This is a genomic window from Flavobacterium aquidurense, assembly GCF_002217195.1.
Classification (GTDB): Bacteria; Bacteroidota; Bacteroidia; order Flavobacteriales; family Flavobacteriaceae; genus Flavobacterium; species Flavobacterium frigidimaris.
Genome location: NZ_MUGR01000002.1, coordinates 115,690 through 172,375 on the forward strand (window position 1 = coordinate 115,690; position 56,686 = coordinate 172,375).

A 56,686-nucleotide genomic window follows, 5' to 3' on the forward strand; every position below is an offset into this window, starting at 1 on the left:
GCTTTAGCCTTGCGTCTGGTAGTGGGCTGGACTTATTTTTCGGCCTTTTGGAGGCGACTTATTCTCGAAAACAAATTAATTCCGGAAGAAGCCGGTTATATCGGAGAAAAATTCAATCATTTTTTACCTAATGCATTGGGAATAAAACCCCTTATCGAATACTTAGTTACACATCCTGATGCCTTATGGATCAACATGGTGGCTTTTACTATCATTGAAGGAATTGTTGGTCTGGCAATGATCCTGGGACTTTTTACCCGTCTTATGAGCGTTGGGATTTTCTTATTGGCATTTGGTATTTTACTGGCTTCGGGCTGGATCGGAACAACATGTTTAGACGAATGGCAAATTGGAATTTTAGGACTGGCTTCCGGATTTACACTGTTTCTAACGGGAAGCAGTTATCTTTCTCTAGATGCTTATCTCATGCAGAAAAACTTTCGTTTTACTCAAACAAAATGGTTTAAAATATTGGGTTCAGGAGAATTAAACTTGCTTCCGTACAAAAGAATTCTTTTGGTTGTAGTTACTTTTATTATAGGTATGACTTTATTTACCAATCAATATTTTCACGGAGGAGTTTTTGGAACTCTGCATAATAAATCCGTAAAACCTAAACTTGAAATCAGCAACTTAAAAATGGAGAATAACCAAATGAGTTTTGATGTTTTTCGTGTAGAAGGAGTTGATGTTTATGGTTCGTTCCTGATTGGGATTTCTCTTCAGGATGTTTCCGGAAAATACCTTCTGCAATTGAATGGAAGTGATTTGTCTAAATTGTCTCCGCAAATTATCAAAAATCACTATGTAGCAAAGATTAAACCCGGCGCGCATAGTCTTATCATTCCACTTGGAGCAAAAGCAACCATCAAAATTCCGATAGTTGATAAATCAGACCTTCACAATGAGCATTATACGCTAACGCTAACCGATATAAGCGGTCTGGTCTGGACGGCACATTTATAATAACACTATTAAAAACGGGAAAGTTCATGCTTCCCGTTTTTTTATTTTCATACTGTAATTCTATAAGTAACACTTAAAATTATGTAATTTAAAAGGAACACTCTTTATGATCTTTGTAGTAAACAATTGTGTTGCGAACCTATTTCTTTACTAATAAATCGAAGTAATTTTAACAATATATACGCACTATTTGAGATATAATAGCTAAATTGCTTAGTATGAAAACAAATTCAGATGTTGTGATTATTGGCGGCGGTCTTGCTGGTTTGGCAGGTGCCTTACATCTGTCTGAGAAAGGATTAAAAGTAACATTAATAGAAAAATCATCTTATCCGCGTCACAAAGTGTGTGGCGAATATATTTCGAACGAAATCCTGCCTTATCTTAAATGGCTTGATATTGATATCTCTAAATTACATCCTACACATATTACTAAATTTGAGTTCAGTACTTCTAAAGGAAAGGTTGCTTCCGCAAATCTTCCGTTGGGTGGTTTTGGTATCAGCAGGTATCAACTGGATAATTTTTTATATCAAAAAGCAATAACAAACGGCTGTATCGTCATTAAGGAAATGGTTACTGATGTTTCTTTCGATAATGACCTGTTTACAATAACAACACCGCAGCAAATTTTATTCTCAAAAATAGTATTGGGTGCTTTTGGAAAACGATCTAATATCGATCAAGTATTATCACGTGAGTTTTTTAATAAAAAGTCACCCTGGCTAGCGGTTAAAGCGCATTATAACGGAAAATTTGAGAATGATGTTGTTGCACTGCATAATTTCAACGGCGGTTATTGCGGCGTTTCCAAAGTAGAAAACGACATCATAAACATTTGTTATCTCGCAGATTATACAACTTTCAAACAATATAAAAATATTGAAGAATACCAGCGTAATGTACTTTATAAAAACAAACAGCTAAAAACCATTTTAGAGAACAGCACGCTTCTTTTTGATAAACCGCTAACAATAAGCCAAATCTCTTTTGATCAAAAACAAGCCATCGAAAATCATATACTGATGATGGGCGATACTGCAGGACTTATTCACCCCTTATGCGGTAACGGAATGGCAATGGCAATTCACAGTGCAAAAATAGCATCAGAACTGGTGCTCGATTATTACTCGGGTACAATACCATCCAGAGAAATATTAGAAAAAAGCTATCAGCAACAATGGCAACGACATTTTGGCAAACGTTTGTTTATGGGAAGGATTTTGGCAAAAATATTACGAAAAAAAACCATCACAAATGCCCTTGTCGCCATAACAGCAGCACTTCCGATGTTACTGCCTGCGATAATCAAACAAACCCACGGCAAACCTATAGCAATCAATTAAATGGTCGTAAACACAAAATACAGAACACAGGAAATCGAGATCATGGATGATTTTTTTCTTCAGGGAAAAGAGTTACGCGATGCATTGGATAAAATTGCGAGTATTAACAGGCTCTTAGGCGGTAACAAACTCACGCTTCATGGACTGAAAATATTATTAAGAAAAACCGATACAAATCAACCAATAGTAATTGCTGATATAGGGTGCGGTAATGGCGACATGTTGCGCATGCTCGCGCAATACGGACAAAAAAACAAGCTTAATTTCAAGCTTATAGGTATAGATGCCAATGCTTATACCATAAATTATGCAAAATCATTATCGAATGAATTTCCTAATATCGAATATCAGTGTGTCGATATTTTTAATGATGATTTTAATGCATTACATTATGATATCGTTTTATGTACCTTAACCCTGCACCATTTTTCTAACGAACAAATATTAGATATAATTACTACCTTTAATAACAATGCCAGAATTGGCGTAATTATCAATGATCTGCATCGTAGTAAATTAGCATACCGCCTTTTTGAAAAAATATGTACGGTTTTTAATTTGAATAAAATGTCCCGCGAAGATGGACTTATCTCTATTTTGAGAGGATTCAAGAAAAAGGAACTGGAGGACTTCTCTAAAAAACTGAATTTAAAAAACTATACCATAAACTGGAAATGGGCTTTTCGTTACCAATGGATAATTGCTAAAAAATGAGTGTAAAAATTAATACAGTTGCAAAGCAACTTCCCAAATATTCGCGTACAACGGCAGATATTCTTCCATTACTGGACGGATGGCTGCAGGGACAGGACGAGCGTTTTATAAAAAAAGTAAAGAAAATTTTTGAAGGTGCGGCCGTAGACAAACGCTATTCTATAATGGATCCAGCGGAAGTATTTACAGCAACTTCGTTTGAAGATAAAAATGATATTTACAGCCGTGAGGTTATTATTTTAGGCGAACAGGTACTCAATAAAGCACTTGCCAAAGCAAACTGGGATCCCCAAAGTCTTGACTATATTATTACGGTAAGCTGTACCGGAATTATGATTCCGTCTTTAGATGCTTATCTGATCAATAAAATGAAATTAAGACAGGACATCGTCCGGCTTCCTGTAACCGAAATGGGTTGTGCAGCGGGAATATCAGGCATCATCTATGCTAAAAATTTCCTTCAAGCTAATCCCGGTAAGCGTGCCGCGATTATCGCAGTAGAATCGCCAACGGCAACATTTCAGCTCAATGATTTTTCGATGCCTAATATTGTCAGCGCCGCTATTTTTGGTGACGGAGCTGCTTGCTGCCTTCTGTCTTCGCATGCAGATGATGATGGACCCGAAATAATCGACGAGGAAATGTACCACTTTTATGATGCTGAACACATGATGGGATTTAAGCTTACCAATACAGGTTTGCAAATGGTATTAGACATTGAAGTTCCCGATACAATCGCATCGCATTTTGGTGATATCATTCACCCGTTCCTGCAAAAAAACAATTTAGAAATTCAGGATATCGACCACATGATCTTTCATCCAGGAGGAAAAAAAATAGTAACTACTGTCGAGTCACTGTTCTCAGGTTTAGGCAAAAACATCACTCATACTAAAGAAGTACTTAAAGAGTATGGCAATATGTCGAGTGCGACGGTTTTGTACGTTTTAGAAAGTATTATGGACGAAAAACCACAGTCAGGAGAAAAAGGACTGATGCTTAGTTTTGGACCGGGATTTTCGGCACAACGGGTTTTACTACAATGGTAATTATTAAAAAATATAAAATATGGAATTAAACAACATTATCGCACAATTGCCTTACAGTAAACCTTTTCTGTTTGTAGATGAGTTATTGCAAGTCGATGAAAACGGAATAACAGGAACCTATACTTACAAAGAAGATCTTGATTTTTATAAAGGTCATTTTAAAGATAATCCAGTAACTCCAGGAGTTATCTTAACCGAGACTATGGCGCAGATTGGGATGGTTTGTCTTGGCATTTTTTTATTAAAGGAAAAGTTTAACAAAGATACTGTAGTGGCTTTTACTTCAGCAGACATGCAATTTCTAAAAGCTGTTTATCCTAATGAGAAAGTAACCGTTACATCGCAAAAACTATTCTTCAGGTTTGGTAAGCTTAAATGCGATGTGGTAATGAAAAACGAAGCCGGACAAGAAGTCTGCAAAGGCATTTTATCCGGTATGATCACGACAAAATTATGAGCAAAAGAGTTGTCATAACAGGACTTGGTGTAGCGGCTCCAAACGGGGTTGGAATTCCTGCGTTTACCCACTCTTTAAAAAATGGCATTTCGGGAATTCGGCATGATGCTCAGTTGCAGCAATTGCAATTCTCCTGTCAGATCGCAGGTCAGCCACAGATCTCAGAGGAACTAAAATTGGCATATTTTACAGAACTTGAGTTAAGAGGCTTTAATAGTACTGGGATTTTATATGGTGTTATTGCAGGTATCGAAGCCTGGAAGAATGCGGGATTACCAATAGAAATCAACGAAAATCCTGATTGGGACAGCGGAACAATTTTTGGATCCGGAACATCCGGAATTGATAAGTTTCGCGAAAGCATTTATAAAATAGACGAACTACAAGTACGCAGACTTGGCAGTACTGTCGTGGCGCAAACCATGAACAGTGGCATTAGCGCTTATCTGGGCGGTAAACTGGGACTTGGAAATCAGGTAACAACCAATTCGTCTGCTTGTGCAACGGGAACTGAAGCTATTATGATGGCGTACGACCGTATAGAATCCGGACAGGCAAAGCGCATACTGGCAGGAAGTACCGGAGACAGCGGTCCTTATATTTGGGCCGGATTTGATGCGCTTCGTGTGTGCAGTTCTAATTATAACGATAATCCTGAGCAGGGTTCTCGCCCAATGAGCGCTTCTGCGGCAGGATTTGTACCCGGAAGCGGTGCCGGGGCATTAGTTATTGAAGATTTAGAAAGTGCCTTAGATCGCGGGGCAACCATTTATGCCGAAATAATAGGCGGCAATGTCAATTCCGGCGGACAACGCGGCAGCGGCAGCATGACTGCCCCTAACAGCACTGCTGTTCAGCGATGCATCACAAATGCGCTCCACAATGCCGGTATTTCAGCACATGATATTGATGCCATAAACGGCCATCTTACCGCCACAACAAAAGACAGTCTGGAAATAGAAAACTGGACGAAAGCCTTAAATCGAAAAGGCCATGATTTTCCGTTTATTAACTCTTTAAAAAGTATGACAGGCCATTGCCTTAGTGCTGCCGGAAGTATCGAGAGTGTTGCTGCAGTTTTGCAGCTTCATGAAGGTTTTTTATTTGGCAACCTGAATTGCGAAGATCTGAATCCTGAAGTCACCGCCCTTATAGATGCTTCAAAAGTGCCTTCTAAGACCATAAACACCAACCTGAATATCATTGCCAAAGCTAGTTTTGGTTTTGGGGATGTAAACGCCTGTATAATCTTTAAAAAATTTCAAAACTAAACCTATGAACAAAGAAGAACTTATAGCAAAATTAAAAGTCATTATCAAGCCTTACACGACAAATACAGAAGCTTATGATAACCTTACCGAAAGCACCGATTTTATTAACGATCTTAGTATCAATTCAGCCAATCTGGTAGATATTGTACTGGATATCGAAGAAGCATTTGATGTCGTTATTGACAATACTGATATGGAACGCATGCTGGATGTAAAAACTGCAGTAGAAATTATCGAAACAAAACTTGCTGCAAAATGATAGGCAATGATGTTGTCGATATTTTGCAATCACGCCGGGAAAGCAACTGGCAGCGCAAGGGACTTACGGAGAAAATCTTCACCACCGACGAACAGTTACTCATAACACAGGATCCTGAACCGGAAATGCTATTCTGGCTGTTATGGAGTATGAAAGAGGCGGCCTATAAAATCTATAACAGACAAACAAAAATAAGAGAGTACATTCCTAAAAAACTGGCCAGCACTATTAGCGCAAAAAATACTGCTTACTGCACAGGAAAAGTGATTTGTCAGGGAAATGTCTATTATACAAAAACAACGATTACTCAGGATAGCTTGCACACTATTGCCGTTACGTGTCCGGATCAACTGAAAAATGTAATGGAGATCGAAAAAAAAGACATTCTAAAAGATGATAACGCAATACCTTATCTGTTCAATTCTACATTGAATATACTTCAGGATGTTTCTGTTAGCCATCATGGACGTTTTGAAAAAGTGGTCATTCTTGATCAAAAATAAGAAGGATTTATGTTGCGCTCTTTTTAACTAATATTCAGTTTACTATCGTATTTCCCATGTTCTTTAATCAGGGATTCCATTATCTGCAAAGATTCTATGAATTGCGGTTCTTTAAACCGAAACGAAGGACCTGAAACACAAAGAACCGCTATTGGTTTATTTTTGTAAAATATTGGCATCGCGACACAATTTAGATCAGGATCATAAGCCTGAACATCCAATGCATAACCCGTTTTTAGTATTGTTGCAATCTCAGTTTCAATAGCAGCTACAGCTTCCGGATTGTATTGTTTGCTTAGACCAGACTGCAAATGTTGTGAATAAGCAAGAAATGATTTGCCTATCGCTGTAGTTGTCATTTCGTACTCCTTTCCTGTATTCAGCGTAATTTTTACCGCCCTGTTTGGCTCGCATTTGAGTTCGTGTCTGTAATAAGATCCCATTTGAACCGCTAGATACGAAGACTCATTAGTCAGATTGGTTATTTTTTCCAGAATAGGCCGTAATTCCTTCTTGAGTTCATTAACCGATAATAAAGGAGCATACAAACACTCCAGTTTTGAGGTTATTCGGTATCGCGGACTTACATCGTCCTGCTCCAGATAACCAAGTTGTTTCAGGCTATCTAAAAAACTGTGGACAGAATTTTTCTTTAAATCTAAGGCTGTGGCAACATCATTAAGCCTGACGAAATTACCGCTTGAAGCAATGTATTCTAAAATTTGAAACGTTTTTTTGACCGACTGATTCATAAGTTCATATATAATGAACAAATTTACATTTTTTACTATTTACAAATACAAAAGTTCATTAAATAATTACATTTGATAAAAATTTGATAGATATGATACAAAATAAAACATTAGGCAATTCTGCCATCGAGATTGCTCCATTGGTATTTGGAACAAATGTATTTGGCTGGACGACAGACCAAAAAATGACATCTAGTTTATTAGATCAATTTACAGATGCCGGATTTAATACCTTAGATACTGCGGATGTTTACTCAAAATGGGTACAAGGTCACGAAGGTGGAGAGTCTGAGTTGGCTATTGGAAAATGGCTTAAAGAATCCGGAAAAAGGGACAAAATTATTCTGGCTACAAAAGTGGGTGCTGAATTCTCTGAAACAAAAAAAGGATTAAGCAAAAAGTATATTATTCAGGCAGCTGAAGATTCGCTAAAACGACTGCAAACCGATTATATCGATTTGTACCAATCCCATTATGATGATCTTTCTACTCCTATACAAGAAACTCTGGAAGCTTACGACAGTCTTATCAAAGCGGGAAAAGTAAGAATAATTGGCGCCTCAAACTTTACACCTGAACGTTTGCAGGAATCTCTTGAAGTAAGCAAAGCCAATAACCTCCCGGCTTATCAAACCTTTCAGCCGGAATATAATTTATACGATCGTCATGATTTTGAGGATAATATAAAACCTGTCACGGTAAAAAATAATTTAAGTGTTATTAGTTATTTTTCTTTGGCAAGTGGTTTCTTAACCGGAAAGTACCGTGATAAAAACGATTTAAAAGACAGTAAACGAAGTGCATTCGTAGAGAAATATTTAGACGAGAAAGGATTTAAAATTCTTAAAGCACTTGATACTGTAGCCTCAAAACATCATTCTGTTCCGGGAACAATTGCATTGGCATGGGTAATGCATCAACCGGAAATAACGGCGCCAATTGTAAGTGCAACAAATCCTGCACAGCTTACAGAATTAATAAATGCAACTACAATTCATCTGGATCATGAAGATCTTGCGTTACTCAATACAGCAAGTTTGTAATTTAGATCAAACTATTAATGTACATCAGACTTATACTCTTGTAGACAAATCTGATATTATTTAATTTTTAAGGGACATTAAATACTTAAGTGTAAAACATTTAAATATTTAATGTCCTTTTTTGATTTGTATTATTTATTCTCTGCTTCTTTATAAATATCCCAAAAAGCAATGATTTCAGGCCTTGAGCTCAAGATTAGTTGCACACAAATTTCAAAAAATTTTATCATTATTAATTAATTTTATAAGTGTCAAAAATTATTAATTTGATTAATAAACATAGTCGCTATACATTTGTCTCATCAAAATCAAACAAACGATTTGAATCATTAAATAAATAACTATAAAAATTAAGATCATGAAATTTACAAGAAGAGCAAACGCAAACTGGAAAGGTACAGGAATGGAAGGAAAAGGTACTATTAGCACTCAAAGCACCACTTTAGATAATGCCCAATTATCTTTTAAAACCCGTTTTGAAGAAGGTGTAGGAACCAATCCTGAAGAATTAATAGCAGCGGCACATTCTGGCTGTTTTACCATGCAACTTAGCTTTTTACTTTCTGAAGCAGGATTTATTCCGGAAGATTTAAGTACAGAAGCAAAAGTAACTTTTGAAGACGGAACAATTACTTTGATCCAATTAATCCTTAACGGAAAAGTTCCAGCAATTACAGAAGAAGATTTTCAGAAAGCAGCACAAAAAGCAAAAGAAATTTGTCCTATCTCAAAATTATTAAATACTGAAATTACTTTATCAGTAACATTAAACTAAATACTTTATGTCAACCTGAGCGGGGGGCTTCGACTTCGCTCAGCCTGACACAACAAAACAACAACTTAATAGCAAAACACACAACAACAATTTAAAAACATACAATTATGAAAACAATAGCATTAAAAGAACAATTGAATCGTTATTTCATGTTCGCAGTACTTATTTTTAGTTTCTTATTTACAACAGCAAATTCTAATGCACAAACTACAGCTGCGCAAATTAAAAACGTTGTATTAGTACACGGTGCATTCGCTGATGGTTCTGGCTGGAAAGGTTTATATCAGGTATTAACTAAAAAAGGATATAACGTTACCATCGTCCAAAACCCTTTAAGCTCTCTTGAAGATGATGTGAGAGTAACTAATTTAGCCCTAGACAAACAAGACGGACCAACAATTTGGTAGGACATTCCTGGGGTGGTACTGTAATTACAGAAGCCGGAAATCATCCTAAAGTAGCGGCTTTGGTTTATGTAGCAGCTTTACAGCCTGATAACGAAGAAACTTCTGTGCAATGGTTAATGACTGCTCCTCCAGCTCCTGAAAATGGTGTTTTAAGCCCAGATGATAAAGGAGTGGTTTATTATGATAAAGCTAAATTTCATGCCGGTTTTGCTGGAGATATCAGCAAGGAAGACGCTGATTTTATGTATGCTTCTCAAGGCGCATTCTACGCAAAAGGATTTGGAACTCCTATTACAAAAGCAGCCTGGAGAAATAAACCTTCTTACGGAATTGTAGCAACTGAAGACAAAAGTATATCTCCTGAAATAGAACGTGCCATGTACAAACGTTCCAATACAAAAATTACAGAAATAAAAGGAAGCCATGTGGTGTTTATTTCGCAACCAGAGGCTGTAGCGAAAGTTATTATTGCGGCTTCTAAAAAATAAATTAAAATTAAATTGCAATTTTTTAAAATTCCAAATTCCAATTGGCTTGCCTTCAAGTTGGAATTTGTTTTTTTTTTATTTGGAGTTTATAAAGATTAAGAAATCCCAATTTTTTAAACTTTAGAATGTGATTTTATATAATCACTAACCGATTTGGCAAAATAAGGCGAATCATTCCAGCGTATTTTTCGATACGCAAAATCTTTTTTTAAGGAGTCCGGAAGGCAATTCCAGATCGCTTCGTTCATTTTTTCGAGCAATAGTTTTTTCGAAAAGGAATCAGAAACCACCAAACTAATTTCTCTTACCGGTTTAGGTTCTTTAAAAGGTTTAAAAAGTCCTGAATTATTTTCGTTCAAAATAGAAAGTTCCGGTATAATGGCAAATCCTAATTGAGCACGAACCAGATTTTTTAAGGTTTCGATTGAACTAATATCATACGTAAACTGCTCTTTTAATTTTCCAGGTGATTTGATTCCGCAGATATCCAGCAATTGTGCGTTGTAGCAAAACTCACTATGAAGCAATAATAATTCTGTTTTATCACCCTGCTGAAGTTCATAAAACTCATTATTCGCCATTGGGTGATGCTCGTTTAAATAGGCTACAAAAGGCTCTTTAAAAATAGGATGTTCTATTAAATTGGGGTTTCCGGTTGGCGTTGCCATCAAAACCACATCTAATGAACCGGTTTCCAATTCTTTCATCAATTGTCCCGTATTAGCTTCTCTTATAATAAAGTGCACTTTGGGAGTTGCTTCTTTCATCGCCTTTATAAACAACGGAATCAAATAAGGCGATAAAGTCGAAATTACTCCTACTCTAATTTCTCCTTCTAATAAATTTTTTTCGTTTACCACAAAATCCCTGATTTCATCGGCTTCGCGAAGTATTTTCTTTGCTTTATTAATGATTTCTGTTCCTAGTGTGGTTGGCGTTAACGGAACTTTATTTCGATCGAAAATTTTAATACCTATTTCTTCTTCGAGATTTTTTAACTGAATCGTAAGTCCGGGCTGTGTAACCATGCAAACTTCGGCAGCTCGTGCAAAATGACGTTCTTCATCTAATGCTACAATATATTTTAATTGCTGTATTGTCATGATTATAAAATTATTTTATAAAGATAGCAAAATATACTTTCTGCTTATATCATAAAAAAAACAGGCAAAAGAAAAATTTCTTCGGCCTATTTTAATATTTCACTTAATGCAAAATAAATTTAATCCAGTTTTTCTTCCCTGCGTTCTGTGTTAGATTCTGTTTCGGTTTTTCCTGCTTTCCAATAAGATGACGCATTATATTGGCTTCTCTCCCAGCCTATTTCTTCTTTAAAATAACTTCTTAAAGCTTTTACCGTATTGTATTCTGCTGCTATAAAGGCAAATCTTTTTGTTTTTATCTCAGGAAGCGAGATTTTCTTTATCCATTTTGAAAGCTCACTTCCTTTTTCAGGGTTTTTATTATATACCCAATCTACACTTACAGTGGCCTGAGAAACGAAATCAATTTTATCCTTTTTTCCGTATACTTCTAATACAGCTTTTACATTTACACCTTTTGGAAGCTGTTCCAAAATATTTCCAATGACCGGAAGCGCGGTCGAATCCCCTATTAAAAGATATTCATCAGCCTGCAGAACCAAATCTTTCGCATTACCTTTCATCGCGATCCCGAGAATATCTCCTGCTTCGGCTTTTTGTGCCCAGGCAGAAGCAGGGCCATTATCGCCATGTGCTACAAAATCAATGCATAATTCTCTTTTCTCAAAATCGATACTTCTGGTGGTGTACGTTCTCATGACAGGCAAAAGTTCCGATAAAACATTACTCTCTTTATTCGCAAAATAAATAACATTCATGCCTTTAGGCGGAATATAGATTTTGTTATTAGATCCCGGTTTTACATTGGCAAGCAAATCTAATTGCTCGTTTGTAACGTCAAAAATTACACGGATATAATGTGGTGTTATAAAAGACTTTTTCTTTACCGTAAACACAGAACGGATGACCTTTTTTTGATAATTTTCCATAATTTTTTTTATTAATCTCGTTTCAACAACAGCGTTCCTAAAGCCAGTAAACAGCTGATACTCCCAAATAAATAGATATCCTGATAACTGAACCAGCCTGCTATTAATCCTGCTGTAGGTCCTGCCAATCCCAGAGAGAGATCAAAAAATGCGGCATAGGCACCTAAGGCCGTTCCCCGCATTTGAGGTTTTACTTTTTTGATTGCGAGTACTCCTAATGAAGGAAATACAAGCGAGAAACCAATTCCAGTCAGGGCACAACCTATTAAAGCCATTTCTTTGGTATAAGAAGTATAAATAAGAAACTGTCCAATAACTTCAATAACTAAAGAAACTACCGCCACTTTATATCCTCCGTATTTATCAGGATAAGAAGCAAAAAAGACTCTGGTCAGGATATAAGATCCTCCAAAAATTATAAAGGCCAAAGAAGCATCTCCCCAGTTTTTTTCTGTAAAAAATAAAGCGATAAAAGAGGCAATGCAGCCAAATGCCATCGAAGAAAAAGCCAGTGTCAATCCCTGCTTTGCGATCGTTCCTACTACTTTATAAAATGGTGTTCTGACGTGCTTCTTGTCAACCGGAATGGCAGGCAATTTAATAGTCGCAATCCAGCTGGCAATGGGCAAAATTGCAATAATCCCCAAGGCATAAGTAATGTCAAAATCTCTAGTTATCCCGATGCTTAAAGGAGCTCCTACGGCGATTCCACCATACATTGCGATTCCGTTCCAGGTCATTACTTTGCCGGATTTTTCATGTCCGACTAAACCTATTCCCCATGTTAAAGCGCCAATTACCAGCAAACTTTCTGCAATGCCGTGAACGATTCTTGCCAGTAAAAGAAGTAATAATGCCATCAAAGGATATGAAGCAAATGACACTGCAAGCACATAAATTATTCCGGCGGCCATTACCAAAAGTATCCCGCCAAATTTAGATCTTTTAGCTCCCCTGGTATCTGTCATTTTCCCGAAATAAGCGCGGGTTAAAAGAGTGGTTAACGGTTGTAAGCCAATTACAACCCCTACAATCAAACTATTAAATTTTAAATCATTTTGTACAAATGCCGGCACGATTCCTAACGTCAGTCCTATCGTGAGGTAAATAGCAAATACCGATACAATGATGGGTATAGTCGCTTTGTAAAAGTCAATTGTCTGTCCCTTTTCTAAAATTCTACTCATGTTTTTTTTGTTTAAAAATTACGAGTACAAAGGAATGGGCTTTATAAGAAAACGAAAATGGCTAACTAAGAGTTTTGATTGGACAAATCGCAGTAATTCTTTCTAAATTCTAAAGGAGTGATACCTTCATTTCTTTTAAAAAATCTGGAAAAATAAGTATGATCTTCATATTGCAATGAAAAAGCAATTTGCTTAGTATTCAATTGCGTGTAAAAAAGCAATCGTTTGGCTTCGAGTAAAATTTCATGCTGTATCCAGTAACTTGAGGCGCATCCTGTTTGTTCCTTGACCATTTCGTTTAAATAAGGAACTGAAATATGCAACAAAGCAGCGTAGTCTTTGGGTCTTTTTAATGTTAAGAAATGTTTTTGTACCAATTGCCTAAACTGAAAAGTAAGTTCCGTTTTTCTATCGATACCGTTTTTGAGATAATTTTCGTTTTTAGAAAATTCCAAAACCACCATTCCCATCAAACTATCAATAAGGGAACGGATAATATTTTTTTGAATATCCCCAGCAGCTTCAGACACCTGGTTAAAAATTAATTCTGTAGTTTTAAATAAAACAATACTCTGAATGGGTACAACCTGAGAAATATTCTGATAGGTATCAAAAATTCTTCGATAGATGTTTTGCAGGTAAGAAGGATTTAAAAAGATAAAAAAACCTTTTGAATCCACTTGTTTTGTATAATAATGTACCTGACCCGGAGCAATAAAAAAAAGCGCCTGATCCTTTATCTGATAGTTTTTAAAATCAATCATGAGTTCGATCAGTCCTTCTTGCTGAATATAAAAAACATAATGATCGTCTCTGTGTGCTTTAGTCAAATGACCAGTAAAATCTACGTTATTAGCCACTATTTCCCTAATTTGGAGACCTAGACTATCTAATTCTTTTGTATGAAGTTCTATATTCAATTTCTTTTTCAATAGTTCTTTTTTAAGCTTATATCAAAGATACTGTACAAATTTAATAAAAATTGAATCAACGCTAAATGCCGTGGAAAAACATAAAATATAATTGCGATACGTCAAAATGCAAAAGTTAGCAAAGCCAAATCAATACAATCCCGATAACTATCGGGATTGCGGACTTTTCTTTTTTTATAAAAGCGTAAAGCAAAAAAAACTTAGCGATCTTTGCGGTAAATTTTCTCTTTCATAAGGTTTTTGATTTTTCCCAAAAGTCTATTTCTTATTTTTCAGCATTAAAATAATTTTCGAACAAAGCCAGTTGGTTGGCCAAAGATTTATTCCAATACTTTGGATCATGACTGCCGGGAGATTCAATATAGAGATGTTCTATTTTTTCACTGGTCAAAAGCTCATGAAAATCACGATTCATATCAATCATCTGACTATCCTCTGTGCCACAATCTAAAATATAAAACTGATTTGCTTTTGCCATTTGTTTCGTTTTCTCAAATGTGAAGTATTGCTTCGGCAGGCTTTTAAAATCTCCCAAAACTTTATCTACCTGATAATTATGAAAGTTCTCTCCAAAACGATTAAAATCCAATGCGCCACAGGAACTGCCGGCGATACCAAAAGTGCTTTGATAAAAAATCCCAATATTTAGTGCGCCATATCCTCCCATACTCCAACCCAGAATTCCCCTGGATTTTCTGTTTTGTATTGTGGGGTAATTTGCGTCAATAAAGTCTACCAGTTCCTTCCCGATAAAGGTCTGATATTGCGACGATTTATCTACAGGGCTGTCTACATACCAACTATTAAAATTACCATCAGGCAATACATAAATCGTGTTGTATTTTTGAGCTTTACCAATAAGATCCGGAATATCCTGTTTATAAGTCCTGTTGGCGTTTCCGCTGTAGCCATGAAGTATATAAACGGTTTTATACGTTTTGCCTTTTACAAGTTCGGGAGTAATAATAACTGTTTCGATTTCCTTGTTCATTTTTTTGCTCAGGACTTTTTTATGAATAATTTCCTGTGCACAAACGGGTAGTGTTAGTCCTAAAAGTAACACTGTGGTAAATAATGTTTTCATCTTTTCTATTTTTAATGATGAGGCAAAATTCAGCTATAGAAAATGCAAAAACATTTACATGTGTTGAGAAATTGAAACTTTATTTCTCTATGTGTACGAGCAAACCAAAAGTACAATAACATATTATGCCTTAATAATCTAAGCCGATATTTTCTTTGTTTTTAATTATTACAAAATTTAAAACTAAAAATAAGTCAGATTTATGGCCTGAATTTTGATTAAAATCTTTAAATTTATGTTTTAAAATCTTATTTTATGAAAAATTACGTATTGGTATTCGTTGCTATTTTAGCATTATCTTTTAATTCTTGTACTTCAATGAAAGACACTTCAAAAACGGCCGATCTTTATAATACAACTTGGGAACTGGAGTATATTACCGGTCCGCGTATTGCTTTTGAAGGTTTATTTCCGGATAAAAAACCATTTATTAAATTTGATGAAGCGACTAAACAAGTATCCGGAAATGCAGGTTGCAATGGCTACAGCGCACCGTTTACGCTAAAAGGAAAATCACTTACTTTTGGAGAACAGGGCCCGGCTACTTTAATGTATTGTGAAGGTGGCGGAGAGCAGGTTTTTACAAAAACTATTAAAGATATTGATAGCTATTCTATTGATAAAGAAGGTAAACTGAATTTAATCATGAAGGATATCCCGATGATGAGATTCAAAAAAGTGACTAAATAATCCCGATCACTTTCAATAAAACAATTAGGCAATAAAAATCAAATCCCTCCATATTTAATGTTGAGGGATTTTTTTATGGATGCCAATAGCTTCAATAAAAAAAGGTTCCTGACAAAAAAGATTGTCAGAAACCCTCAAATAAAAAAACAAAAAATATTTTTACTTTTAGAAACTATAACAAGGTACCGGAGTACATGGTTGTTTTCTAAAGTTATTCTCTAAAATTTGAATGTTAGATTCACTAAGAAATTTGCGGGAGGCTGAGGCGCTCCCCATGAGCTCCAGTATTTTTTATTGGAAAGATTATTTATCTTAACTCCCACTCTCCAGTTTGATTGCTCGTAGAATATCGTTTGATTGTAAATCGTGTATGACGGAATATAAAAAGTATTTGTGGTCGCCATATAACTTTTGTCTACATAATTCGCACCAACACCAATACCAAGACCTTTTAAAACACTTTGAAATTTATATGAAGCCCAAAAGTTGACTACATCTTCAGGGGCATCTTGTGCCTTATTGCCTTCGATAGCTTTATTGGCCGCACTTGTTTTTACAATGCGATTATCATTATATGCATATCCTGCTGTAATGTCTAAACCCGGAAACGGATTGGCAAGAAATTCAAATTCAACTCCTTTACTGACCTGTTTTCCATCTTGTTGGTACGTCAGATCCGTTTGTCGTATTACAGCGTTATCATTTGTGATTTTGTAATAACTCACTGTAGCGCTTAATTTTTTATTAAACATTTCAGCTTTTATACCTCCCTCATACTGATTTGCATATAAAGGATCTAATATAAGCTGCTCACCAGCAGGTTGTGTAACGGGCGCTAAATTCTGAAATCCGTTCATGTAATTTCCAAATACAGAAACCTGATCCTTAACAATCTGGTAAACTATTCCTAATTTTGGTGACAATGAGTTTTGACTATATCCCGGTACGGTTCCGCTTTCTTTTCGATCAAAATTATCCAAACGTAAACTCGCCATTGCGTATAACCTGTCTGCAACACTTAATACATAAGAGGCATACCCGCTAAAAGTATATTCATCACGTCCGGCTCTTATGACCGGTACCAGCAATACTTTATCAATCTCGCTTCTTCTAACCGGATTAAAATTAGTTGTTACATCAATTGTTCTAAACGGGGCCGCAGGAGTTGGTGTAGACGAAAATGTATCTGTATAGTACCTATAATTTACACCGGCCAATATTTTATGTTTTAAGATTCCTGTCGAAAATTCACCATTAAAATTCTGCTGAATATTGGTATAATTACTCGAAATTGGTCCAAAAAGCGTTGCACGTATAGTAGCAGTTGTAGGCGAAGTCCAGGTTGGCAAAACCTGATAACTATAGTCTAAATCTTCACTTACATAAGAAAACAAAGTAGTTGACTTCCAGCGATCCGATATTTGATATTCGGCCTGAACAAATGCTTTTGATGAAGATGATTTTGCATCAGCATCATCGTGAACCAATGATTTTTTATAATTCAATTGTATATCGCCCGGGTTCGTTATTCCTGATGTGGTAGCAACCGTTGGGTATAACGGTCTTGTATTGTTAACTTTAAACAACTCTGCATCAACGCTAAAAGTAAGTTTTTCGCTTGCTTTAAAAATAATACTTGGCGTAAAAGAAAGCGTTTTATTAAAACCATAATCCAGGAAACTTTTTTCATTATTGACAGCAGCATTCAATCTGAAAAGCACATTTTTATCTTTCGTTAATGGTGTATTGATGTCAACCGTAAGTCGGTTTACACCAAAACTTCCTGCTGTATAGGATATTTCAGTAGCCGATGCTTCAAAAGGTTTTTTGGTCACCAGATTCACAACACCACCAAACGAAGAGGCAGATGAACCAAACAAAGTTCCCGAAGGTCCTTTTAACACCTCTATTCTTTCAACATTTGCAATACCAACACTTGATCTTCCTGAAAGAGTTTCCATTCCGTTTCGCGAATTAATTCCCACCGTAAAACCTCTAAAAATAACGGCAAATCCACCTGAGGGATAATTAAGCGGTACAACTCCGGGTGCATTTCTAACAGCCCCGGCAGGATCAATTACAATTTGCTCCTGAAGAAGTTCTTTGTGGATCACATTATAAACCTGCGGATTTTCTATATTTTTAAGAGGCATTCGTGCAACATATTGTGTTTTCTTAGACAGCAGACTTTTTCTGTTATTGATCACAACTTCCTGCAATTCTTTGTTCGAAACCTTTAATTGTACATTCAGGGTTGCTGTTTCATTATCTGCAACTACAACTTGCTGTTCTACAGTTTCGTAACCTGTCAAGGATATTTGCAGCGTATAAGAATTGCTTCGTATACGGTTCAGTTCAAAATTACCGTCCTCATTGGTGCTGGTAGAATATTTAGAGTTTTTTAAAACAATATTTACTTCAGACGCCGGCTTTCCGTCAGAAGTCGTTATTTTTCCTTTAATTTTCCCATGGTTTTGTTGTGCAACAGCCGCACAGACAGTAAATAAAAAGCTAATAATAAATAAAAACTTAGATGTTCTTAGATTAAAATAGTTCATTGGTTTTCTAATTTGGTTAGGTTTTATTTTTATTTAGAATTAATAAAAACAGCGCAAAAATAAAAATTAATAATCGTTTAACAAGTATTATTTCTATCTATTCTGTCAAATTAATATTAAGATTACAAACAAGCAATTAAAAATCAATGACTTAGCAACATACAAAACATCGTTTTCATTATATAAACAACTCTTATTTAATACTATTAGTAACAAAAAGTAGTCGATAATCTTCTTTTTCTACCGTTCTTCTTATTTGCATGGCGCAAAGTAGTAAGGCTTTAAGGCACTGATAAATGATAATTATTTTTCTTAAAGAGGCTATAGATTTAGTCTAAATAAGTATAAATTTGTGCCTGAATTTTAGAATATAGGATACTATGAAAAAAGGATTTAAAAAGACTGTTGGTTTTGTGCACTTATGGCTTGGACTAGGTTCGGGTTTAATTGTTTTTATCGCTGCATTAACGGGAAGTCTTTTGGTTTTTGAAAAAGAAATTGACAAAGCCATAAATCCTGAATATTATACTGTTTCAACTATAGGAAATTCAAAAAAGACAATTGATTTTTGCACGGACATTTTGCAGCAACAATACGGAATAAAAAAGATAACCCGTATTTATACTTTCAACGATCCTTTACGCACCATGCAAATCTTAGCCAAAGATTCCGATAAAAAAGCACAGTTTTTTTCTATCGATCCTTACACCGGGAAAGTGCTGGCAACAACTCCACAGGAAAAGAGGTTTTTTGTTTTTGTTTTAAAAATACACCGTCAATTATTATTGGGAGATACAGGACAAATTATCATGGGGACTTCCTGTTTGATTTTTGTTATTATGCTTATTTCAGGGATCATTTTATGGTGGCCAAAAAAGATCAAAAATCTAAAACAAAGATTAACAGTAAAATGGGGTGCTTCTTTCAAAAGAGTCAATTGGGATTTTCACTCGACTTTCGGGTTCTATAGTTTTCTAATTTTACTGGTTATTTCCCTAACCGGATTGTCTTTTGCTTTTACCTGGTTTCAGGATGGGGTTTATTTTCTGGCTGACGGCACAACAAAAAGACCTTCAGCAAAAGTAAAAAACCCAACAAAAACAGATCCTAAACTAAACAATACTGCCTTTTATCAAAGTATATATAATAAAGCGGACAGTATTTTTCCATATACAGGAAATATTCAGATCAGGATGCCAGTTGATACCATTAATAGTATTTTAGTGTTAAAAGAAAATACAGAAAAAACAATTCCAAATCAATCCAGCGCTGCTTATTTTGATAAATATACAGCCGAAGAAATTGAGGCAAGACCTTATGAATCTTTTTCGAACGGAGATAAAATAAAACGTTTGAACTACCCTATTCATACCGGAAGCATTTATGGATTACCCACCAAAATAATTGCATTTTCAGTATCACTTTTTGCGTTGACGCTGCCTATCACAGGATTATTAATCTGGTTGGGAAAAAAGAAAAAAAGAGTCCAAAAAAGTAATGCATAAACAAAGCCTGATCGATACAATCAGGCTTTGTTACTTACTACTGAATTAGATTATCCTCTAAGGTCATCAAAATAAGCGTTCGTTTCTTCAATAAGAGCGTGCATCAATTCTTTGGCTTTGGTATGTTTTAAAATTGGTGCGATTTGTCCGCCCCAAAATAAGATCATGTCCCATTTTTGCTGGTCAAGGGCTGCTTTTCGTAAGGGTGATATTAATGTTGTCTGTAACGGAAACGGCAGAACATCTTTTTCTTTACCTGAAATATCTTTGGCTAGTCTGCTGGTTAATCCACGACCTAAACGTCCGGTGTAAGCACGCGATAAAGTGGTATATTTTGCTGCATCAGAGAATAACATTTCTCTATGAATGGGTAATGCGTTTGATTCATCGCAGGCTAAAAAAGCTGTTCCTATCTGCGCGGCACTTGCTCCTAATGCCAATGCTGCAGCGACACCTTTTCCGTTCGCGATTCCTCCGGCAGCGATAATCGGCGTTTTTACTTTTTCACGAATGAGTTGTAATAATACAAAAGTTCCTGTTAGCGATGATTCAGCAGAAGCCAAAAACGAAGGTCTATGTCCGCCTGCTTCAAAACCTGAGGCAATAATCATATCTACGCCATTATTTTCGAGAAAAATAGCTTCGTCTAAAGTTGTTGCCGCGCCAACGGTTACGATTCCCGATCTTTTACATTGTTCTAAAACATCGGCAGAAAGTGTTCCAAACATAAAACTGAATACTTTGGGTTTAATATTCAAAATCACGTCTAACTGATTTTCAAACCTGGATTGAAACGGAGCCGGTTTTTCCGGTAACGAAATCCCAACTTCATCAAAATAAGGTTGAAACAATGCTGCTGTTTTATCGTATTGCTCATCTAATAAACCGGATTGTGGAATGTCATGATCAGAAACCCAGAGATTGATATTATACGGTTTATTGGTGGCTGCTTTTAGTTGTTGGTCTACCTCAAAGATTTTCTGAGGAGACATTGTATAAGCGCCGTACCCGCCAAGTCCACCCGCGTTTGATACCGCGGCAGTCAGTTCTATTGTTGATAAATTACCGCCAAATGGTCCCTGCATTACAGGATAATCAATCCCTAATAATGCTGTAGCTTTTGTATTGTACCACATTGCTATCTTGTTTAAAGTTATTCGCTTGTATCGGTCAGCAATTTACTGACGATAAGCCATTTTCCGTTAATCTTATGGAAAGATAAAAAATCCCGATAATTAAAGTCATACATTTTAACATTAATTTCGGCTGCTGCTATTGAATTTACTACATTAATCTTTAAAATTTCTCCTTTGAAAGGTTTTCCGGAATCTTTGGGACTTTGTCTGCTTTTTACGCCACTTAAATAAAGATCTACCGTTTTAAAATAAGGCTGACCTTTTATATCTCCAAAAAGTAAAGCGCTTTCATGAAAGATACTCCCTAAACGTCTTTCGTCTCCTTCGTAAATTCCTTTAAAATAATAATTTTCTAATGCATCAGCAATTGCTGACACGTCGTCCTCGTTTTTCATTTTAATGTTATTTTGAGCTTTTATGCCCTGCAAAGTACAGAGCATAAAAGCAATTAATAAAATAGTTCTCATTTAATTATAGGTTGTGTCCAGCTCCCTTACCGCCATCAACATTGATGACTGAACCGGTAATAAAACTGCTTTTGGCAACGCTATACACCATTTCGGCTACGTCATCGACTTCTCCTACTCTGTTTAAAAGATGCAGTCCTGCACTTTGATCTGATTTGTCTCCGTGCATTGGCGTACGAATAACGCCTGGTGCAACGGTATTGATACGAATATTTTGTTTGCCAAATTCTGCTGCTAACTGAATAGTCAAGGCATGAATAGCGCCTTTACTTGATACCGGAGCAGAAGCCGGCCATCCGCCCAATCCGTGGTTGACCAAAGGAGTTCCTATATTGATTACCACTCCATCTTGCTGTTTCAACATTTGCGGAATAACAGATTGTGTTGTGAAATAAGTTCCTTTTAGGTTGGTAGTCAAAAATTTATCCAGATAAGCTTCATCAACTTCCAAAAATGGTTTGCTTTCGAAGATTCCCGCATTATTGATCAGTACATCTACCGAACCAAATTTTTCTAAAGCAATTTTTACCAATTGTTCTCCGGTTTGTTTCTTGCTCACATCTCCGGCAAACATGGCCAGATTGTCTCCTGCTCCAAATTCGTTGTAAGCATTTTCTAATGCTGATGGTGTTAGTGAATTGATGACAACGTTATCGCCTCTGTCCAAAAAGTATTTGGCGATTCCTTTTCCGATTCCGGAAGCTGCTCCGGTAACTATTACAGTTTGTTTTTTCATGATATTTATTTTTTATCGGCTGTTATGCCTTTTTCTCTTAATACAGATACCTGATCTCCTGCGTAACCCCAATTGTCGAGTTCGATTTCCTGAATCACAACGTGGGTCAAATGCGGATCTTTGTTCAATACATCGGTAATCAGGTTGGTGATTCCACTGATTAATTCCTGTTTTTGCTCGCGGGTAACACCTTCGCGGGTCAATTCGATTTTTACGTAAGGCATGGCTTTAGTTTTTAGCTACTTCGGCTGTGATAATAAAATCTAAATCAAAGTCGTTGTAGATTAATGTATCGCCTAAATCTTTGAAGAAGTTTCCTGAACGGAATTTAATATCGTATTGGGTACGATCAATAATCAATTTACCTGTAAGTGAAAGTGCATTGTTAGTACTTTCTACTTCGGTTTCAAAACCTGTAAGATGTGTTATGTCCTTTATAGTAAGATTCCCTTCAAGATAATATTTACCATTTGAAATTTCTTTAACAAAAAGAATATCAAATGCTGCGGTCGGAAATTTTTCAATTGAGAAAAAATCATCCGAAGCCAGATGTCCTGCAAATTGTGCATTTGTATCGGGATCTGTAACGTCCAGAATTTTTATTAAGGCGGTATTGATGACAATATTTCCGCCATTTATTTTTCCGTCATTCAAAATAAAATGACCTTCTTTGATACCAATTGTACCATTATGCGCACCGGTAACTTTTCTACCAGTCCAATCGATTTGGCTTTTTGAACTTACGATTTTAAAATTTGTTGTTTCCATTTTTATTGTATTTAAAAGTACAGTACAAAGGAACGGTGGGGATAGAAATTGGTTACGTGATGTAGATCACAATCCTTTTTTTTCAGGGTAAAAATTTCAGAGTTACAGAGGTGCAAAGTTACTTTGCTTTACGCAGATATTTATTCTCATTTTGTCATCCCGAGGAACGAAGGATCTGCTGAGGTAGCGCTACAAAGATTGGTGATTTGCAGAAGCAGATTTTATTTTACGCAGATTTAAAAAAAAAATTAAGCACATGGGTGCGGATCTTTTATATGCTTAGTTTTTAATCGCGCCAAGACATAACGTTTTTATTTCTCGCAAATTGATCAGATTTAATTTTTATAATTATCTATAAATAAACTACTTTGCGCTTATCTACTAAATCTTTTTTAAATCTGCGTGAAATGATAATTCTTCTAATTTGTAGTAAAAAAACTTTATGAATTCAGTCGGCTAAGGGTTTCTCTTGAAACACCCAGATAAGCAGCGATTAGATGTTTGGGAACTAAGTTGTAAAGCTGTGGATATAATGCCAAAAGTTCGTCGTAACGTTTTTTGGTATTATTATTCATTAAAGATAACAGGCGTTTTTGAGAAGCGATATATCCTTTGTTGGTTCTCCATCTGAAGAAATGTTCTATTTGATGGAACTCTTTGCAAAGCTTTTCGCGATCGCTGTTGGAAAGACACAAAACTTCGACATCTGTAATACAATCAATATCTATCGTTGCAGTGGTTTGGTTGTATAAAGCATCATAATCTGATGTCCACCACGTAGGCATGGCAAATTGCAGAATGTACATTTTGATCTCATCATTGATAAAAAAAGCTTTTAGACAGCCTGAAATTACAAAATACTCGCAATCAACTTTGTCTCCGGCACTAATAACGGTTTGTCCTTTTTTGAAAGATTGTGGCTTAAAATACGAAAAGAAATAATCGAATTGCTCGTCTGTCAATGAAGCTGTTTTGCCAATATGTTGTTGGAGGGTTTCTTTGGAGTTCATAAAAAAGATGTAAAGTTTTTTTTGAAAGTTGCTCAAAGGCTAAGATACTGAGTTTTTTTTTGATCTTCTCTGTCTCTTATCAAAACGAGTGCCTGGCCCTGATTGAAACGGAAATCCTTTTTATTCATTTCTTTAAAAAATAAAAAGATTGGAGAGTAAAACAGCAAACAGCTCTTTATTAAAATAGATTCCAGGTTTTTTAAATTCAGATTAACAAAGTCGATGATTAGTTTAAAGTTGAAAATTTTAAATCATAGACAATACAATCAAAATTCTTAATTTACCTTCAGGTTTCAAAATACTTCAGCTCCTCTCAGGTTTACAATAAGTCCAAAACTTAGAATCTTTCAAAAAAAACTACTCTTCACTTTTTAATTGTAATGCTCTTTGCAAAAAGCTTTGGTGCATGATTTTGTTTTCGGCTTCGTTAATAGCCTGAAGTAAATTGTTCTGATTGTCGGTAATTTCTCTGAGAACACTGGCCATCAGATCCCAGACCGGTTTCATTTTTACAATTAATTCCTGTCCTTTTGGCGTCAGTAATATCAATCTTTTACGTTCGTCAACTTTGTCTTTTTTTGACCGGATTAACTTTTGTTTTTCGAGTTCTTTTAGCAGACTAATAGTTGACGGATGTGTGTAACCAATTTCGTTTGCAATTTCGACAACGCTTAATACTTCTTTGTGATGTAAGGTATAAATTACCGGAAACCATTTGGGTTCAAAATCGATTCCGTACGATTTATAAAACAAGGCGCCGTCTTTTCGCAATTGTTCGCTCAGGCGTTGCAATCGTGTCGAAAGGGCCAGAATTCCTGATTGATCTATAATATTCATCCTTACTCTTTTAGTTTTAAATGGCAAAATACATTGTCAGCACTCATTATCGGAAATCCAACCGGAAGCGATGCTTTGTCCATACGTACAAAATGATTTCTTTCGTAAAAACGTAAAGCGGCTTCTAGTATTGATATTGTTCCCAAATATAAATCATCAATTTGATTTGCTGTACAATAATCCAGTAAAGTGTCTAATAATTTTTGGGCAATCGAAAATTCTTTGCCGCGATATTCTTTCTTTACAAACATTTTTCTAATTGCAGCCTGAGAATCATTGAATTTCACCAGAGCAATTGTGCCTACTAATTCCTCCTTGATAAAAGCGCCCCAGAAATGACCGCCATCCGTATAATAGAAGTTTTTTATATTTAACAAATCCGGTTGGTCTTCGATCGTAATGGGAACATTGAATTCCTTTTGCTGGATGCTTAGAACTAAATCGATAACCTTATCTGCGTATTTATTTTCTATGGGAATAATTAGTGGTTTCATATTGTAACAATTTATTTTACAAAACTACGTAGTTAAATACATATATTAAAACATTTATAACATTTTTTTATTTATTGTTGCGAAATATTCGTGTAATCCCGATGACTCCGGAAAACTAAGCAACAACGTTTTTTCACGCAGATTTTAAAATGATTGAAGCAGATGTAAAATGATTTTATTGAATTGAAACAGGTCTTAAAATTGTAAAATCTGCCCAAAAAAGATCAATTAAATATGATCTGCCTGAATCGTTTTTTAAATCTGCTTGAACAAAAAAACTATCTATTGATAGTCCGATTACCTCATAGAAAACAAGATCTTAAATATTAAACTTATCACAAAAAATTAAAAACATTTGCAAACATGACCAATCGGTCATATATTTGTACCCGTAAAGAAAAATTACCATGACAAAGGGAGAAGAAACCAGACAGTTCATCATAGAGAAAGCAGCCCCAATATTCAACACAAAAGGGATTGCTGCAACTGCTATGAGTGATATTATGGAAGCGACCAAATTGTCTAAGGGAAGTATGTATGTTCATTTTGAGAATAAAGATGTCCTAGCCTGCGCGGCCGTTGATCATAATATGAAGGTATTAGGTGATAAACTTATGTTAGCCATCAGTAAAAGTAAAACGGCTAAAGAAGAACTTTTTACTTATATAGATTTCTTTAGTAATGCGGTAAATCCGCCTCTTGCGGGAGGCTGCCCTTTATTAAATTTTGGGACAGAAGCAGATGATACCAATCCTGTTGTAAAAGAGAAAATAAACAAAGGCTGTAACTCTAATCAACAAGTATTGGCAAGTAGTGTCAATAAAGGAATTGCCAACGGTGAGTTTAATCCGGAGTGGAATGCTGAGGAGTTTGCCATCGTTATGTTTGCCATGATGGAAGGTGGTCACCTCATTTCGAGAGTGTCCGGCAGTAATGATAAGATGAAAGTGATCATCAAAACCCTGAAAAAAATTATAGAGGAAAACACACTCTGATTTTTTTTACTAAAAAAATGACCGATCAGTCATATAATAAAATAAATATCAATGACAATTATAATGATAAAATTCAATATCAATTTAAAAAAACTAACAATTAAACAAATATCAATTCACAATCAACCATTCACAATTAAAAATTAAGAAAACATGTCAAAAACAATTTTAATTTCAGGAGCTTCAAAAGGATTTGGAAAAGCCTGGACAGAAGCATTTTTAGCAAAAGGATACAAGGTAGCTGCAACAGCCAGAAATATTGATACCCTGGCCGACTTAAAAGCACAATACGGAGACGCTATTTTGCCTTTAACATTAGACGTAAACAAACGCGAAGATTCATTTGCAGTTGTAGAAAAAGTAAAACAACATTTTGGTACAATCGATATCCTGATTAATAACGCAGGTTATGCCTTAAACGGAGCTGTTGAAGAAGCCAGCGAAACAGAAGCAAGAGCGCAATTTGAAACGAATTTCTTTGGTACGCTTTGGCTGACTCAGGCGGTTTTGCCTATTATGAGAAATCAAAAAAGCGGTCATATTATACAAGTTTCGTCTGTTCTGGGAATAGCAACTTTACCTAATATAGGTCTTTATAATGCATCGAAATTCGCCGTAGAAGGTCTTACTGAAACACTGGCTCAGGAGGTAAAACAATTTGGAATCAATGTTACTTTGGTCGAACCAAACGGTTATGTTACTGATATCTGGGGGAACGGATTTAATAGTAAAAGTATTGATGCTTATGATGGACTTAGAAAAGCAATAGCAGAAGGACATGATCCTGACACTTTCGGAAAAACAAGCGCTACGGTACCTGCAATTGTTAAATTAGTTGAAGCTGAAAATCCTCCTTTACGCCTATTCTTAGGAAAAGTAGCTTTGCCACTTGCAAAACAAGTTTACCAACAAAAGTTAGCTACTTGGGAAGAATGGGCTGACGTTTCTATAGCTGCTCATGGTTAATTAAAAATTTCATTTAAGACTAAAACCTCCAAAATCATTTGTTTTGGAGGTTTTATTATTTGGAAATTAAAGCATCCAATCTTTTACATTTTTTGCAAAATCCTGCATATCATTAATAAGTTTACTGGTATGATATCCGTCAGCAACTGCATGATTTACAAATACTGCAACCGGAATTAATGTTTTGTTATCTTGCTCGAAATATTTACCAAAACGAATTAATGGAAACATCAAATTAGATTCCTGATAGGTATCCTGAGAAAAATTAGTAAAACTTAACCAAGGCAAAACCGAAATTGAACAAAAATTTGCAGGACGATCTAAGCGTGCTTTTATACCTTTAACATCTTTATATTGCTTTATATCACTCGTTATTGTTTGGTAGAAAAGCTTAAAATCTTCATGATACTCGCTCCAAGCATCAGAAAAAGTTTTATCATCGTCATGAAAAATCGTATATGAAGGAAGAACGTAATTCCAATACCCTAATTGATTTTGACTGTTGTAACTCATCCTAAACTCCTTATTCTGATTTACAGCTCGCATAATTACGTACAGAAATGACGGAAAAAACTTTACCCCCTCTTCTTTTGATCGTGTTAGTAATTCTGTAATGTCAACATTTGCATTGATTGTGTATTTGCATTTTATTATATTATTAAAATAATCAAAATAAGGTTGTCGCTCCCAATTTTCGGGATCAACAGGTTCAAAAATTCTTTCCATCATTTCTTATTAAATCTATTATTGTTTTAGTCTGGATAGTATCCTCTATTGCAAAAATAAAATATCCACTCTGTAGTTAGTCCTAATATCGAGTAGAAAAACTTTAAACTAAAATAAATTAACAACTCTGTAATAAATAACTTCTGTATTTTTTTAGGAAATTATTCATATTTCAAATATTTTAAAACATCTGTTTTTGTTGCTGCATAAGCACGGGACAACACAATTATTAAAGTTAGAATTAATAAAATTAAAAAGCCAAAAATAAACGGGATCTGGGACAATTCTATTCTGTAAGCAAAGTTCTCCAGCCATTTATTGAGCAAATAATAGACTGGAAAAATGGCGATTAAAAATCCTATTATGCAATACCAAATATATTGTTTCGATAATTCTCTCAGTAAAACATTCGTATCTGCTCCCAGGGTTTTTCTAATTGCAATTTCTTTCATGCGTCTTTGTATGGAATAAGATGCAAGTGCAAATAATCCAAAAAGAGCAATTAAAATAACAACGATATTGAGCAGTGAAAACAAATTTTTTTGCTTTGTATAAGCTTCATAAGTTCTCGCATATTGTTTATCTACGAAATCATATTGAAACGGATATTCGGTATCGACTTTCGACCATAATTTTTCGATATTGGCAATCGTAGTTTCCATATCATCCCGTTTTAATTTTGCATAAACTTTGTTAATATTATGTGTCATACCAAACATTTTGATATTGTAAAAAGCCATTGGCGGCACTTTTAATTCAGGGCTTAATAAACTGAAATCCTGAACAATACCAATTATTTTTAATTTCTGTTCCCGAATCAAAAGTTCCTTGCCAAGAGGATCTTTAAGATTCATTAATTTTAATGCGCTTTCATTTATGATCACTGAATTTATAGTGTCTGAAGACAGTTTTCTATCAAAATTTCTTCCCTTAATTATTTTGATATTTAACATTTCAAACATGCCAAAATCTAAAGGGATAATGCGTTGTTTAAAAAGTTCATCATTGTATAAAACCGCTGATATAGAATTGTCTGAACCATCAAACGTAATAAGACCCGTGGAAATTTGTTCGACGCCTTTAATTTTGCTAAGCTGCTGTTTTATGATATTGTATTTGTTGTAAATATTTTGGGCTGCATTTTCTCCCTGGTAATCAACCGAAGGAAAATTTAAAGAAACCGAAATTACCTCATCGCCTTTAAATCCTAGATCTTTATGCTGTAAAAATTTAATTTGCTGGTATACGATATTTGAGCCAATGATAAAAAAAGCAGCAATGGCAAACTGAAAAATAAGCATTCCGTTGCGCAGCCAGATACCGTTTTTGCTTCTTTCGAAATTTCCTTTCAAAACTTTAAAAGTTTCGAAATTGGATATATAAATGGCCGGAAATAATCCTGCAGTCAAAATTGTAATGATAAAAATCAATATCAATTGTATGTAAAACTGACTGGCAAGAAGTTCAATGTTTTTGCTTAAAAAGTTATTGTAATACGGCAAAGTCAACTCTACAATTACTAAGGCCAGTAAAATAGAGAAACTCGTGGTTAAAACCGTTTCAAAAAGAAACTGACTAATAATATCGCCTTTAGATGCGCCCGAAATTTTGCGTACTCCAACTTCTTTCGCCCGCTTTACGGCATTAGCAGTTGCCAGATTGATGTAATTAACAATCGACAAAATGAGAATCAAAAGAGACAACCCCATCATGATCAATAAAAACTGATAATTCCCTCTCGTTTCAGGATAACCATCTGTTACCGAATGTAATCTGGCTTTAGCTAAAGGTTCAAGAATAACCTTAAAATAACCTACTTTTTTAGCCATAACTTCGGGTGTAAAACCTGCCTCTTTGGCAAGTTGCCTAATAAAATCGTGGTTATAAATTCTTTCGAGTTTCTGTCTTGTAAGATCAACTTTTGACGGGTCTTTTACTTTTAACAATAACTTTAAAATAAAAGGATTTGTCATTCCGGAAGTTGTAAGTTTCTTCATTTTATTAATGATGGCATTTGGCGCAATCGAAGAGTTTCCGGGAATATGGTACACGGCCCGTACAGAAAACAGCTGGTCAAAGCATTTTATTTGTTTTCCAATGGGGCTTTCATTTCCAAAAATCCTTTTAGCTGTAAGATCTGAAATAGCAATGCTGGAATCATCTTTTATAGCCGAAATTGCATCGCCTTGACTAATTTTGAAAGGAAAAAAAGAAAAGAAATTTTGTTCGACATTGATAATTTTATCTACAAATTCCTTTTTTCCTTTGTAAATAATTTTATCCTTTTGATACCAGTAATCAGAATCAGCATAAAGTGTAGATTCTATATTTGGATCTTCGTCTAAAGCCGGTTTCAGGAATAAAGCACAATCTGACCATGTGGGCATATCGCTTAGTTGAACCAAAACCTGATAAACATTCTCTTTTCCAGGATTCCAGTCATTGTAACTCTGTTCGTCGTTCCAATAAAGTAAAGCAAAAACTAATCCCGAAATTCCTATTGATAAACCAAGAATATTAAGAAATGAAAACAGTTTATTGTGCTTAAGTTGGTAAATAAATATGTTGATATAATTTAGTATCATAGTTTTAGTTAGTGATTAGATTCAATAAAGACTTCTTCTCTATTATTCGTATTTCAGGTATTGCAAAACATCAATTTTAGTTACCTGATATGCTTTTGCCAAAACGATTGTCAATGTCAAAAACATTAATAAAAATAGTGCAAGTAGAAAAGGAATTGCAGGAATATCAATTCTAAAGGCAAAATCCTCAAGCCATTTTTGCAATAAAAGATAAGCGGGAATTATTCCGATTGCGAAACCAATTACACAAAAGATCACATATTGTTTCGATAAATCTTTCAATAAAACATTGGTATCTGCACCTAATGTTTTCCTGATCGCGATTTCTCTTAATCTTCTTTCCATAGAGAATGAAGCCAAAGCAAACAATCCGAAAACGGCAATTAGAACTACAATTGCGTTTAAAAGAGAAAATAATTTACTTTGATTTTGATATTCTTTATACGTTCGGGCAAAGTTTTTATCTACGAAATTGTATTCAAATGGATATTCTGCATCGACTTTTGTTCTCCAAAATTTATTGAGAGCAGCAATCGTTTCAGTCATATCTTGCGGAGCAATTTTAACCGAAATATTATGCAAATCTTTTTGTATGTAATCGAAAGCTGTGATGTGTAAAAAAATCATCGGAGAAATTCTATTTTCAAGTCCAAAATAATTGAAGTCTTTTACAATACCAACAACTTTTAATTTTCTGCCTCCCCAAACAATTTCCTTGTTTACTGGATCTTTTTCGGCCAAGGTTTTAGCGGCAGCTTCATTCAGTAAAACATTTGTAATTGTGTCTGAGGCAAATTCGCTTGATAAATCTCGCCCTTTAATTACCTTTATTCCTAAAACATCCAGAATTCCAAAATCAATAGCCATTTGTTGTGTTATGACTTCTTTATTGTCTTTATAATGCATACCCGACCATGAATTAACGTTGGTTCCAAAAGAAAATACTCCTGCGGAAACCGCCTCAACTCCCTTTATTTTTAAGAGTTCTTGTCTGATTGTTTTATATCTTTCAAATTGTTTTTTGCCTTTTTTGGGTTTAAAAGAGATATCCATTACCTGAGCTCCATTAAAACCTAAATCTTTATTTGCCATATAATCTACCTGTTGATATACTATAAAGGAACCAATGATAAAAAAAGTCGCAATGGCAAATTGCAAAACCAACATTGCGTTTCTAAGCCAGATTCCGTTTTTGCTGCGTGAAAAATTTCCTTTCAAAACTTTCAGAGGTTCAAAATTTGAAACATATATCGCTGGTAAAACTCCAGAAACTAAAATAACAATAATAAAAATGAAGATTAATTGCTCATAAAACTGCGAACTTTCGAGAACGAGATTTTTACTCAAAAATGAATTATAAAAAGGCAATGAAAGTTCTACAATTACCAATGCCAGTAAGAGTGAAAAAAGGGTAATTAGTGTGGTTTCAAATACAAATTGCGTAATAATTTGCCCTTTTGTCGCACCCACTATTTTTCGTACTCCCACTTCTTTGGCTCTTTTTACAGCGTTTGCAGTCGCCAAATTAATATAATTTACAATCGACAATATTAATATAAGTATGGATAAACCCATTAATATTCGTAAAAACTGAACATTGATATTTCCTTCCGGAAAGGGAAAATTTCCCTGAACAAGCCTCGATCCCGGAAAAGGAAGAAATAAGGCTTTTGTGGGTTTGCCATATTGTTTTAAATACGCTTCATAGGTTATTCCTTCTTCTTTGGCCTGTTTTTTATAATTATTTTCAACATAGATTTCGTTTAGTTTTTTAATAACGGCTGTTGTATCACTTTGTCTTTTTAACTTTAGCATTAATCCGTAATTAAAACCCCAGCTTTCTTTACTTTTTTCCAGTTCATCCTCAATTATAGTAGTAACTGCGGCAGGCATTACCGAAGATTTTTCGTTTAGTCGGTATATACCCCGAACAACAAAATACCTCTCGGCATATCTTACCTGTTTTCCCATAGGATTTTCATTCTCAAACAAGCGCGAGGCTGTTACTTCAGAAAGCGCTATACTGTTGCTATCATGAAGTGCGCTTTTTCCGCTACCGTGAACAAATTCAAAAGGAAAAAAAGAAAAGAAATTACCTTGTGCTGAAAAAATCTTATCTACTACTTCGATCTTGCCATTATATTGTATCGTTTCTTTAGCATAATCAGTGGTGAAATAACAATATTCCTTTAAATCTGTAGTTGCTAATTTTAACATAGGACCAGATACAGCAGAGTTTACTGCCCAGACATTACCACCGCCAAGATCATTAAGAATAGTATAAATTTTATCTTTCTCCGGATTCCACTGATCGTATGAGTGTTCTTCGTTCCAATATAAAATGGCAAAAATTAAACCTGCGATTCCAATACTCAGACCCAAAACATTCAAAGCCGTAAAAAGCTTATTGTTTTTGATGTGGTAAATAAATATGTTGATCCAGTTTTTTAGCATTTTATTCGTATTTAAGGTATTTTAAAATATCCACTTTTGTTGCCTGGTAAGCTCTGGTTAACACCACTAATAAGGTTAAAGAAAGTAACGCTATAAATCCAACTAAAAACGGATAAACAGAAATTGTAATTCTGTAAGCAAAATTCTCTAACCACTTATTCAGTAAAAAATAGGCAGGAAACAGCGCTATTAAAAATCCAATGATGCTGAAAAAGATATATTGTTTACAAAGTTCTTTTAATAAAACATTCGTTTCGGCACCCAGTGTTTTTCGAATGGCAATTTCCTTCATACGTCTTTCGATAGAGTAAGAAGCTAAAGCAAATAAGCCGAAAAGTGCAATCGTAATTACAATAATATTCAATAAAGAAAAGAGGTTCTTTTGCTTTACATAACTGCTGTAAGACTTTTTATATTCTTTATCCACAAAATCATACGAAAACGGATATTCTGTATCTACTTTTTTTGTCCAGAGATTTTCTATATCAGCTATGGTTTGCTGCATGGTTTCAGGATCAGCCGTAATGTAAATATTATTCAAAAGCCCTGAAAACCAAGGCACGGTTTTAAAATGGAAAAAAGACATTGGCGGTATTGCATCACCCGGATTTCCTATATTAAAATCTTTTACAACCCCAACAATAATTGCATCTTGCCCGTTCCAGTTCAGTTTTTTTCCGATCGGATCTTTTTCATTTAATAATTTTAGTGCAGTTTCATTAATTAACATCGAAGTAACGGTATCCTGCGCAAATTTTGAACTTAAATACCGTCCTTTTACGATTTTTATTTTCATCATTTCCAACAGTCCAAAATCTATTGGTACATTGTTCCCATCAATATTTCTATCCTTATAGTGATAGGATATTACAGATTTTACCCCGTTTCCAAAAACAAAACCACCTCCTGCAACTTGCTGTACTCCTCTTACATGCTGCAATTGGTTTTTAATACTATTGTATTTGGCAAATTGATTTTTATCAGTTATTGCTTCGCCGTAAATATTTCTGTAGGAGATATTGAGAATTTGTTTTCCGCTAAAACCTAAATCTTTTGAATTCATAAGCTCTATTTGCTCATACACAATATAAGATCCAACAATAAAGAAAGCAGCTACAGCAAATTGAAATACCAGCATGCCGTTTCTAAGCCAGATACCGCTTTTACTTCTTCCAAAGTTTCCTTTTAATACTTTTAGTGATTCAAAATTAGCAACATAAACTGCCGGAAAGATTCCTGCCAATAGTACAGTGATCAAAAATATAGCAACAAGCTGCAAAAAGAACTGACTGCTTTGCAATACGAGTGATTTATCTAAAAAAGCATTATAGTACGGTAAAGAAATCTCAACAATTACAAGTGCTATTAAAATGGAGAACAATGAAATGATAGCAGTTTCAAAAATAAATTGTTGAATAATAGAAAATTTAGAAGCTCCTATAATTTTGCGAACTCCAACTTCTTTTGCTCTCTTTACTGCATTTGCCGTAGCTGAGTTAACATAATTTACAATGGATAGAATTAGAATTAAAACAGACAATCCAACCATGATAAGTAAAAATTGAAGATTACCGTTTGCTTCTATCACTCCACCGGTTTTGGTATGTAATCGAATAGATGACAATGACTCTAAACCTGGCTTTACCTGTCCATATTTCTTAATAAATTCTTCTGGTTTAATGCCCTGATCTTTTGCAAAACGAGCGGTCATGTTTTCAAAATATATTTTTTCAAGATTTTGAATCACTTCTTGCTTTCCATTAGGATTTTTTAATTTTAATAGCAGAACAAATTGAAAATTACCCCATTGCTGAATGGTCTCATTTATTCTTGCATCTATAAAATTAACCACGCAAGAAGGATTACAAATTGATTTTTTATCAAGTTTATAAACGCCTCGTACGATTAGGTTTTTACCCTGCAGCACGATTTGTTTGCCCAGAGCAGGCTGGTTTCCAAAAAGCTGAACGGCCAAATCCTGAGAAAGGCAAATACTGTTTAGATCTGGCAATGCGTTCTTTACACTTCCTTCAATGAATTGATAAGGGAAATAATCAAAGAAGTTTTTCTGCGCTGCCATTATCCTGTCAGACTGCACTTTTTTATTATTGAAGCGAATAATATCATTATTATAGTAACCATTTAAATAACAATAAGATACTACTTCATAACTTACTTCTTTTATAGCCGACCCTATTGGTGCTGAACTTGAAGCCCAATAGGTAGTCGCATCCATTTGATTGGCGACTAAAAATATATTGTCTTTACTAGGGTTCCATTGGTCATAACTCTGTTCGTCGTTCCAATACAAAATGGCAAAAATTAATCCCGCAATTCCAATGCTCAGCCCCAAAACATTCAAAGCCGTAAAAAGCTTATTGTTTTTGATGTGGTAAATAAATATGTTGATCCAGTTTTTTAGCATGATTTAGTTTGTTGAATTAGTAACTAAAACATCTACATTTCTATGGTTCATTTTCTCTGAAAGAATCATTCCGTCCTTCATTAAAATTGTTTTTTGCGAAAACGAAGCGTCATAATCAGAGTGTGTCACCATTAGGATTGTCGCTCCACCGGCATGAAGATCCGTTAGTAACTCCATTACTTCATTACCGTTTTTGCTGTCCAGATTTCCTGTAGGTTCGTCAGCAAGAATAATCGTAGGCGCATTGATCAGTGCTCTGGCAACGGCAACACGTTGCTGCTGTCCTCCTGAAAGCTGCTGTGGATAATGTTTCAAACGATGCGAAATACCCAATATTTTGGCAATGTCCTGCACTTTTTTCTTTCTTTCAGAAGAAGGAACATCATTATAAATCAAAGGCAATTCGATATTATCATAAACTGATAATTCATCAATTAAATTAAAATTCTGAAATATGAAGCCAATATTTTCTTTTCTGGCTTTTGATTTTGATTTCTCTTTGAGCCCAACCATTTCCTGTCCCAATAATTCGTAACTTCCCCCTGAAGCACTATCTAATAATCCTATGATATTTAGTAAAGTCGATTTTCCACTTCCGGAAGGTCCCATAATCGATAGAAAATCGCCCTGGTTAATGGTTAGTGAAATTTCGCTTAATGCTTTTGTTTCTACTTCTTCAGTTCTAAAAATTTTTGAAAGCTTTGTAATGCTGATCATAATGATTTGTTTTTGATGTTTGTTTTTCTTTCTAAGAATTGTATTACTGAAGTAAAAAAACAGATCCTAAATTAAGATAATTGGCAACATAATCTATAAATATCTATTTTTGTTACATTTACCAGCAATAATGATTCTTGAAATTGATGATTTACTAATCTTATTGTGATTTTCATGCCAAAAATTTAAAAACTGTAACTCGCTTATTTTTAAATTTTTATTTATTTAAGAAATTAAAAAGTGTCCATAATTGGACAGCTTTCGTCCAAAACCGAACAAAAAATGAAAAAGACAAATGCCTCAATTTTAATCATAGACGATCAGGAAGACATCCTTTTTGCGTCGAAAGTGTTCCTTAAAAAGTATTTTGAAGAGATTTATACGCTTAATAATCCTAAAAATATTGTCGAATTATTGTCTAAAAAAAGCATTGATGTCGTTTTACTCGATATGAATTACAGAATAGGTTTTGAAGACGGCAGAGAAGGTTTGTACTTATTGAAGGAAATAAAAACGCTTTCTCCTAAAACGGTTGTTATTTTAATGACCGCTTTTGGTAAAGTTGAAACAGCGGTTGAGGGCCTAAAAAATGGCGCATTTGATTATATACTGAAACCGTGGGAAAATAAAAAACTGCTGGAATCTGTAAAACAAGCCGTTGAAAAATCCCGCAAAGAACAAAAGAAAGAGCAGCGTATTCAAATCGAAAACGACTTTTTTATTGGTACCTCTGAAATCATCAAGAAAGCCTATTCTCTGGCTAACAAAGTAGCCAAAACAGATGCCAATGTTTTGATTCTTGGCGAAAATGGAACCGGAAAGTTTGTTTTGGCACATTATATATACAGCCAGTCCGAAAGGAAAAGTGGCCCTTTTGTTGCGGTTGATTTGGGTGCTTTGAACTCGAATATTTTCGAAAGCGAATTGTTTGGTTATGCTAAAGGTGCTTTTACCGACGCCAAAATCGATACTCCGGGACGTTTTGAAATGGCACAAAACGGTACGATATTTTTAGATGAAATCGGGAATGTTCCCTTGCACTTGCAATCTAAGTTGTTACAGGTTATTCAGACCAAAACCGTGACCAGATTGGGAGAAACAAAAGCAAGACCGTTGAATGTCCGTATTATTACGGCAACCAATTTAAACCTGAAATTAGAAGTTGCTGACAAAAACTTCAGAGAAGATTTATATTACCGTATCAATACAATGGAAATTCTGCTGCCGCCTTTGAGAGAACGCAACGAAGATAAAATTCCGCTGGCTGAATATCTTTTGGAAAAAATGATTGAAAAATACGGAAGAGATGAAATTACTTTTGATAAAAAAGTGACGGAACAAATCCAAAAACATGCTTGGAACGGGAACATTCGCGAAATGGAGAACAAGATCGAACGTGCGGTAATTCTTTGTGAAAACAATAAAATTACAAGTGCTGATTTAGATTTAGAGACTATTACAGCTTACGAAGAATCATTAGATGATATCCAGCTTTCCTCTGTAGAAAAAGCTACGGTAGAAAAAGCATTGCTTAAAAACAATAATAATATCAGCAAAACGGCCGAAGAACTTGGATTATCACGCGGATCGCTTTACCGTCGTTTAGAAAAATATAATATTAGCATCAATTAATATGTTTCAATCCATCAAAACTTATAAACTTCTTTTTTTAAGATTAATTCTGATTGTTGCAGGAATTGAGCTCTCTATTTTCTTCTTCAAAGAAGAATTGCTTTTTACCGGAGTATTTGCACTCTTCGTTGTATTTCTGCTGATAAGGGAAATGTATTTTTATGTTAGGAATTTTGTTTTGCTGTACAATAAAACCATAGGTTCGATATTGCAGAATGATTTTAGTTCTGATTTCTCTAAACATAAATTCAATACCAATTATAAGGATTTATTTCATCTGTACGATACATTAAAGAACAAACAAAACGAACAGGTTTCAAAAGATATTATCTACCGTTCTATTCTGAACAACATCGAAACCGGAATTATCATTTTGAAAAAACAGGATACGGACTGGAATATCTTTTTAATGAATGATTACTTTTCAAGCCATTTTAATGTTCCTAAAGTATCCAAATGGAAGTACCTGAAACACCAATTGCCTGCATTGTGCGAGATTATCGAACAGGATGATTTTCAGGAAATAAAAACAGCAATAGAAATTAGTGTAAACCAACAAAATAAGCAAACCTTTGTTTTGCAGGCTTCGAGAACCGAGATTTTCGAAATGGGTTATTTTATTGTTTTATTGGACTCTATTCAGAATGTAGTGGAGAAAAAGGAAAAAGAAGCCTGGGTAAATTTGATGAAAGTGATTTCACATGAACTTTTGAACTCGATCACACCTATTCGTTCTATTTGCCAGAATTTACAAGATCTGGTTGAACAGGATTCCTTGTCAGATGAAGATTTAGAAGATGTAAAAAATAGCGTCGAAACCATGTTGAGACGAAGTGACCATTTGCAGAAGTTTGTTGAAGGCTATCGAAAACTGGCAATGCTGCCTTCTCCTAAAAAAGACAAGGTCGAATTACAGCTTTTGATGGAGAATTGCCTTCAAATCATGAATCCGTTATTCAGAGAGAAAAACATTGAAGTTCTAAATGCTATTACCTTTAAAAGATCGATCAATATCGATGCACAGCAAATAGAACAGGTAGTAATCAATCTGCTGACAAATGCTATGCATGCCCTGAAAGATACTTTTGAAAAGCAGATTCTAATTTCGGCAGAAGCCAAAGAAAACCGGATTTATATTAAAATTACCGATAACGGAAACGGAATTGAGAAGGAAATCGAAAACAAAATATTCTTACCTTTTTTTACCACAAGACAAGAAGGTGCAGGAATTGGATTAACGCTGTCTAAAAACATTATAGAATCTCATGGCGGCTATATTAATTATAAAAGCGAAGAAGGCAAAACTACTTTTGAGATTTCTTTGATTGAGGATTGATTTTCTTTGATGTAAGTTCAATTTACAATAGGTGTAATTATATAACATCTGAACAAAATTATATAACTACACTGTTCGGTTTTTAAAATAATTTCATGGAATGAAAAATACAGTAATTTTATTGGTAGACGACGACGACGACGACTGCGAACTTTTTGTTGCAGCAATTGCCTCATTGAACAAAAATATTATCACCACGATTTCCAATAACGCTCTGGAAGCGCTTAACAACCTAAAAGCGGCCACCGTATTGCCTGATTTTATATTTCTGGATATGCAAATGCCTTATTTAAATGGTGCCGAATTTATACATGAATTACGAAAAGTTCCTGAACTTAGTAAAATTCAGGTAGTCGTTTATTCTTCTCATTCACATGAAGTACTTCAAAATTTAACCAAAGAATTTGAATCAGTTCAAATTTTTACCAAACCTAATAATTTTAAGGAATTGGTGAGCACCTTAGACAGTATACTATAATTAAGGTATTTAAACATTCTATAATTTCCTTTGATATAACTAAAGGGTTCAATCTTTATAATGTAAGATTTATACTAATATATTTTCACAATACGATCATAATAGGTTTCCCAGATTGACGTGTTGGGCTATCTTTTAATACCTAAAATTAGAAATCATGTAACATTTTTGGGGAAAAGTATAAATTCTAAAGTCTGCTCAGTCAGTAACTTTGGGTATCCATTTTATCACTAATACTCTAATTACTATGTTACTACAATTTATATCTAATTTATTTGAAAGTGATGAATCTGTTCAAAATCCGTACGATATTGTAATTCAGATTAATGATAAAGTTTCTCCTTTAGACCGAAGAAATCTTTATATGTTGCCTCTACATGATTTCTTATCTGATCATAATTATGGTGAAATTTCCGGTGGAGGAATACTTAAAGAAGAGCCCGGAGAAATTATCTTTTGTGACATCCATGTCAAATTTTATAAAAAAGAGATTAGTACAATAGTTTTAAACGAAATTATAAATTTTGTTGAAATTTGCGGCGCTCCAAAAGGTTCAAAAATTATTATAGAAAATACCCATCAGGAAATTCCGTTTGGAAAAAATGAGGGAATCGCGATTTATTTTGATGGAGAGAATCTTGACGAAAAAGCGCATTTCGTTCAGTCAGAAATTTCAAAACGAACCAATATATTACAATCTGCTGACCGATATTGGAAAGGAAATTCGACAACAGGCTTGTATTTCTACGGACAATCTTTTGAGAAAATGAAAGAGGAAGTATCTTATTTTATGAGTGCACATCCAGTATATAAAAGTGCCAGAATTACTCAAATAGCTTAATCAGGTTATGAAAGTTCCATTATTAGCTTTCAACGACAAAGGTATATATTGCCAGCAGGCCGATGTATATCTTGATCCTTGGCGTCCGGTTACCAATGCCATCATTACACACGGACATGCAGATCATGCGCGTTGGGGACATCAAAATTACATTACGCATTATGACAATGTACCCATTATGAAACACCGTTTGGGCGATATCCATGTTACCGGAAAAGACTGGAACGAAAGTTTTACGGTAAATGGTGTACAATTTTCCCTTCATCCTGCCGGACACGTGATTGGTTCTGCGCAAATACGTGTTGAATACAAAGGTGAAGTCTGGGTTTTTACAGGAGATTATAAAACCGAAGATGATGGCGTTTCTGTTCCTTATGAAGTAGTAAAATGCAATTCTTTCATCACCGAATGTACTTTTGGTTTACCTGCTTTTAAATGGGCTCCTCAAGCCGAAGTCATGACCGACATCAACAATTGGTGGGCAGAAAATCGTGCTGAAGGAAAAACGTCTGTTCTCTTTGGATACTCGTTAGGCAAAGCACAACGGCTGTTAAAACATTTAGATCCTAATATTGGAAAAATATACACGCATGGAGCCATCGAAAATATGACTGAAGTTTTGCGGCCGTTAGTCGATTTTCCGCTCACAACAAGAGTTACACCAGCAACAAAAAAAGAAGATTTACTGGGCAGCATTGTCCTTGCTCCGCCAAGCTCACACGGGAGTACGTGGATTCGTAAAATGACACCTTTTGTTACAGGTTCTGCGAGTGGCTGGATGGCTTTTCGCGGTGCAAGACGTCGTCGCGCCGTAGATAGAGGTTTTGCTTTAAGCGATCATTGTGACTGGACGGGTTTACTGGAAAGCATCAAAGCAACAGGCGCCGAAAAGGTGATTTGCACGCACGGATATTCGGATATATTCTCGAAATACCTTCAGGAAATTGGTTACGATGCCCGAACAGCTCACACGCAATATGAAGGGGAATTGGGGGAAATGGATAGTAAGAGAGATGTTGAGGAAGAGAGAATAGAACAAAGAGAATAGAGTATAGATTTTCTGTTTGGTCTTTTTCTTTAATCTATACTCTTATCTGTTTAGAGAAACACATTTCTTTCACATAGCTTATACGCAAATTACTATGTGAATTTCAAATTAGTGAAACGCCTAATTTAGATTATTAAAAGCTATGTCTCTATGTGTTTAAAAAAAATTAAGTTCAATAATGATCAACTTTTAACATCTAACAAATAACTTTTAATGCCAAAAACATGAAAAACTTTGCCGAACTTATAAAAGCGCTTGACAGTTCTAATAAAACTTCGGTAAAAGTAGATGCTTTGACCAATTATTTTATTAACGCCAGTAATGAAGACAAAGTCTGGACTATTGCGATTCTTTCGCACCGTCGTCCTCCCCGACCTGTAAATACTACTTTATTGCGATTGTGGGCTAATGAACTGGCCAATATTCCGCTTTGGTTATTTGAGGAAAGTTATCATATTGTGGGCGATCTTGCCGAAACTATTGCATTGGTAATCCCGACTACAAAAGAACATTCTGATAAAAGTTTAACCGAATATCTTCAGGAAATTATTGCTCTGAAAAAGAAAACAGATGTCGAAAAAAAAGAATATCTGCACGAAAACTGGCTGGCCCTTAATTACTACGAACGTTTTGTTTTTACCAAATTAATTACCGGAAGTTTCCGAATCGGTGTAAGCCAGAAATTAATGACGCGCGCTCTTTCTAAAGCTGAAAATATTGATGAAGATTCATTGGCACATAAATTAATGGGCGATTGGAATCCGAACACCATTACTTTTCAGGAATTAATTTTAGACGAACAAAACAGCGATTATTTATCAAAACCTTTTCCGTTTTATCTGGCATATCCTATTGAAGGTGAACCTACAAATTTAGGAAATCCCGAAGATTGGAGCGCTGAACATAAATGGGACGGAATCAGATCGCAAACCATCATTCGTGATAATGAAATTTTTATCTGGAGCCGTGGTGAAGAATTGGTAACCGATAAATATCCTGAATTTGCTTCTTTCATTGGAATCATTCCTGACGGAACTGTAATCGACGGGGAAATTCTTCCCTTTATAGAAAACGAAATTGGAACTTTTAATGATCTGCAAACCCGAATCGGGCGAAAAACCGTTTCGGCTGCGATCCTTAAAAAGTCACCTGTCATTATAAAAGCCTACGATTTATTAGAATGGAAAGGTCAGGATATTCGAAATCTTCCTTTTGAAGAAAGACGTATAGTATTGGAACAGTTGTATGAAGATATTAAACACCATGATATTCCGCTGCAGCTTTCCGAAAGGGCGAAATTTTCAACCTGGGAAGAATTGACGGAGGAAAGATTACGTTCCCGCGAAATGAAAAGCGAGGGTTTGATGATCAAACGAAAAGATTCGCCTTATCTGGTAGGAAGAAAAAAAGGAGATTGGTGGAAATGGAAAATTGAACCTTTGGTCATTGATGCCGTCCTCACCTACGCCATGCGCGGTCACGGACGACGTTCAAATTTATTTACCGATTATACTTTTGCCCTTTGGCAGAATAACGAAAATAACGAACGTGAACTCGTAACTTTTGCGAAAGCGTATTCTGGTTTAACCGATGCTGAATTTAGAATGGTTGATGATTGGATTAAGAAAAATACTTTAGAACGATTTGGTCCCGTTCGAAGTGTAACGCCACAATTGGTTTTCGAAATTGGTTTTGAAGGAATTGCGCTTTCAAAAAGGCATAAAAGCGGTATTGCGACAAGATTCCCGAGGATTATAAGATGGCGACATGATAAGAAAATTGATGAAGCTAATTCTATTGAGGATTTGAAGAGTATGATTTTATAGTTATGGATTGCGAGATGGCACTCGGATCATACGGATTTGCAAGCAAAAATACGGATCAGCGCGGATTTTTTATTTCTTGTTTTTAAAGCTCCTGAGGAGTGTAATATTTATAGAAATTATGAATATGAGCGAAAAAGAGCTCCAGAGGAGCGATATATTAATTTTTAATTAGTAGCTAAATATGATGTCCCTCTGGGACTTATTAAAAAAAAAGATTACTTAGTTTTCTTTAAAAAAGCAAAACTTAATGAACCTTAATATCTTAATGGTAAAAAAATAATGAACAGAGAGCAACTTTTTTCCGTAGCAAATGACTGGTTTGAGAATCAGGGATGGAAACCGTTTCCGTTTCAGACTCAGGCCTGGACTGCTTTTTTGCAAGGAAAAAATGGTTTACTGAATGCTCCTACAGGCAGCGGAAAAACATATGCGCTCTGGTTACCTATTGTTCTCAATTATATAAAAAATAATCCCGATTATAAAACCAAACACAAACCCGGACTTAAAGCAATTTGGATTACGCCTTTACGTTCACTTTCGGTTGAAATAAAACAAGCTGCCGAACGCGTGGTTAATGATTTAGAAACCCAAATGACTGTCGGCATTCGGTCTGGAGATACATCAGCAAGCGAAAGAGTCAAGCAAAAAGGAAAAATGCCGGATTTATTGGTTACTACTCCGGAAAGTTTGCAATTGCTTTTGGCAACAAAAGGCTATGATAAAATATTTGGCAATTGTACGGCAATCGTTATTGATGAATGGCACGAATTATTAGGTACAAAACGAGGTGTTCAAACTGAATTGGCTTTATCGCGACTAAAAACTATTGCTCCAAAAATGCGCATTTGGGGAATTTCAGCTACGATTGGAAATTTGCAGCAGGCACAGGAAGTTCTTTTGGGAGTTGATTCTGAAGCCTATAATAATTCGGTTTTGATAAAGGCTCAGATTCATAAAAAGATAAAAGTTATTTCGATTATTCCTGATAAAATGGAAACGTATCCGTGGCGCGGACATATGGGTTTGCATCTTATTGATGAAGTGGCTAAAATTATAAAAGCCAGTAAAACGACTTTGATATTTACGAATGTTCGTTCGGCCTGCGAAATCTGGTTTCAGCGATTGCTTGAAAAATATCCTGAGTTTGCCGGAGAAATGGCGATGCACCATGGGAGCATAAATCGCGAAACGCGACTTTGGGTAGAACAAGCCATTAGAGATGAAGAACTAAAAGTTGTGGTTTGTACCTCTAGTCTAGATCTTGGGGTTGATTTTGCCCCTGTAGAAACTATTATTCAGGTTGGCGGTCCTAAAGGTGTTGCACGCTTTTTGCAAAGAGCCGGACGAAGCGGACACCAACCGGGAAAAGAAAGTGTGATTTATTTTCTGGCGACACATGCAATTGAATTAATCGAAGCTTCGGCCTTAAAAAAAGCGGTTGAAAATAATGTTATCGAAGATCGAGTTCCGTATTTAAACAGTTGGGACGTTTTAGTACAATACCTCAATACTTTGGCAGTTTCGGATGGATTTCTTCCTGACGAAATTTTCAAAGAAGTTAAAGGAACATTTTGCTATCAAGCCATCACGGAAGAAAATTGGAATTGGATACTGAATTTTATCTCTAACGGAAGTCAAAGTCTGCAAGCTTACGACGAATATAAAAAAGTAGAAATCGAAGAAGACGGACGTTTTAAAATCAACAGTAGATTAATTGCTATGCATCACCGTATGCAGATTGGAACTATTGTAGGCGATGCTGTTGTAAATGTAAAATTTATGAGTGGCGGTTATATTGGTACTATCGAAGAATGGTTTGTATCGAAATTAAAACCGGGCGATACTTTTATCTTCGCTGGAAAACAGCTCGAGTTGTTCCGAATTAGAAATATGCAGGTTCTGGTTCGAAAAGCAAATCCTAAAAAGAAATCGAAAGTTGTGAGCTGGATGGGCGGACGAATGGCGCTTTCGGCACAAATGAGCGAATTGCTTCGTCATGAATTATACCGTGCCAATACAGATGATTTATCACCGGAACTCAAAGCATTACAACCTTTATTTGCTAGACAACGAAAAGAATCTATCGTTCCCGGAGACGATCAGTTTTTGATTGAAACTTTTAAAACCAGAGAAGGTTATCATGCTATTTTTTATCCTTTTGAAGGTCGATTTGTGCATGAAGCGCTGGCAAGTTTATTGGCTTATAGAATTAGTTTACTTTTGCCTATCAGTTTTTCACTGGCATACAATGATTACGGATTCGAATTACTTTCTGATCAGGAAATTGATATGCAGAATGTTCTGGATAATAATTTATTTTCAACAGAATATGTGCATCATGATTTGCAAAAAAGTCTGAATGCAACCGAAATGGCAAGACGCAAATTCAGGGATATTGCCGTAATTGCAGGTTTGGTTTTTACAGGTTTTCCGGGGAAAATGGTCAAAACAAAACATTTGCAAAGCGGTTCTCAATTGCTCTTTGAAGTTTTCAGGGATTATGAGCCTGATAATTTATTGTTTCAGCAAGCATATCGCGAAACCTTTGAACATCAGCTGGAAGAAGGCCGTTTGATTATGGCTTTGGAACGAATAAACAATCAGGAAATTATTTGGAAACCGTGTTTGAAACCTACACCTTTTAGTTTTCCTTTAATTACAGATCGATTACGCGAAAAATTATCCAGCGAAACATTAGCAGAACGAATTAAAAAAATGACTGCTTCGTATATGAAGTAAATATTTATGACGATTACAATACAAAATCAGACATTTATTTTGCATCCAAGCGGGGCTTTATTTTGGAAAACCAGAAAATTGCTTCTGATCTCTGATGTGCATTTGGGTAAAGTATCACATTTTAGAAAACATGGCGTAGCAATTCCAAATAATGTAGTTTCTGAAAATTTTAAACGTTTGACCGAAATTGTGGAAAATTTTAAACCTGAAAAGATTATTTTTCTGGGAGATTTATTTCATAGTTCTAAAAATAAAGAATGGGATTTATTCGAAAAATGGGTAGAATGCTGTACCAATACTATTATCCTCATTTCAGGAAATCATGACATTATAGATAAAAAACACTATAATCAACTTGATATTGATGTTCTGGAATCTCTGGAAATTGACAGCTTTTTATTAACACATCATCCCACAATTAAAGAAGGGTTCTTTAACTTTTCAGGACATATTCACCCTGGAATTATGCTGCGTGGATCTGGTGCGCAATCTTTAAAACTGCCTTGCTTTTTTCAGAAAGAAAATCAAATGATCCTGGCTGCTTTTGGCGAATTTACAGGAAAACACATTTTAAAACCTCAACAAAATGACATTGTGTATGCCATTGCAAATGATGAGGTTATTAAGATAAAACTAAACTGATTTCTTAAAGTAAAGCTGTTTTTGATCTGTGTCGATTGTACTATCGTTTTCAAAATTGAATTCCTGATAATTCAAAGATTTCAAAGTTTCTATTAAAACAGTATCTATCTCAAAAGCTTTTACCCAAATCAAATCGTGTTTCCTTTGCAAAGCTACTTCTTGGGCACGCTTAAAAAGTGCGATTAAATCTTCGGGATTAAAATAAATGATATGATACACGCCAATTGCTTTGTTGGCGCCCAAATTTTGATTGGTTAATCGGGAGGAATTCAGCTTCATAAAAGACAAAGGATTTTCTCCTTCATAAGCCATCAATACTTCGATTGAAAAATCATTCTGTATTTTGAATAATTTCTGACTTGAAAGATTTTCTGCTGCATACTTCTCCCCTGTTTCTTTAGCAGAACCAAATAAATGGGAATAGAATTTTAGTGCTTTTTCTTCCATCCAAACCACATTATCATTTATGATTACTACGAATTTTGCGACTTTAGACATATTTTATATTATTAAGTTTTGATAATAAATTTTCAATTATCATAGTACAAAGTTGCGATGATTTGATGGATCAGGAAAGAGCCAAAAGTCTTGTGTTTTGTTCGAAAAGGCGGAAATTTATTGGACGCCTTTTTAAACACATACAGACATAGCTCAACTTTGAATTAATCACATAGTAATCACCTTTGTCAAAGTTTGTAAACATAGCCAACGGTTGAAACCGTTGGAACGCAATGCTTAACACGTTATATTTTACCACAATGTGTTTATCTTGCGTTATTATCCATTTATCATACGATCTTAAGGTTGAAACCTTGGTCTATGATTAAAATATGACTTGATATATAATAACTTAGCTATTTCTTCTACGATATTCTAAAGGTGAAAATCCTTCGCACTTCTTAAAAAATCTTCCAAAACCGGATTGATTCGGGAAGCTTAAAATATCACTGATTTGATTGATTGTAAGGTCTTTATTTTGAAGTAATACTTTAGCTTCAAGAATTACAACATCATCAATCCAATCGCTGGTAGTTTTTCCACTATTATTTTTAATTACCTCTGATAGATATTTACGGGATACATTCAAAGCATCTGCATAATACTGTACTGATCTTTGGCTTAAAAAATCTTTGGAAAGGATTTCTTTGAACTTTTCAAATAAAGGATTTTGAGCTGAATCACTTGTAGTTGTTTGCTTTATAACGTCAAGTTCGTAAATCAGAATATAAAGATAAGCTCTTAGAATAGAAGGCTGGTTATCTGAATTGTGTTCGATCGATTCTCGTAACAAATTAAAGATTTGTTTAAACTTCATATTGTTTTTTTTCTCAAGATTAAAAACATGCATTTCGCTATTTTCGAAAAATTCATATTGTGAGAGAAAAAAAATATTAGCCTGATTGTGCAAAAAAAATTGAGGTTTGAAAAAGATAATATCGATTAAAATTTCGTCGCTGTCTTTTGTAAAACTTCTAATAACCGAAGGCCCTAATGTTACTATTGCAGGAGCGTAAATTACTGTTTTCTTTAGTTTGGTTTGCATTACAATACTACCTTTTCGAAGAAATTCTATCGCAAAACTTTCTGCGCGATAAGGTTCACTGATATAAGGATGGTCTTTTGCCTGAATATAAAAATACTCTCTATCATTATTGGCATCGGTAAACAAACTTTTATGATGCTTTAGTGAATATGTGGTAATTTTTGTATTCAATTGTTTTTACTTTTAATCCACACCAAATATAAGGAACTCCTTTTTGCATAACAAATAGTGGCGCCATATAGCGCCATTATCAGTATTCTCCTAAAAGAATATATATTTAAAAATTGAAACTTATTTTTTATCAATTTTGTAAAGTCTTCCACCGTCAGTAACAGCGTATAGAGCTCCGTCATTTCCTTGCGTAACATCTCTGAAACGTTGATTTTCTGAAGCAAGAAGTCTTTCTTCGCCAATTACTTTATTGTCTTTTATCGCAAGGCGAACGATATGCATTCCGCTTAAAGCGCCAATGAAAAGGTTATTTTGCCATTCCGGAACGCGATTACCCGTGTAGAAGGTCATTCCGCTTGGTGAAACTACCGGATCCCAATAGTAAACCGGCTGCTCTAAACCATCTTGCTGCTGAATTCCCGCTCCTACTTTTTCTCCGCTATATTCGATACCGTATGTAATAGTTGGCCATCCGTAATTGGCACCTGCTTTAAGTCTGTTAATTTCATCTCCACCTCTTGGTCCATGTTCTGCCAGCCATATTTCGCCCGTAATTGGATTAAGTGCCAGACCTTGCGGATTTCTATGACCAATAGTATACAATTCAGGTAAAGCTCCCGTTCCGGTAAAAGTCGGATTTCCGGTTGCCGGCTGTCCTTCTTTTGTAATTCTAACCACTTTTCCTAAACCTGATGCTACAGATTGTGCCAATGGTCTAGTTTCTAATACAGAACGTTCTCCGGTACTTACTACAAGAAAACCGGCTTTGTCAAAAAGAATACGTCCGCCATAGTGAAGCGTGCTTGCATTCGCAGGTTTTGCTCTGTAAATAACCGTTGCGCCTTCTATCGTTTTTTCGTCTGCGGAAAGTTTTCCTTTTGCGACAGCTGTGTTGTTTCCGCCTGTTGTTGCTTCGGCATAAACCCAATAAATCATTCGGTTTACAGGAAATTCAGGATCAATAGCTAAACCCAATAAACCTCCTTGTCCACCAGCATTAACAGCAGGAATGCCTGTAATTGGAGTGCTCAAAACTCCGGCTGTTGTAGCAATACGCATCGTTCCTGTTTTTTCTGTAATCAATAACCTTCCATCAGGAAGACTTTTTATTCCCCATGGGCTTGTAAGTGTTGTGGCAATAACAACTCCCTCATAAGGAGTATTGGTCTGAATACCGCTGATTCTTGTTTGCCCTTCAAATGCAGGTTTATACGCTGTATTGGCAGGACTACCTTCAACTGGATTGGTAATTGTGCCGGGATCTATATTTGTTTCTTTATCACTTGAGCAGCTTAATAAGGTTATCAGCATACTCGAGACTATAGCAATCTGGTTAATATTTCTCATAGTTTTGGGATTTTATATTAGAATAGATCAAAAATCTTAAATATAAAATAAAAATTGTTATATAATTTATGGGACATTTTACATAATTAACTGTAAATCTTTTATTTAACTACAAAGAGCGCCAAGTTTATATTGCTGGTTATTTTTTTTAACCACAAATTTCACAAATTATCGCAAATTTGTAATCTCTCAATCTTCGGTTAAGCTTTGTAAACTTTGCGAACTTTGAGTAATTCTTAGCGTGCTTTGCGGTAAAAAAATAAGTTCTTTGCTGTTATTTAAAATTTTTTTATACTTTTGCAATCATCAGATGATATGATAACTCAATTATGGCATTAATCAATAAAAAATCTTTAGCGGAAGAAGTTGCCTCTAAATTGCAGGAGCAAATCTCTTTGGGTCACTATAAGCTCAATGAGAAGTTGCCTATTGAAGCAGAGCTCATGAAAAGTTTTGGTGTTGGCCGCTCTTCTATCAGGGAGGCTATGAAGATACTTGCTAACTCAGGATTACTACGCATTCAACAAGGAGTTGGTACATTTGTGCAGGAAGTTACAAGTACACGTGAACCAATGGACCAGCGCTTACAACGTGCAAGTCTAAAAGATTTAGATGAAGTAAGACAATTATTAGAATTGAAAATTGCCGAAAAGGCGGCTATTAACAGATCTGAAGACGATATAATCGCAATGAAACAACATCTTGCAGCCAGAATGAAAGCTGCAAATGAAGGCTTACTTGAAGACTGTGTCGAAGCGGATATACAATTTCACATTGCTATTGCAGAAGCATCAAAAAATGAGATCCTCGCTGATCTATACAAATCTATTTCGAAACATCTCAAAAAAGAGTTTCTTAGTCTCTATCCGGATACTGAAATATTCAAAGAAACTTATGCTATACACGAACAATTATTAAAAAGCATTATTGCAAAAAATCCAAAAAAAACCTGGAACATTGTCGCCGAAATCGTAGGACATACCCATTACTAATTTTTTTCTAAATTCATCAGATGATCTGATTTTTAAATTATGACAACAAACACCATTTCCCATTCAAAACAGTTGGCCCAGCAAACTGTATTCTCCATTTTATTTACCATTAGTTTTACTCATTTTATCAATGATCTCTTGCAGGCTGTCGTTCCTGCTGTATATCCTGTTATAAAAGATAAATTTCATTTAACGTTTACAGAAATAGGACTAATTACCCTGACCTATCAACTTACAGCATCAATCCTGCAGCCTTTTGTTGGTTTTTATACAGACAGAAGGCCTCGTCCGTATTCGCTGGCCGTTTCAATGGTTTTTACATTGCTTGGTTTAGCAGCCGTGGCTATGGCTTCGAGTTTTAACAATATTCTGCTTGCCGTTAGTTTAATTGGTATCGGATCGTCTATATTTCATCCCGAAGCTTCAAGGGTGGCACACATGGCATCAGGCGGTAAAAGAGGTTTGGCTCAATCTATTTTTCAATTGGGCGGAAACGCAGGAAGTGCTATTGGTCCTTTGCTTGCCGCGATAATAGTGGTGCCTTACGGACAATTTAATATTATCTGGTTTTGCCTTGCAGCGGTTGTAGGGATTGTGGTTCTTTCAGGTATTGCCAAATGGTATCAGGAACATCTAAATCTTAAGGCATTAAATAAATCTGTTGTCAAAGAAGAGATTCATCACTCGCTTTCAAAAAAGAAAGTCATCTTTTCATTGGGTATTTTATTGGTACTGATCTTTTCAAAATACTTTTATATGGCAAGTATGACCAGTTATTATACTTTTTATCTGATCGATAAATTTCATTTGTCTGTACAGGAATCTCAAGTGTATCTTTTTGCATTTATGGGAGCAGTTGCTGCCGGAACTTTATTTGGCGGACCATTAGGAGACCGTTTTGGAAGAAAATATATTATCTGGATTTCGATATTGGGAGTTGCACCTTTTACTTTGTTATTGCCCTACGTTTCTCTTTTCTGGACCGGAATTTTATCGGTAATCATCGGTTTGATTATCTCATCGGCATTCTCGGCAATTTTGGTGTATGCAACTGAACTTGTACCTGGAAAAGTAGGTTTGATAGCGGGCCTTTTCTTTGGACTGGCATTTGGTATGGGCGGATTAGGTTCTGCTATTTTAGGAAAACTGGCAGATACTACCAGTATCGAATATGTTTTTAAAGTATGTGCATTCCTTCCTTTGATTGGAGTTTTGACTAGTTTACTTCCTAATATCGAAGGCAATAAAAAATCTCCAAAAAATTAAATCCCGGAAAATTAAAATGTTTTACTAATTCGAATTATTATATATAAAAAGCGCTGAATTTAAGGATTCAGCGCTTTTTTGCTTATAGTAAATCAGCTATTGCAATTATAGAATTAAGGTACTAAAACTGCACGTCCTTTTATTTTTCCCTGACGTAACTTATCATAGACTTCAAGTGCCTCATCTAAATTATATTTTTCGATTTCGATATGAATTTTCTTTTGTATCGCCAGTCCAATTACTTCCATTAGTTCTGTTCTTGATCCCCAATACGGATTTGTCATGCTCACACCGAAAGGCAATCCGTTCATATTATATTCGAATTTTCCTCCTCCTAAACCTACAATAGTTAAGTCTCCGTCTAAGCCAATTATTTTAGTCCCCAGATCTATTGTAGCTGTTGCGCCAACAAAGTCCAAAACTACCTTTGCCTTTTTTATTCCGGTAATTTTTTTGATTTGTTCGCCAGCATCTTTATCCGTAGAATTTATAGCATAAGCAGCTCCAAGTTGTTTTGCAAATTCCAGTCTTTCTGGAGTTATGTCGCAGGCAATAATGGTTGATCCGCACATTTCAGATAAAATTTGCAACGCCACATGCCCTAATCCTCCAACTCCAATAACTACTACGTATTCATCGGGCATTAATTTATGCAGCGAGCGTTTTATGGCCGAATAGGGTGTTAATGCTGCATCTGTTAACGGAGCGGCAATGACAGGATCTAAATCATGAATAGGCACTAATAATCGTGATGAAGGTACTAACATATAATCTGCCATTCCGCCGTTTAATCCTAATCCACCGCCATAAGCTTGTTCTGACTGGTGATCACAATAATTTTCGTTTGAATGTTGGCATGGTTTGCAATGTCCGCATCCCCATGGTCCGTAAACCAAGACAGCATCTCCTTTTTTAAATCCTTTTACATCTTGCCCGATTTCTTCGATCCATCCGGCATTTTCATGTCCTAAAGTAAATGTTGTACCAGTAATAGTGCCTTCATCAATTATATGCAAATCAGAATGGCATACTCCTGCTCCGCCAATCTTTAATAATACTTCATCTCCTGAAGGTTTAGGTTTTTCTAAGTCAGTTATAATCCTAACATCTTTGTGTCCATAATATCGTACTGCTTTCATAAGAATATATTTATAATTTGATACTATAAATTTACTAAAACCATACTGAAGACAAAAGTTAATCTATTATAAATAAAGCTTTTTATACGTTAAAAAAACAAGGGAAAATGATTCAAAGTTTAACTGTTATTTTGACCTGACTTTTAATATAATTCAGTACGTAAAAACTAAAAGCCAATATTATTAGCAGGATCGGTAAAACTGCAACTACATTCTCTGCGCATATTTTTAGACTGTTTAAAAATATATTTTAAGTAAAACTGATGTGAAGAAGGCGCATATTTGCCCAATCCGTTCAGATTATAATCATAAGCGTAGCCTGCCTGGAAATCCTTTAGAATATTGATTCCCATCATTGCTGTAATGGCCGAATCCCATCGGTAGGAAACTCCAAAACGGAACTTTTCCATATACTCAAAATTAAAGGCAAAGTCTATTGCAAATGGTGCATTCTGAGCTGCTTTTGCCAGGATCGAAGGTTTAAATAATAGCTCATCGTTGAGGCGTGTCTGGTATCCGGTCGTAAAATAAATCTGAGGCATTGTTGTTATTGACGCGCTTTTTATTGTGGGATTATAACTCTCTTTAATAAAATTAGGAGTAGACAATCCGATAAACCAACTGGGGGTATTGAATAAAAAACCAACACCAATTCTTGGGGTAATCTGATTCTCTATATTGTTTTGAAAACTAACATCATCGGGGTTATTGAGATCGAGACGATTGTAATCAAGATTCAGCATATTAAAACCTGCTTTAAGTCCAAAGGTCAGCATGTTTAATTCATTTGTATAAATGGTATACGAATAATCGCCTGTTACAATCAGGTCCTGCGTTACTCCCAGCTTTTGGTTTATTACATTAAATCCTGCTCCCATATTCATAGAAATCGGAATGTTTATATTAAGATTCTGAGTTTCCGGAGCACCTTCAAAACCAGTGAATTGTGAGCGGTGAATTAACAACACACTTCCATCAAAAAAACCGGCAAAAGCGGGATTAAAACTAGACATATTGAGTTTATAATCTGAAAATTGTGCATCTTGCTGTGCCCTGGCAGAAAAAAGTGTAAATGTAAACAGTAAGACTACTATAGTATTGAATTTCATTTGTAATATTCGGTTTGTGATTAGGGATTTAAGTGCAAAAAGCCTTTTTTAGTGATGCGCTTATTATCGTGATTGGTGAAACTAAATACATAGTAATATGTTCCAAAAGGAAGCAAACCTTTGCCGCTGCCTAATCCTTTATTTGCAAATCCCCTAAATAAATTGTCATCATCTCCATAACGTGTGGCTTCGAATACCAAACTGCCCCAGCTATTAAAAATTTCGAGTTTATTGTCCGGAAAAGCCGTAACTCCTTCTATGGCGAAATAATCATTTTTTCCGTCACCATTTGCTGATATTCCGTTATATACTTTAACATCACAATAGCGAAAAACGACCTCAACCTGCAATCTTTTAGAACTCTCGCATTCATCTCCTACATAAGAAGCATAATAATTATGATGATCTTCAAGGACTGTGGCAGCACTTAATGGTAAACCTCCTGAAGCGCTTTCGTACCATAGAATCTGTTCTTCATTGGTAATAAGATCCGTAATTGTTGCTTCTTTTTCTCGACAGATGTATTGTACTGCATTTCCTGTTGGGACTAAAGCATCTTTCACATTTATAGTAACTGCCACACGATCACTGTAACAAGTACCGTTATAAATCGCGGCATAATATGTTCCACTGGTTAAAGCAGCGCTCGAAGAAAGAGGCTGTGAAGATGAAGCATTAATAAACCATTTTACGTTTGTACTGTTTACTCCTATTGTCGCTACAGTAGGATTTTCGATGGCACAAAAATCTTGCATTAAACTGGTGAAAACCGGAGGTGACAGCGGAAGAACTGTAACAATTGCTGTTGCCGACGCCTGGTTTCCACTCTTATCCTTTACTGTGAGTGTTACAGTATTATCTCCAAGGTTACTGCAATTAAAAGTAGTTTTATCCAAAGTCATCTTATCAATAACACAATTATCACTTGAGCCATTGTTGATCTGCGCTGCAGTAATTACTGAATCACCTGAAAGAGTGAGCTGGATAGTAATATTTTGTGTTACAACTACCGGATTTATTCTATCCTCGACAGTAACTATTGCGGTCTTTGAAGCCACATTTCCGTTGCTATCTGTAACGGTAAGAGTTACTATATTAGGTCCAATATTCGAACAATTAAAATTGGTTTTATCTATAGTCATTGTAGCGATACTGCAATTATCCGTAGAGCCATTATTAATCTTTGCCGCAGTTATAACAGCACTTCCTGCGGCATCGAGTTGAACGGTTGTATTTTGTGTTACCACAATTGGTTTTACTATATCCTCTACTGTAACTGTTGCTGTTTTTGAAGCTGAATTTCCGTTGACATCCGTAACAGTAAGAATTACAGTATTATCACCAATGTTAGAACAGTCGAAAGTAGTTTTGTCTAAAGTCATTGTAGCGATCGCACAATTATCTGTTGAACCATTATTAATCAGCGCCGGAATTATTGCTGCATTCCCTGTTGCATCGAGTTGGACTGTTATATTTTTTGATACAACAGTTGGGGCGGTCAAATCTTTGACAGTTACAACAGCAGTTCCGAACGCTGAATTTCCACTTTTATCTATTAGGTTAAGTGTTAAATTATTATCACCAATATTCGAACAATCGAAAGTGGTTTTATCCAAAGTCATTGTAGCAATCTCACAATTATCAGTTGAACCATTGTTGATTTGTGCTGCGGTTAAAACTGCATTTCCTGTAGCATCAAGTTCAATGATAATATTTTGTGTTACTACTATTGGGTTTATTTTATCCTCGACAGTTACTGTTGCTGTGTTCGAAGCTGAATTTCCGTTGACATCCGTAACTGTAAGTGTTACCGTATTTGCTCCAATATTAGTACAACCAAAATCTTTCTTATCTAAAGTTATTGTAGCAATACCACAATTATCAGTTGAACCATTATCGATTTCTGCCTCAGTTATAACAGCATTTCCTGAAGCATCAAGCTGAATTGTGATATTCTGCGTAACTACTATTGGTTTTACTTTGTCTTCAACTGTAACCGTTGCCGTTTTTGAATCTGAATTTCCGTTGACATCCGTAACAGTAAGCGTTACGGTGTTTGCTCCAATATTGGTACAATCAAAATCTTTCTTATCTAAAGTTATTGTAGCAATACCACAATTATCTGTTGAACCATTATCGATTTCTGTTGCAGTTATAACAGCATTTCCTGAAGCATCAAGCTGAATTGTGATATTCTGCGTAACCACTATTGGTTTTACTTTGTCTTCAACTGTAACCGTTGC

The 56,686-nt window shown here is 35.3% G+C and carries 52 protein-coding genes (1 of these 52 cut by a window edge); 26 read left to right on the forward strand and 26 right to left on the reverse strand.

What is annotated here, in order from left to right; translation table 11 throughout:
• The 8 genes from B0A67_RS01660 to B0A67_RS01695 all read left to right on the forward strand — a co-directional run.
• On the forward strand, positions 1 to 966 hold the 3' portion of the coding sequence (locus B0A67_RS01660) for a TQO small subunit DoxD (RefSeq protein ID WP_072958353.1). Its footprint begins 39 nt before the window's first position; 966 of the gene's 1,005 nt are visible here — the last part of the coding sequence; the start codon falls outside the window, past its left edge; it ends in the stop codon at positions 964 to 966.
• A gap of 218 nt (positions 967 to 1,184) precedes the next feature.
• A complete protein-coding gene (locus B0A67_RS01665; RefSeq protein WP_072958350.1) occupies positions 1,185 to 2,312 on the forward strand; it encodes an NAD(P)/FAD-dependent oxidoreductase in 1,128 nt (375 codons plus the stop codon).
• The gene (locus B0A67_RS01670) at positions 2,313 to 3,026 is read left to right on the forward strand and encodes a methyltransferase domain-containing protein (protein WP_072958346.1); all 714 of its coding nucleotides are present in this window, start codon (positions 2,313 to 2,315) and stop codon (positions 3,024 to 3,026) included.
• Positions 3,023 to 4,075 carry a type III polyketide synthase gene (locus B0A67_RS01675; RefSeq protein WP_072958343.1) on the forward strand — a complete coding sequence of 351 codons (1,053 nt, stop codon included), beginning with the start codon at positions 3,023 to 3,025 and terminating at the stop codon, positions 4,073 to 4,075. The genes B0A67_RS01670 and B0A67_RS01675 overlap by 4 nt, the downstream gene beginning before the upstream one ends.
• Before the next feature lie 19 nt (positions 4,076 to 4,094).
• Positions 4,095 to 4,532 carry a 3-hydroxyacyl-ACP dehydratase FabZ family protein gene (locus B0A67_RS01680; protein ID WP_072958340.1) on the forward strand — a complete coding sequence of 146 codons (438 nt, stop codon included), beginning with the start codon at positions 4,095 to 4,097 and terminating at the stop codon, positions 4,530 to 4,532.
• Positions 4,529 to 5,803, forward strand: coding sequence for a beta-ketoacyl-[acyl-carrier-protein] synthase family protein (locus B0A67_RS01685; protein ID WP_072958337.1), 1,275 nt, complete (start codon positions 4,529 to 4,531; stop codon positions 5,801 to 5,803). Before B0A67_RS01680 ends, B0A67_RS01685 begins: the two co-directional genes overlap by 4 nt.
• Before the next feature lie 4 nt (positions 5,804 to 5,807).
• Positions 5,808 to 6,062, forward strand: a complete 255-nt coding sequence (locus B0A67_RS01690) for an acyl carrier protein (protein ID WP_072958334.1) — start codon at positions 5,808 to 5,810, stop codon at positions 6,060 to 6,062.
• Positions 6,059 to 6,565, forward strand: a complete 507-nt coding sequence (locus B0A67_RS01695) for a 4'-phosphopantetheinyl transferase family protein (RefSeq protein WP_072958331.1) — start codon at positions 6,059 to 6,061, stop codon at positions 6,563 to 6,565. The genes B0A67_RS01690 and B0A67_RS01695 overlap by 4 nt, the downstream gene beginning before the upstream one ends.
• Before the next feature lie 23 nt (positions 6,566 to 6,588).
• Here B0A67_RS01695 and B0A67_RS01700 read toward each other — a convergent pair whose 3' ends face one another.
• Positions 6,589 to 7,338, reverse strand: a complete 750-nt coding sequence (locus tag B0A67_RS01700; protein WP_207557295.1) for an IclR family transcriptional regulator — start codon at positions 7,336 to 7,338, stop codon at positions 6,589 to 6,591.
• Positions 7,339 to 7,409: 71 nt separating this feature from the next.
• Here B0A67_RS01700 and B0A67_RS01705 point away from each other — a divergent pair, with 71 nt between their 5' ends.
• The 4 genes from B0A67_RS01705 (at position 7,410) to B0A67_RS01715 (ending at position 10,030) form a co-directional block, all read left to right on the forward strand.
• Complete coding sequence (locus B0A67_RS01705) at positions 7,410 to 8,360, forward strand: aldo/keto reductase (RefSeq protein WP_072958325.1); 951 nt, start codon at positions 7,410 to 7,412, stop codon at positions 8,358 to 8,360.
• Between the two features lie 358 nt (positions 8,361 to 8,718).
• Positions 8,719 to 9,135 (forward strand): OsmC family protein, encoded by a 417-nt coding sequence (locus B0A67_RS01710; RefSeq protein WP_072958322.1) that lies wholly within the window; start codon positions 8,719 to 8,721, stop codon positions 9,133 to 9,135.
• 107 nt (positions 9,136 to 9,242) lie between these two features.
• On the forward strand, positions 9,243 to 9,542 hold the full coding sequence (locus B0A67_RS25135; protein ID WP_242670904.1) for a lipase family protein: 300 nt from the start codon (positions 9,243 to 9,245) through the stop codon (positions 9,540 to 9,542).
• A complete protein-coding gene (locus tag B0A67_RS01715; RefSeq protein ID WP_242670905.1) occupies positions 9,536 to 10,030 on the forward strand; it encodes an alpha/beta hydrolase in 495 nt (164 codons plus the stop codon). The genes B0A67_RS25135 and B0A67_RS01715 overlap by 7 nt, the downstream gene beginning before the upstream one ends.
• A gap of 113 nt (positions 10,031 to 10,143) precedes the next feature.
• On the opposite strand, the gene B0A67_RS01720 is transcribed toward B0A67_RS01715, so the two are convergent.
• The 5 genes from B0A67_RS01720 to B0A67_RS01740 form a co-directional block, all read right to left on the reverse strand.
• Complete coding sequence (locus B0A67_RS01720; RefSeq protein ID WP_072958318.1) at positions 10,144 to 11,133, reverse strand: hydrogen peroxide-inducible genes activator; 990 nt, start codon at positions 11,131 to 11,133, stop codon at positions 10,144 to 10,146.
• 119 nt (positions 11,134 to 11,252) lie between these two features.
• Entirely contained in the window at positions 11,253 to 12,062 is an 810-nt protein-coding gene (locus B0A67_RS01725; protein WP_072958315.1) for a siderophore-interacting protein, read from the reverse strand.
• Positions 12,063 to 12,073: 11 nt separating this feature from the next.
• Positions 12,074 to 13,249 carry an MFS transporter gene (locus tag B0A67_RS01730; protein ID WP_072958312.1) on the reverse strand — a complete coding sequence of 392 codons (1,176 nt, stop codon included), beginning with the start codon at positions 13,247 to 13,249 and terminating at the stop codon, positions 12,074 to 12,076.
• A gap of 65 nt (positions 13,250 to 13,314) precedes the next feature.
• On the reverse strand, positions 13,315 to 14,181 hold the full coding sequence (locus B0A67_RS01735; RefSeq protein ID WP_072958308.1) for an AraC family transcriptional regulator: 867 nt from the start codon (positions 14,179 to 14,181) through the stop codon (positions 13,315 to 13,317).
• Positions 14,182 to 14,446: 265 nt separating this feature from the next.
• Positions 14,447 to 15,265, reverse strand: a complete 819-nt coding sequence (locus tag B0A67_RS01740) for an alpha/beta hydrolase (protein ID WP_072958305.1) — start codon at positions 15,263 to 15,265, stop codon at positions 14,447 to 14,449.
• Positions 15,266 to 15,520: 255 nt separating this feature from the next.
• Here B0A67_RS01740 and B0A67_RS01745 point away from each other — a divergent pair, with 255 nt between their 5' ends.
• Positions 15,521 to 15,955 carry an META domain-containing protein gene (locus B0A67_RS01745; RefSeq protein WP_072958302.1) on the forward strand — a complete coding sequence of 145 codons (435 nt, stop codon included), beginning with the start codon at positions 15,521 to 15,523 and terminating at the stop codon, positions 15,953 to 15,955.
• Between the two features lie 218 nt (positions 15,956 to 16,173).
• On the opposite strand, the gene B0A67_RS01750 is transcribed toward B0A67_RS01745, so the two are convergent.
• Positions 16,174 to 18,513 carry a TonB-dependent receptor gene (locus B0A67_RS01750; RefSeq protein ID WP_072958299.1) on the reverse strand — a complete coding sequence of 780 codons (2,340 nt, stop codon included), beginning with the start codon at positions 18,511 to 18,513 and terminating at the stop codon, positions 16,174 to 16,176.
• Positions 18,514 to 18,893: 380 nt separating this feature from the next.
• Between B0A67_RS01750 and B0A67_RS01755 the strand changes: the two genes are divergently transcribed.
• A complete protein-coding gene (locus tag B0A67_RS01755; protein WP_072958295.1) occupies positions 18,894 to 20,018 on the forward strand; it encodes a PepSY-associated TM helix domain-containing protein in 1,125 nt (374 codons plus the stop codon).
• Between the two features lie 50 nt (positions 20,019 to 20,068).
• On the opposite strand, the gene B0A67_RS01760 is transcribed toward B0A67_RS01755, so the two are convergent.
• The 8 genes from B0A67_RS01760 to B0A67_RS01795 form a co-directional block, all read right to left on the reverse strand.
• On the reverse strand, positions 20,069 to 21,154 hold the full coding sequence (locus B0A67_RS01760; RefSeq protein WP_072958292.1) for an NAD(P)H-dependent flavin oxidoreductase: 1,086 nt from the start codon (positions 21,152 to 21,154) through the stop codon (positions 20,069 to 20,071).
• 17 nt (positions 21,155 to 21,171) lie between these two features.
• Entirely contained in the window at positions 21,172 to 21,549 is a 378-nt protein-coding gene (locus B0A67_RS01765; RefSeq protein WP_242670906.1) for a nuclear transport factor 2 family protein, read from the reverse strand.
• A gap of 76 nt (positions 21,550 to 21,625) precedes the next feature.
• Positions 21,626 to 22,357, reverse strand: coding sequence for an SDR family NAD(P)-dependent oxidoreductase (locus B0A67_RS01770; protein ID WP_072958285.1), 732 nt, complete (start codon positions 22,355 to 22,357; stop codon positions 21,626 to 21,628).
• Positions 22,358 to 22,362: 5 nt separating this feature from the next.
• Positions 22,363 to 22,581, reverse strand: a complete 219-nt coding sequence (locus tag B0A67_RS01775) for a tautomerase family protein (RefSeq protein WP_072958282.1) — start codon at positions 22,579 to 22,581, stop codon at positions 22,363 to 22,365.
• Between the two features lie 4 nt (positions 22,582 to 22,585).
• Complete coding sequence (locus B0A67_RS01780; RefSeq protein WP_072958278.1) at positions 22,586 to 23,125, reverse strand: YceI family protein; 540 nt, start codon at positions 23,123 to 23,125, stop codon at positions 22,586 to 22,588.
• A gap of 440 nt (positions 23,126 to 23,565) precedes the next feature.
• Positions 23,566 to 24,135, reverse strand: coding sequence for a Crp/Fnr family transcriptional regulator (locus B0A67_RS01785; RefSeq protein ID WP_072958275.1), 570 nt, complete (start codon positions 24,133 to 24,135; stop codon positions 23,566 to 23,568).
• 357 nt (positions 24,136 to 24,492) lie between these two features.
• Positions 24,493 to 24,972, reverse strand: a complete 480-nt coding sequence (locus tag B0A67_RS01790) for a MarR family winged helix-turn-helix transcriptional regulator (protein ID WP_072958272.1) — start codon at positions 24,970 to 24,972, stop codon at positions 24,493 to 24,495.
• Between the two features lie 2 nt (positions 24,973 to 24,974).
• On the reverse strand, positions 24,975 to 25,466 hold the full coding sequence (locus B0A67_RS01795; protein WP_072958268.1) for a GNAT family N-acetyltransferase: 492 nt from the start codon (positions 25,464 to 25,466) through the stop codon (positions 24,975 to 24,977).
• Between the two features lie 407 nt (positions 25,467 to 25,873).
• Between B0A67_RS01795 and B0A67_RS01800 the strand changes: the two genes are divergently transcribed.
• Both B0A67_RS01800 and B0A67_RS01805 read left to right on the forward strand, forming a co-directional pair.
• Positions 25,874 to 26,461, forward strand: a complete 588-nt coding sequence (locus B0A67_RS01800) for a TetR/AcrR family transcriptional regulator (protein ID WP_072958265.1) — start codon at positions 25,874 to 25,876, stop codon at positions 26,459 to 26,461.
• Positions 26,462 to 26,614: 153 nt separating this feature from the next.
• Positions 26,615 to 27,427: an SDR family NAD(P)-dependent oxidoreductase gene (locus tag B0A67_RS01805; protein WP_072958262.1), complete on the forward strand. Its 813-nt coding sequence runs from the start codon at positions 26,615 to 26,617 to the stop codon at positions 27,425 to 27,427.
• 66 nt (positions 27,428 to 27,493) lie between these two features.
• Here the strand turns inward: B0A67_RS01805 and B0A67_RS01810 are convergent, their stop codons facing one another.
• From B0A67_RS01810 to B0A67_RS01830, 5 genes are all read right to left on the reverse strand, one after another.
• Positions 27,494 to 28,156 (reverse strand): chloramphenicol acetyltransferase, encoded by a 663-nt coding sequence (locus B0A67_RS01810; RefSeq protein WP_207557296.1) that lies wholly within the window; start codon positions 28,154 to 28,156, stop codon positions 27,494 to 27,496.
• Between the two features lie 158 nt (positions 28,157 to 28,314).
• Positions 28,315 to 30,738, reverse strand: coding sequence for an ABC transporter permease (locus tag B0A67_RS01815; protein WP_072958257.1), 2,424 nt, complete (start codon positions 30,736 to 30,738; stop codon positions 28,315 to 28,317).
• A gap of 42 nt (positions 30,739 to 30,780) precedes the next feature.
• On the reverse strand, positions 30,781 to 33,192 hold the full coding sequence (locus tag B0A67_RS01820) for an ABC transporter permease (RefSeq protein WP_072958254.1): 2,412 nt from the start codon (positions 33,190 to 33,192) through the stop codon (positions 30,781 to 30,783).
• A gap of 1 nt (position 33,193) precedes the next feature.
• Positions 33,194 to 35,617, reverse strand: a complete 2,424-nt coding sequence (locus B0A67_RS01825) for an ABC transporter permease (protein ID WP_072958252.1) — start codon at positions 35,615 to 35,617, stop codon at positions 33,194 to 33,196.
• Between the two features lie 3 nt (positions 35,618 to 35,620).
• Positions 35,621 to 36,334, reverse strand: coding sequence for an ABC transporter ATP-binding protein (locus B0A67_RS01830; protein WP_084074513.1), 714 nt, complete (start codon positions 36,332 to 36,334; stop codon positions 35,621 to 35,623).
• A gap of 282 nt (positions 36,335 to 36,616) precedes the next feature.
• Here B0A67_RS01830 and B0A67_RS01835 point away from each other — a divergent pair, with 282 nt between their 5' ends.
• From B0A67_RS01835 to pdeM, 8 genes are all read left to right on the forward strand, one after another.
• Complete coding sequence (locus B0A67_RS01835) at positions 36,617 to 37,966, forward strand: sigma-54-dependent transcriptional regulator (protein WP_072958678.1); 1,350 nt, start codon at positions 36,617 to 36,619, stop codon at positions 37,964 to 37,966.
• A 1-nt stretch (position 37,967) separates the two neighbouring features.
• The gene (locus tag B0A67_RS01840; RefSeq protein WP_072958246.1) at positions 37,968 to 39,302 is read left to right on the forward strand and encodes a sensor histidine kinase; all 1,335 of its coding nucleotides are present in this window, start codon (positions 37,968 to 37,970) and stop codon (positions 39,300 to 39,302) included.
• Between the two features lie 100 nt (positions 39,303 to 39,402).
• Positions 39,403 to 39,780, forward strand: coding sequence for a response regulator (locus tag B0A67_RS01845; protein ID WP_072958242.1), 378 nt, complete (start codon positions 39,403 to 39,405; stop codon positions 39,778 to 39,780).
• 247 nt (positions 39,781 to 40,027) lie between these two features.
• Entirely contained in the window at positions 40,028 to 40,621 is a 594-nt protein-coding gene (locus B0A67_RS01850) for a hypothetical protein (protein WP_072958239.1), read from the forward strand.
• A 7-nt stretch (positions 40,622 to 40,628) separates the two neighbouring features.
• Complete coding sequence (locus B0A67_RS01855; protein WP_072958236.1) at positions 40,629 to 41,669, forward strand: ligase-associated DNA damage response exonuclease; 1,041 nt, start codon at positions 40,629 to 40,631, stop codon at positions 41,667 to 41,669.
• Between the two features lie 224 nt (positions 41,670 to 41,893).
• Positions 41,894 to 43,495, forward strand: coding sequence for an ATP-dependent DNA ligase (locus B0A67_RS01860; protein WP_072958233.1), 1,602 nt, complete (start codon positions 41,894 to 41,896; stop codon positions 43,493 to 43,495).
• A gap of 279 nt (positions 43,496 to 43,774) precedes the next feature.
• Positions 43,775 to 46,234 carry a ligase-associated DNA damage response DEXH box helicase gene (locus tag B0A67_RS01865; protein WP_072958229.1) on the forward strand — a complete coding sequence of 820 codons (2,460 nt, stop codon included), beginning with the start codon at positions 43,775 to 43,777 and terminating at the stop codon, positions 46,232 to 46,234.
• A 6-nt stretch (positions 46,235 to 46,240) separates the two neighbouring features.
• The gene (pdeM, locus tag B0A67_RS01870; protein ID WP_072958225.1) at positions 46,241 to 46,876 is read left to right on the forward strand and encodes a ligase-associated DNA damage response endonuclease PdeM; all 636 of its coding nucleotides are present in this window, start codon (positions 46,241 to 46,243) and stop codon (positions 46,874 to 46,876) included.
• Here the strand turns inward: pdeM and B0A67_RS01875 are convergent.
• The 3 genes from B0A67_RS01875 to B0A67_RS01885 all read right to left on the reverse strand — a co-directional run bounded on the left by B0A67_RS01875 (position 46,868) and on the right by B0A67_RS01885 (position 49,937).
• The gene (locus tag B0A67_RS01875) at positions 46,868 to 47,374 is read right to left on the reverse strand and encodes a hypothetical protein (protein WP_072958222.1); all 507 of its coding nucleotides are present in this window, start codon (positions 47,372 to 47,374) and stop codon (positions 46,868 to 46,870) included. The genes pdeM and B0A67_RS01875 overlap by 9 nt on opposite strands.
• 352 nt (positions 47,375 to 47,726) lie before the next feature.
• The gene (locus B0A67_RS01880) at positions 47,727 to 48,590 is read right to left on the reverse strand and encodes an AraC family transcriptional regulator (RefSeq protein WP_072958217.1); all 864 of its coding nucleotides are present in this window, start codon (positions 48,588 to 48,590) and stop codon (positions 47,727 to 47,729) included.
• A gap of 120 nt (positions 48,591 to 48,710) precedes the next feature.
• On the reverse strand, positions 48,711 to 49,937 hold the full coding sequence (locus B0A67_RS01885) for a PQQ-dependent sugar dehydrogenase (protein WP_072958214.1): 1,227 nt from the start codon (positions 49,935 to 49,937) through the stop codon (positions 48,711 to 48,713).
• A 329-nt stretch (positions 49,938 to 50,266) separates the two neighbouring features.
• Here B0A67_RS01885 and B0A67_RS01890 point away from each other — a divergent pair, with 329 nt between their 5' ends.
• Together B0A67_RS01890 and B0A67_RS01895 are read left to right on the forward strand one after the other, a co-directional pair.
• Positions 50,267 to 50,929, forward strand: coding sequence for a FadR/GntR family transcriptional regulator (locus B0A67_RS01890; protein ID WP_072958193.1), 663 nt, complete (start codon positions 50,267 to 50,269; stop codon positions 50,927 to 50,929).
• Between the two features lie 39 nt (positions 50,930 to 50,968).
• Complete coding sequence (locus B0A67_RS01895; protein ID WP_072958190.1) at positions 50,969 to 52,195, forward strand: MFS transporter; 1,227 nt, start codon at positions 50,969 to 50,971, stop codon at positions 52,193 to 52,195.
• 113 nt (positions 52,196 to 52,308) lie between these two features.
• Here B0A67_RS01895 and B0A67_RS01900 read toward each other — a convergent pair whose 3' ends face one another.
• From B0A67_RS01900 to B0A67_RS01910, 3 genes are all read right to left on the reverse strand, one after another.
• Positions 52,309 to 53,334: an NAD(P)-dependent alcohol dehydrogenase gene (locus B0A67_RS01900; protein ID WP_072958187.1), complete on the reverse strand. Its 1,026-nt coding sequence runs from the start codon at positions 53,332 to 53,334 to the stop codon at positions 52,309 to 52,311.
• Positions 53,335 to 53,501: 167 nt separating this feature from the next.
• Positions 53,502 to 54,443, reverse strand: a complete 942-nt coding sequence (locus B0A67_RS01905) for a PorP/SprF family type IX secretion system membrane protein (protein WP_072958184.1) — start codon at positions 54,441 to 54,443, stop codon at positions 53,502 to 53,504.
• Between the two features lie 20 nt (positions 54,444 to 54,463).
• Positions 54,464 to 56,686: gliding motility-associated C-terminal domain-containing protein (locus B0A67_RS01910; RefSeq protein ID WP_207557297.1), on the reverse strand; the 2,223-nt coding region annotated here is incomplete at its 5' end.

Excerpts from the sequence above, each read along its gene's own strand:
- B0A67_RS01905 (WP_072958184.1), bottom strand. The coding sequence starts at position 54,443 with ATGAAATTCAATACTATAGTAGTCTTACTGTTTACATTTACACTTTTT.
- B0A67_RS01845 (WP_072958242.1), top strand. The coding sequence starts at position 39,403 with ATGAAAAATACAGTAATTTTATTGGTAGACGACGACGACGACGACTGC.
- B0A67_RS01670 (WP_072958346.1), top strand. The coding sequence starts at position 2,313 with ATGGTCGTAAACACAAAATACAGAACACAGGAAATCGAGATCATGGAT.
- B0A67_RS01720 (WP_072958318.1), bottom strand. The coding sequence starts at position 11,133 with ATGACAATACAGCAATTAAAATATATTGTAGCATTAGATGAAGAACGT.
- B0A67_RS01790 (WP_072958272.1), bottom strand. The coding sequence starts at position 24,972 with ATGAATATTATAGATCAATCAGGAATTCTGGCCCTTTCGACACGATTG.
- B0A67_RS01780 (WP_072958278.1), bottom strand. The coding sequence starts at position 23,125 with ATGGAAACAACAAATTTTAAAATCGTAAGTTCAAAAAGCCAAATCGAT.
- B0A67_RS01785 (WP_072958275.1), bottom strand. The coding sequence starts at position 24,135 with ATGAACTCCAAAGAAACCCTCCAACAACATATTGGCAAAACAGCTTCA.
- B0A67_RS01805 (WP_072958262.1), top strand. The coding sequence starts at position 26,615 with ATGTCAAAAACAATTTTAATTTCAGGAGCTTCAAAAGGATTTGGAAAA.
- B0A67_RS01890 (WP_072958193.1), top strand. The coding sequence starts at position 50,267 with ATGGCATTAATCAATAAAAAATCTTTAGCGGAAGAAGTTGCCTCTAAA.
- B0A67_RS01755 (WP_072958295.1), top strand. The coding sequence starts at position 18,894 with ATGAAAAAAGGATTTAAAAAGACTGTTGGTTTTGTGCACTTATGGCTT.
- B0A67_RS01745 (WP_072958302.1), top strand. The coding sequence starts at position 15,521 with ATGAAAAATTACGTATTGGTATTCGTTGCTATTTTAGCATTATCTTTT.
- B0A67_RS01865 (WP_072958229.1), top strand. The coding sequence starts at position 43,775 with ATGAACAGAGAGCAACTTTTTTCCGTAGCAAATGACTGGTTTGAGAAT.
- B0A67_RS01740 (WP_072958305.1), bottom strand. The coding sequence starts at position 15,265 with ATGAAAACATTATTTACCACAGTGTTACTTTTAGGACTAACACTACCC.
- B0A67_RS01900 (WP_072958187.1), bottom strand. The coding sequence starts at position 53,334 with ATGAAAGCAGTACGATATTATGGACACAAAGATGTTAGGATTATAACT.
- B0A67_RS01860 (WP_072958233.1), top strand. The coding sequence starts at position 41,894 with ATGAAAAACTTTGCCGAACTTATAAAAGCGCTTGACAGTTCTAATAAA.
- B0A67_RS01710 (WP_072958322.1), top strand. The coding sequence starts at position 8,719 with ATGAAATTTACAAGAAGAGCAAACGCAAACTGGAAAGGTACAGGAATG.
- B0A67_RS01680 (WP_072958340.1), top strand. The coding sequence starts at position 4,095 with ATGGAATTAAACAACATTATCGCACAATTGCCTTACAGTAAACCTTTT.
- B0A67_RS01820 (WP_072958254.1), bottom strand. The coding sequence starts at position 33,192 with ATGCTAAAAAACTGGATCAACATATTTATTTACCACATCAAAAACAAT.
- B0A67_RS01760 (WP_072958292.1), bottom strand. The coding sequence starts at position 21,154 with ATGTGGTACAATACAAAAGCTACAGCATTATTAGGGATTGATTATCCT.
- B0A67_RS01730 (WP_072958312.1), bottom strand. The coding sequence starts at position 13,249 with ATGAGTAGAATTTTAGAAAAGGGACAGACAATTGACTTTTACAAAGCG.
- B0A67_RS01855 (WP_072958236.1), top strand. The coding sequence starts at position 40,629 with ATGAAAGTTCCATTATTAGCTTTCAACGACAAAGGTATATATTGCCAG.
- B0A67_RS01685 (WP_072958337.1), top strand. The coding sequence starts at position 4,529 with ATGAGCAAAAGAGTTGTCATAACAGGACTTGGTGTAGCGGCTCCAAAC.
- B0A67_RS01830 (WP_084074513.1), bottom strand. The coding sequence starts at position 36,334 with ATGATCAGCATTACAAAGCTTTCAAAAATTTTTAGAACTGAAGAAGTA.
- B0A67_RS01775 (WP_072958282.1), bottom strand. The coding sequence starts at position 22,581 with ATGCCTTACGTAAAAATCGAATTGACCCGCGAAGGTGTTACCCGCGAG.
- B0A67_RS01675 (WP_072958343.1), top strand. The coding sequence starts at position 3,023 with ATGAGTGTAAAAATTAATACAGTTGCAAAGCAACTTCCCAAATATTCG.
- B0A67_RS01750 (WP_072958299.1), bottom strand. The coding sequence starts at position 18,513 with ATGAACTATTTTAATCTAAGAACATCTAAGTTTTTATTTATTATTAGC.
- B0A67_RS01810 (WP_207557296.1), bottom strand. The coding sequence starts at position 28,156 with ATGATGGAAAGAATTTTTGAACCTGTTGATCCCGAAAATTGGGAGCGA.
- B0A67_RS01695 (WP_072958331.1), top strand. The coding sequence starts at position 6,059 with ATGATAGGCAATGATGTTGTCGATATTTTGCAATCACGCCGGGAAAGC.
- pdeM (WP_072958225.1), top strand. The coding sequence starts at position 46,241 with ATGACGATTACAATACAAAATCAGACATTTATTTTGCATCCAAGCGGG.
- B0A67_RS01705 (WP_072958325.1), top strand. The coding sequence starts at position 7,410 with ATGATACAAAATAAAACATTAGGCAATTCTGCCATCGAGATTGCTCCA.
- B0A67_RS01825 (WP_072958252.1), bottom strand. The coding sequence starts at position 35,617 with ATGCTAAAAAACTGGATCAACATATTTATTTACCACATCAAAAACAAT.
- B0A67_RS01850 (WP_072958239.1), top strand. The coding sequence starts at position 40,028 with ATGTTACTACAATTTATATCTAATTTATTTGAAAGTGATGAATCTGTT.
- B0A67_RS01800 (WP_072958265.1), top strand. The coding sequence starts at position 25,874 with ATGACAAAGGGAGAAGAAACCAGACAGTTCATCATAGAGAAAGCAGCC.
- B0A67_RS01885 (WP_072958214.1), bottom strand. The coding sequence starts at position 49,937 with ATGAGAAATATTAACCAGATTGCTATAGTCTCGAGTATGCTGATAACC.
- B0A67_RS01895 (WP_072958190.1), top strand. The coding sequence starts at position 50,969 with ATGACAACAAACACCATTTCCCATTCAAAACAGTTGGCCCAGCAAACT.
- B0A67_RS01875 (WP_072958222.1), bottom strand. The coding sequence starts at position 47,374 with ATGTCTAAAGTCGCAAAATTCGTAGTAATCATAAATGATAATGTGGTT.
- B0A67_RS01665 (WP_072958350.1), top strand. The coding sequence starts at position 1,185 with ATGAAAACAAATTCAGATGTTGTGATTATTGGCGGCGGTCTTGCTGGT.
- B0A67_RS01840 (WP_072958246.1), top strand. The coding sequence starts at position 37,968 with ATGTTTCAATCCATCAAAACTTATAAACTTCTTTTTTTAAGATTAATT.
- B0A67_RS01725 (WP_072958315.1), bottom strand. The coding sequence starts at position 12,062 with ATGGAAAATTATCAAAAAAAGGTCATCCGTTCTGTGTTTACGGTAAAG.
- B0A67_RS01690 (WP_072958334.1), top strand. The coding sequence starts at position 5,808 with ATGAACAAAGAAGAACTTATAGCAAAATTAAAAGTCATTATCAAGCCT.
- B0A67_RS01835 (WP_072958678.1), top strand. The coding sequence starts at position 36,617 with ATGAAAAAGACAAATGCCTCAATTTTAATCATAGACGATCAGGAAGAC.
- B0A67_RS01765 (WP_242670906.1), bottom strand. The coding sequence starts at position 21,549 with ATGAAAAACGAGGACGACGTGTCAGCAATTGCTGATGCATTAGAAAAT.
- B0A67_RS01770 (WP_072958285.1), bottom strand. The coding sequence starts at position 22,357 with ATGAAAAAACAAACTGTAATAGTTACCGGAGCAGCTTCCGGAATCGGA.
- B0A67_RS01815 (WP_072958257.1), bottom strand. The coding sequence starts at position 30,738 with ATGATACTAAATTATATCAACATATTTATTTACCAACTTAAGCACAAT.
- B0A67_RS01795 (WP_072958268.1), bottom strand. The coding sequence starts at position 25,466 with ATGAAACCACTAATTATTCCCATAGAAAATAAATACGCAGATAAGGTT.
- B0A67_RS25135 (WP_242670904.1), top strand. The coding sequence starts at position 9,243 with ATGAAAACAATAGCATTAAAAGAACAATTGAATCGTTATTTCATGTTC.